This window comes from Serratia sp. CoH_122_TC_1 (assembly GCF_058191755.1).
Window position 1 is genome coordinate 516,304 of record NZ_JBXWLA010000001.1, and the last position, 44,769, is coordinate 561,072.

Sequence of the window (44,769 nt, forward strand, 5' to 3'; positions counted from 1 at the left end):
TGAAACTGGAACAGCAAGCACACGAAGACGCTCACCACTAAGCCGCTGAACTGCCCCTTTCGGGGCAGTTCTTTTTATCTCTACAATCGGCCGTAAAAAGTCATTCTGGCACTCTCCGACAGCGCAATATCCGGCTGGGCATTGTAGGCCAGGACCACCAGCATCCGGGTGGTATCCCCCTCCGTCGGCGTGACGCGATGCATGGCATTGCGCCCACGGAACAGCACCAAATCCCCCTCTTCCATCGTCAGCGGCTTCGCTGCCCGCTCACCGTCCAATACCTCGGAAACACCGGCATAATTCATCTCGCCACGATCGGCATCACGCAAGTTTTCCACATATTCAAAGCGCCCCCCGGCCTGGGGTTTTTGGATCAGCAGCGTGATGGCGAACGACGAATTGTCAAAATGCCAACCCAGCTCTTGCCCTCGGTGGGCATAATGCAGGTTGATAGAAGACAGCCGGTCCGCGTAAGGGTAAAGGCGCTGCTCTTCCAGTACCGCACAGAGAAAGTCACGGAAGGGTTGTGCGTCGTACAGCGTGCGCAACGGTGACTCAGCCGGGATCTCTTCGTCGGTAATGCAGCCTTTGGATGAAACAACCAGCCGGTTGCGTGCATGATTGGCCGGTAACGTTTCGTCCTGTGGTTTGAGGTAGACGTTATGCTTGCTGGCTGCGTAAAACGCAGCATGGCCGTTCTGCGCCCCTTCCAGACGCACCCTTGCCAAGGCTGCTGCCGTCAGGAAGCCCGGCAATACCAGCGCCCCGGACGTATCCAGCGTCGCTTTACAGCGAGCCTGAAAAGCGGCGTCGCCAATCGGGTTGGCGGATAAATCAATGATATGAGCGAGTGGTTGCATCAGAGGCTCCTGTTGGCATTAGGCCGGATAACCCCACTGTAGCGAATGTCACATTGCCGTAATAACAAAAATGCGTTAAGGATATGTTAACCAATTCTTAGCGATAACTGCCATGAACGCACCCACCCGTAGCCGCCTGCCCAAACTGAGCGCTATTCTGGCTTTTGAAACCGCCGCTCGCACCGGCAGCTTAGCCAAAGCGGCAGACAGCCTGGCGTTGACCGCCGCCGCCGTCAGCCAGCAAATCCGCCAGCTTGAGCAGCACCTGGGCATTGTGCTGTTCACCCGAGCCAAAAGCGGCGTAACACTAACCGAACAGGGCGCGGATTACCTGGCGTACGTGCAGCAGGCATTTGAGACACTGCGTATCGCGCAGCAGCATGTCGATCGCCAGCGAGGCAAGGAGACGCTGACGCTATTTGCCCTACCGGCACTGGCATCAAAATGGCTAAACCCGGTGATTGGGGGCTGGCTTACGCAACACCCGCAGGTCGATATCCGGCTGCATGCTACCCACGGCGAAGTGGACTTCGCCAGCTCAACAGCAGACTTTGCCCTGTGTTTTGGCGATCAAGACTACCCGCTATTGGAAAAAGTGCGTTTGTTTCAGGACGCTGTTCAACCGGTGTGCAGCCCGCAGTTGCAGGCGGCTGGCGACTGGACGCACCAGCCGCTGATCCATGTCGATTGGGGTAAGGAAAGCCAGTTCCTGCCGGGGTGGCATGAATGGTTTAACGCAGCCGGCTTGCCTCCGCCACAGCGACGTGGCCTGACCTATAACCTGACCTCATTGGCAATAGATGCCGCTGTGGAAGGCCTGGGTATTTTACTTGGCCAGCAACAACTTATTCAGCGGGAACTGGCCAAGGGGACATTGGTGCCGCTGGCAGAACCGGCGCTACCGCTCAGCAAGCCCTATTACGTGGTTTATCCTCAACGTACGCTGGAAAAACCCAAAGCAGCTGAGTTTCTTGCGTGGCTACAGAGCATCTCGCCTGCAGGCGGCGGGCAGTAACCTGCCACAAGGATCACCACGCTTTAGACATCATCTCGCCCAGCAGAAGATTGGTGGCACGTGGCAAATAGACTTCGTTGCCAGCACCTGGGGTAAGCGTCAATTCGCCGATGTATATTTGCTCACGTGTGAGATAAAAATCGACGCGGCAATAGTCCAAATCCGCGGAAACCGCTTTAGCGACCTGAATCATCTCATCCCAGAAAGCCGGTTTTTCATACAGCGTATTGACTTGCGGAATGTCTGCCTGGGTAAAAAAGCAATGGCGTGCATGCTCATCTAAAAACTCCAGCGAGCTCGGCTCAGGGCCACCACGCAGCAATTCGACAAACACGTAAGGCCGTTTTCCGTTAAATACATGCACCTTGTAGTCAATCAATTCACCGTCACATTCAATATCCAGCAGCTCTTCGACGATAACCTGCTGCGGAATATTTGCGTAGTGCTTTTCTCGATACCTCTTCCAATAGGTTATTGCAGACCATTGCTTAAGAATATTCGCAATATCTTGATAGGATACCGTGCTTTTATCTTTCACTATCTTGACTTGTTGTGACGCATTATTTGTTTTGATAACAAATGATTGTGGCAAAGAAAGATAGTCTTGTTCAGTGAAATTAGGCGTCGCCATAATAATAGGCGTTAGGTATTTATCCGACACCCGCTGGGCAATATACTCCCTGACCGCCATCTTATCCGCTAACATACTGAAATCATTATGCGGATAGCGCATGCGTCGATAGATTTTTTCTGAAAATGTCTTTGGGGATTTGAAGTTAACAAAAGAGCCGTGGACAAGGTAATGGCTGACTTGATAATAAATAAAATCGGGCGCGGCCCGATAGAGTCGTTTTACGAGTTTTCTCATTCTTCTCTTTCTTCCATGAACATAGCATACGTAGAAATGCTTCTGACACTCCGGTTATAGCATCTCAATTATAAAACCCTGCGAGTCATCCCTACAGAGGTTAAGGAAATAATCGGATAATTCCTATTAAAAGATGCGACAGGGAAAGCGCGAATGAAATTAAATTTCATAGATATCAGGATAGTGAGCAATGCGTTTTGGATGATATCCGAAAAGATGGTGTCCATCTTGGGCGTTATATTCATCACCGCCTATATGGCAAGATATATTGGCCCGGAAAGCTTCGGCAAGATCACCTTTGCTACCGCCATTTTCGCCATTACCCAAACGCTGGCGCTACTGGGTTCCGATACCGTTCTGTTCAAGCGAATTAGCCGCAATCCAGGCTCTGGAACTGCGCTGATGTTCTCCACCAATCGGCTGCGCCAAGGCTGTTTCATCGTGCTCTCTGCAGCAATATTGATTTACACCGGCCTGCGAGAAGACTTCATTACCTTCTACTTTTGTGCCGCCACTTTTGTCGCCAGCTTTTTCTCATTGAGAGACGTCTTCACCATTTACCATGATGCCCGGCTGGAGTCGCGCTTCAATACGTTGGCCAACGTGGCCGGGCTGGGCAGTGCGCTGCTGGTGCGTTATTTGATTGTGTATTTTGATCTGCACCTGTATTACCTGGCGATCCCGATTGTGATGGTTTATTTGATCCCCTATCTGATTCGCCACCACATGTACCACCGCCGCCATCCGCGCTTTATCGCACCCGGGCGCGTTCGGCGTAAATATGTGCGCTATTTGCTCGCCAGTGGCCTGCCGCTGGCAATATCCAATGTTTCCATCGCCATTTATACCCGACTGGCGCAGTTGTTCCTGATGTGGTTTGTTTCCGCCGAAGCGCTGGGTATTTACTCCGTCGCCATTACCCTGGCAACCGCCTGGATGTTTGTCACCGATGCGGTTATCACCTCGTTTTTCGCCAAAATATTTGCTTATCACCGCAATGATGCCATGCGTACCGCAGCCAAACTGAATGGGTTGGTGCTGGCGATCTCCGCCGCGATCGTGGCCGGCATTGTCTTGCTCGGCAAACCGGTGATCGTCTTATTGTACGGGGAACAATACTTAGCCGCTTATCCTGCTATGGGGGTATTGGCGGTTGCCACCCTGCTTTCCGCGCTGGGTACCCTGGCCTACAAATACATTGTGATGTTCTCTGGTTACGGCTTCCTGTCGAAGAAGATGTTCCTGGTGTTTGTCATCAATATCCCGCTGTCGTATTGCCTGATCCGTCAGTACGGCATGATGGGCGCCGCCTACAGCACCTTGCTGACTGAGCTGTTGTCGTTGACCGTTCTCAACTACCTCTTCCGCCGCGGCGTGGTATTGCAACTGCACCTGCGTTCGCTGAATCCGTTGACCTATTTCAGACGCTCCCCTCAGGGAGGTTAATCAGGTCCATAACCGCGGGTGCGTTAATTGTGCTTCCCGTTCGCCCGCTGACAGCGGGCACAACGCTCAGTGCTAAAAATGCCCTCCCCCTCCTGTTAATTTACTCCCACAGACCGAAAGCTTCACAAACGAATCTCTTTCGGCCTGCATATTTTTATATTCAAAACAACTCTGCGTTACTGGAATTATTAATTTTCAAAAGCCTACATAACCGAAAATGTGAGGATAACCCTATGATCGCATTAAATGACTATGTCACTCTATGTGCATGTGACTGACCCAGGCAGCACGGTCCCCTATCAATACGTTGAGTATTTCTTTTTTGATAAGTCCAGCGATCTTAGTGGCAAATGCTACATTGACGGCTTCGATCTGATTAACTCAGATATCAAGAAAGGCTGGTCCAATAACCATATCGAAATGAAAAGGATTGGAGCGCCGGGCTACATTAATATGTGGCGCTTATTGTATTTGGAGGATGGTGTTAACCATCTTCCCGAACCGACCTGGAAAGAAAATAGTGCGCTATTGTTGAATAACGTTTATGCCGCCATCGGCAACCGAATTTCACAAACAGAAACCGCAGACCTGGCGATTACCCTGAAAGATGGCGTGATTACCGCCACAACCAAAACGCCGGCGACTGCGGATAAGAAAATTGAACTCTATTTCCCGATAGAAAAGAATGACCTGGTCTTGTGGCGCACCACGCTGGAGAACCTTAAAGGTCTGAGCACGTTGGATGTCACCGTGGGTACTTACCAAGGGAAGTATGAGCTTAACGACAACGCCGGGGTCAATATCCTACTTGAGAAAGCCTGTCAGTGGGGCAGGACCGGGACGGTAACCCCGACATCTTCGGCAACCATGACTTCGGATCGTATTACTGCACTGAACTCTGCCGAGTATTTGCCGTTGCCTGAGGGCTATGTGAACTATGCCCGTATCCTCATTATCCTGAAAAACTTCGCTGGCAGTGCCACTAGCCCAGCTTCGGTAGATATCACCAAACTGTTGTGCCAGAAAATCGATATCGTTTCCCGCAATCCGCGTAAAGCCTGGTAACGTACAAGAGTCGACTCAAACAAGGCGGCTCTTTATCTCTTTATGCAACTCGTCATATTTGGCTCCAAATATGAATAACGCGACTTCATTACCTCTTCTGCCGTGGGGATAGTATTGCAAATGCACTTGCGCTTGCTGAATCCGTTGACCTATATCAGACGCTCCCAGCACGCCGGTTGAAAATGCTTGGCCTTGGGCGCCCCCGGTCCATTGCCGTAGTGCTCTTTGAGGGACGTCACCTGCTCGACAGCACAGCCGCATATTTATCTGCATGACATCGTTAATTTATGGGATAGTTTGCGCCCAGTACATGTGAGGAAGAAAGTCAAAATGGGTCTCCCGGACAAGCATATTATTATTGTGGGCGCAGGCATTATTGGCGCGTCAATCGCTTATCATTTGGCCCAACGCGGGGTGCAGGTTACTGTACTTGACCAAAACCACCCGGCTTCAGGTGCCACCGGAAGCTCTTTTGGCTGGATCCACAGCACGGTGAGCGAGAATTCGCCAGACGTGCTGCTCCGCCGTGCATCTGTGGCCGACTGGCATCGGCTAGAAAAAGAAGTCCCGGAACTTTGGCTGCATTGGGCCGGTGCGCTGAGTTACGATGCTGACTCGTTGGAACGTCAGGCCACCGAAAAAATGCTTGGCCAATCCGATATCGCCCGGCTTGAGCCTGCGCTGAATAACCCGCCTTCGAGAGCATACTTTGCAATGCAGGACGGTGCCGTTGACCCTATCGATGCCACCCGTGCCCTGCTGGATAAAGCCTGCGGCCTCGGAGCCGTGGTAAAAACTCAGACGCCTGTCCTTGGATTCACCCGTGCAGGCACTGCCATTACCGGCGTTGAAACCCCGCAGGGAACATTCAACGCGGACTGTGTCGTGCTGGCCTGCGGCACGGGTATTTCTCCCTTGCTAAACGCCATAGAAGTCCCGCTTCCCGTTTCAGCCTCGCCTGCCATTCTGTTGCGCTACGGCACACAGGATCGGGTCATCAACACGCTCCTATCGGGGGATGACATGGAGGTTCGCCACGCCCGCAACGGCGATATTCTGGCCGCCGAAGATTACCCGGCAACGGGCGGCACTGACAAAATAGCTTGCGACGCCCTGGCGGCAATCAACGACAGACTGAGAGGAACAGGATCTGCACACCTGCTCAGCCAGTCCGTGGGACAGCGGCCCGTACCGCAGGATGGCTGCCCCATTATGGGGTTTATCGAAAGCCTCACCGGTCTTTACGTGACGGTAATGCACCCAGCTGTAACCTGTGCAGCCACGGTGGGAAGGATGGTCAGTGAAGAGTTGATCACGGGAAAAAACAGCGAAATCCCAGCGCGTTATCGGCCCGCTCGCTTCAGCAATGAATAACAGCTCAAACGGCCAAACCGGGCGACATTCAAAGTGGGATTGAATGTCGCTTGAGCAGAACAACGCCCCAAATAGGAGAGTTGATAGGTGGCAAACTAGCTCGATTTCAAATGCAGTACCACGGCGCCAACTAATACCGTCAATACCCCCAACCACTGTAGGGCAGAAAGCCGCTCCCGTAACAGCAATGTGCCCAGCAGCGCGGCAATACCGCCGGACAGGGTGCTAAGCACGGTAACTACCGCCACCGATCCGCCGCTGGCGCCCACGGAAAATGCACTAAAGCCGCCCAGGTTGAGCAAACTGGCTGCCAGCAGCAACCCGGCCTGCCGCCAATCGGGTCGCGACACCAGCGCTCGCCGCTGCGTTGTTAGCGTCAGCAGAGCCAGCAACCCCAGGGTATAACCGAGCCACAGGCTAACGCTGGGACCCAATACCGGCAGCGTGTATTTTCCTTGCAGCCAGAACCCCGTGCCGTAACAGAACGCGGCGAGCAACGCGAAGACGATTGCCGGTAACGATGATGACCGGTGGCCCGGCTGCCGCCCTGGGCTTATCGCCGTCAGCATTACGCCCAATAGGCAGATCGCCAACCCTGCCAGCGTCAACGCAGTAAGCTGTTCTCCACTGATCCACGACAACAACGTAGTGACAGCGCCATAGCAGGTGACCAGTGGAGCCACCATCGCCGCCTGGCCGATGGCAAAGGCCTGTGACAAGGCTAACGAACCACTCACCATCAAACCGGCAGCCAGTAGCGCCAACCCCCAAACTGCGCCTGAAGCCACAAAGACAGGTGACGTTGAGACCAACAGCAACGCAGTAAAAATCACAAAGCCGATCGCTTGAGAAAAAAATACTGCCCTGCGTACCCCCACCGATCTGGCGTTAATCCCAACCAAAAAATCCGTACCGCCCCAGCACAGCGCGGCAGCCAGCCCCATCAGTATATCCACGTCGTATTCCTCTTGAACCTTTGCCTCAAAAGTATGCAAAAAATCACTTGTGGAACATCGATAGATTGGCAATATGGTTGAATGAAACTCAAGCTGAACGCTCAACCACGTCTGCCATCGCTGAAAGCCTTGCATACATTCGAGGTTGCGGCGCGCTGCGCCAGTTTTACCGAGGCCGCAGAAGAGTTGAACGTGACACTGGGTGCGGTCAGCCGCCAGATACGCCATCTGGAGAACGAGCTGGGGGTCGAGCTATTTCACCGGAAAGGTAACGCCGTTGCACTCAATGAGACGGGAAAACGGCTAGCGATCGACGTTACCCGTGCACTGACGCTGCTACAAAAAGCCAGCGATCGCGTTCGGCCAGAGCAACAGCAAACACTGAAACTGACCTGTACGCTGGGGATTGCCAGCCACTGGTTGGCAGTGCGCCTGCCGGCATTGCGCCGTGCCGATCCTGATGTTTCGCTGGTGCTGGACGCCAATGAAAGCCTGCGCGATATGGCCAATGGCGAAGCGGATATCGCCATTCGTTACAGTCCAACGCGCACCCCGCCGCCACACTCCCGTGAGCTGCTCACCGATGCCTTCGCGCCGTTGGCAAGCCCAGCATTTCTCGCTGCACACCCTAAACTCGCCACCCCTGCAGATGTCGCCCAATCGCAGTTGATTCACTCACCGTGGAAAGATGCTCAGGGGCTGGGGATCGCCAATTGGCAAGACTGGTTCATGGCCTTTGGTGAGGGTATTACGGCGCCGCGCGGCATTCTCACGTTCAATAGCGTCGGTCATGCGCTGCAGGAAGCAATAGAAGGCAATGGCATTGTACTCGGAAGCCTGGCCGTCGCGCAGGATGCGCTGGCCACCGGCAAGCTGGTGCGGGTGTTTGACGAGGGTCGGCAATTGCCTGCCGCCTACCAGTATCGCCTTTGCTGGGCAGACAGCGCGTTCGTTAGCGCCACCACCCGCCGCTGGGTAAATCTGTTGCTGCAGGCCGCCGGCAAATCCCCGGCGTTCTGACATAGCACTTATTGCCCCCACAACGTTGCCAAATCCAACTATTTTATGTTCAATTTTTCTGCTGTGAGACACGCCGTGGACAGACAACGTTACCTGCAACATATTGGATTCGCAGGCATCCCCCAACCCGACCTTCCGACGCTGCAACAATTACACCGTGGTCATATGCTCAAGGTTCCCTTTGAAAACCTGAGCATTATTTATCATCAGGGCATTCATCTGGAAGAGAAGGCGCTGTTCAGTAAAATTGTTGAACACAACCGCGGCGGCTTTTGTTATGAGCTAAACCGGCTATTTGCTTTGTTGCTGCAGGACATGGGCTTTAGCGTGCATTTTATTTCCGGCGAGATCCGCGCCCGTGACGGCAGTTTTGGCCCGCCGTTCGATCATATGGCACTGCTGGTCGAGCTGGATCAGCCCTATCTGGTGGACGTGGGATTTGGTGATTCCTTCCTGACCCCGCTAAGGATCACGACGGCCGAGCAACAGCCACAAAGCACCGGCACCTTCCATTTGGAACAGGAAGGCGAGGTTTATTTTTTGGAGCGTCGCAATGGCGATCAGCGCTCGCATGCCAAAACGCTCTACCGTTTCAGCCTGCAAAAACGCCAACTCGACGAATTTACCGACATGTGCCATTACCACAGCACCTCGCCGCAGTCGCATTTTACCCAGAAACTGGTGTGCTCCCACGCCACGGAAAACGGCCGAGTGACCATCAGCGAGAACAAACTGATTATCACCGAAGATCACCACCGTCGGGAGTCGACGCTGCATTCGGAAGAAGAACGCCATGAAGCATTAATGCGCTATTTCTCGATTGATCTGGACGACTGAAACGCTGAGCTAACGCGGGCGCAACCTGCAGCGCCCCTACGCGAGGTATTGGTGTAGGCTTGGTTGGCGGGTGTAGACTATTACGAGCGGCAAATCACCCGGGCGATATCTTTTGAATTGGTCAGTGCGCGCACTTCACCGAACAGCTCAGTCGCTTCATCATATTCTTTACGCAAATACCCCAGCCATTGCTTGATGCGCGCCACGTGGTACAAGCCGGTATCGCCCTGCTTTTCCAAATGAACGTATTTTTGCAGTAGCTGCACCACCTGCGGCCAGGCCATACGCGGTTCATTGTATTTCACTACCCGGCTCAAATTTGGCACATTCAGCGCGCCGCGTCCGAGCATTACCGCATCGCAACCCGTCGTTTGCAGGCAGTCTTGCGCACCTTGGTAATCCCAGATCTCGCCGTTGGCGATCACAGGAATGGTCAGGCGCTGGCGGATCTCGCCAATCGCCGCCCAGTTGATACGCTCCGCCTTGTAACCGTCCTCTTTAGTGCGGCCATGTACCGCCAGCTCCGTGGCGCCGGCCTGCTGCACCGCATCGGCAATTTCAAAGCTGCGGCTGTCGCTGTCCCACCCCAGTCGCACTTTTACCGTCACCGGCAAGTGGGCTGGCACCGCCGCACGCATGGCCTTAGCCCCCTGATAAATCAGCTCAGGATCTTTAAGCAGAGTCGCCCCACCGCCGCTGCCGTTCACCAATTTCGACGGGCAACCACAGTTAAGATCGACGCCGTAAGAGCCCAGTTCGACCGCACGCGCAGCATTTTCCGCTAACCACTGCGGGTATTGCCCCAGCAGTTGAATGCGCACCAGGGTGCCAGACGGTGTGCGGCTGGCGTGATGCAATTCTGGGCACAAGCGGTAAAAAGATTTGGCAGGCAGCAGTTGATCAACCACGCGCAGGAATTCGGTGATGCACAGATCGTAGTCGTTCACCTCGGTGAGCAATTCGCGCACCAAAGAATCGAGAACGCCCTCCATCGGAGCCAATAATACGCGCATGATTACCCCTGCTAAAAAAGACGCGCAATGATACGGGCGAACCCCAGTATCAGACAAGCATCCAGGGAAATAAAAGCGTCTAGCTCAGACGGCGTATCGGTTCATCGGCGAGAAACGCCACAATGTCCTCGAGCGCCTCGCGGAAATAGGTTTGATAGTTGCTGTCAGCCACATAGCCCAAATGCGGCGTCGCCAACACAGTAGGCAATTGGCGGAAAATGTCATCGGCCGGCAAAGGTTCAACCTCAAATACGTCCAGCCCGGCACCGGCAATCTGCCCATGCTGTAACGCATCAATCAACGCGGTTCTATCGACAATCGCTGCGCGTGACGTATTGATCAGATACGCGGTTTTTTTCATTGCCTTCAGCTCTTGTTGACCAACCAGCCCACGGCTGCGATCGCTCAGCACCAGGTGAATGGACACAAAGTCGCTCTGTTCAAACAATGCCTGTTTTGATTCCGCCAGCGTAACGCCAACCTCATTGGCCTTGTCTGCCGTCAGGTTTTGGCTCCAGGCCTGCACTTTCATACCAAAAGCGTGCGCCACCACGGCCATTTGACGACCAATCTTGCCCAGCCCCAGCAGACCCAGCGTTTTGCCCTGCAGCGTCACACCCAGCGATTGCTGCCAAAGCCCGTTGTGCCGCAGACCGTCATTTTCCGGCACCAGATGTTTAGCCAACCCAAGCAATAATGCCCAGCTCAGCTCCATCGGCGCTGCAGAGCCGCTGTCGGTACCGCAGACGACAACCCCGCGCTGTGCTGCTGCGGCCAGATCAATCGAGGCATTGCGCATACCTGAGGTAATTAATAGCTGCAATTTGGGCAGACGAGCCAGCAATGTCGCCGTCATCGGCGTACGCTCACGCATGATCACCAGAATGTCGCAGTCCTGCAGATGCACTGCCAGTTCCGCTTCATCGGTAAAATGTTGGTTGATTGCGAACACCTCAACCCGGTCAGCGATGGCGGACCAGTCCGCCATGTTGAGTGCGACCTGCTGATAATCGTCAAGAATGGCACATTTTAGTTTCATCTTAGGCTCCAGGGATCAAACACAGTCAGTCGGCACGCACGTCAACCAATACCGGGCAATCGGCATTTTCAATCACCAAGGCGCTATGCGACCCTTTCAACAGTCGTCTAAAGGGGGAAAGATGGCGGCGCCCCATAATTATCATCGTCGCGTTCAGCGCATTAGCCTGGGCAACAACGGTTTCTGCCGGTTCACCGGCGACGACACGCCCACGCGCATTGACGCCCGCGCCTTGCAGCTCGTTCAGCGCCTGGCGTACCACAGTTGCAGCGGCCTGTTGTTCATCCAGTGCGCAACCAAAATCCGCCGGATCTTCACCCGCTTCAATGTCATACGGACCGGCAATGGAATAGCTAAGGTCTACGCAGCACAACACCACGACCGCCGCCTGTTGAGCCAATGCCTGTTCAGCAGCCAGTGAAATGACTTTGCGCGCATTGGCGGAGTTATCAACCGCGACCAACAGTGTTTTCATTACCTTCTCCGGTTAATCTCGCGACGCGACCTTGCCAATCTCGTCGATCAGCGCGTCTTTACACTTAAGGATTTCCTCGCGGAAGCGAGCTTCATTCTTGGCCAAACGCGTGCTGGGTACTAACAAACTGATGGAGAAGCGCCCCAGAATGGTGTCGATAGCCACCGCCATGGTGGAGACACCTTCCAGCGTTTCTTCCCGATCGTAGGACAGGCCGGTGCGGCGTATTTCGGTCAGGCGTTCCAGCAATGCCGGGAAATCACGCACCGTCATATCGGTCACCGCCATATAGGCCTCCCCCAGCAACTCCCGGGCCGCATCATCGCTGTTCAGCGCTAACAGCGCGCGTCCGCCGGAGGTGCTGTACAGCGGCAGATTCATACCGATGCGCGGTACCACCCGCAGCTCGCGATCCGCAACAATGTAGTGCACCACCGCCAGCTGTAGGCCACTGGCGCGTCCCAGCGAAACCGTCTCGCCAGTCGCGTCACTCAATGCCTGCAGCCAGGGCGTCGCAATCGCGACCATTTCGGTATGCACGCTGGCAATCAGCCGCAGCAACGACGGCCCCAGACGCACGCCACCGGCACCGCCTCGCACCAACTGCACAGAATCAAGCGCGTTGACAATACGTTGTACGGTAGAACGCGGCAGATCGACCGCCAGCGCAATTTCGCCCAGGCTCATGCCATTTGGCTTTGCGCCCAGCGCATCGAGAATTTTCGCTGCACGGGTAATGACTTGAATTCCGCCGGTTCTTTCGTCATCGCAGCATGTAGAGGGTTCAGACATAGGGGGTTCTTTTCCTTACTTTTGGCCACACTGTAACATTTTTTTCTGGCCGTCGGCACGATGTACCACATTGCAATACAACGCATCACAATGTAGCATGCGTCACAATGTATCGCCATACAATACAGTGCATCGTAAGTTTCGTTTCTGGAGTCATACTATGAACGCTCAGCCTGCGCCCCCCGCCGCTGCGCCGCATCCTTTCACTCTGCGTCTGGCATTAGGGCTGGTGGGCGTGCTGATTGCCGCCTTGACCTCTGGATTGAATGACAGGACAAGCGATCTGGCGCTGGCAGATATCCGTACGGCTATCGGTATAGGTTTCGATCAAGGCAGTTGGATCACCTCGGTTTATCAGGCGGCGGAAGTCTCGGCCATGATGATCGCCCCTTGGTTTGCCGTGACCTTCTCGCTGCGCCGCTTTGCTCTGGTGGTGATCGGCGGTTTTGCCGCCGTCGGCGTAATCCAGCCGTTAATCACAGACCCTGGGCTGTTTATTGCGTTGCGCGTCGTGCAAGGTCTGTTTGGCGGCGCATTGCCCCCCTTGCTGATGACAGTGGCGCTGCGTTTTCTGCCCCCCACCATCAAGCTTTACGGGCTGGCCGCCTATGCGCTCACTGCCACCTTTGGCCCCAATGTCGCCGCGCCGCTGGCGGCGCTATGGACCGACAATCTGGGCTGGCAGTTTGTCTTTTGGCAAGCGATCCCGCTGTGTCTGATCGCCTTCTTATTGATAAGTTGGGGGTTGCCGCAGGATCCTTTGCGCCTGGAACGTTTTCGTCAAATCGATCTGTTCGGCATGATCACCGGCTGTAGTGGCATCGCGCTGTTGATTCTTTCGCTAACCCAGGGAGAACGACTCGACTGGTTCAATTCGCCATTGATCAGCCTGATGTTGCCGGTTTCTATTGCGCTGTTGGTGGTATTTTTGATCAACGAATGGTTCCATCCGTTGCCACTGCTAAAACTGCAACTACTGCAGCGAATAAATCTTTCTTATAGCCTGCTGACGCTGGCTGGCGTGCTGTTGCTGGCGCTGTCAGGCTCGATGCTGCCATCCTTTTACTTTTCGCAGGTGGAAGGCTTTCGCACCGTGCAATTCGCCCCCTTGGCGTTGGCCGTTGGCTTGCCACAATTGGTCATCGCGCCTTTAATCGCCACCCTGTTGAACCTGCGCTGGATAGATGCCCGCTGGGTACTGACCCTCGGTGCTGCGCTAATAGCCTGCTCTTGTCTGCTCGGAATGCAGTTGACAGACGACTGGGCGCGACAAAATTTCTGGCTGATCCAAAGCCTCCAGGCGTTTGGCCAACCGATGATGATTTTACCGGTGTTAATGACGTCTACCAGCGTGATCATGGCCCCGGAAGGCCCCTTTGCCTCGGCAATGTTTAACACCGTGCGCGGTTTTTCCGCCGTGGCGGCAAGCTGCCTGGTAGAGAACGTTATTACCCACCGGGAGAAATTTCACTCTCAGGTGCTGGTTGATCGGTTGGGCAATCACCCGTGGTTGATGACGGCAGAGAACGCCGATCGCGCCAGCGGTGCTATGCCCCTGTTGCCGGATGGTTCGGTCAGCTCAGCGGAAAATCTTGGGCATTTTTCGACGCTGCTAAAACATCAGGCGGTGATCCTCAGCATCAGTGACGCCTATCTGCTGATTATTGGTTTCGCCCTGCTGCTGGTGCTGTTGACCGCCTGGTTGCCGAAGCGGGTCTATCCACCGCAAACGCTTTTACCTTTAGTTCCAAAAACATCAGGATCATAACCATGAGCTTCACCCCTGCAAAACGAACCTTAACTTTGGCGTTGCTGCTGTTAGTCCTGCTGGCTATCGCTTTCTTTATTCGTGCCTCTCTCAATCGTCATCATTTTCGTACCGATGACGCGGTAGTCAGTGCTGATTACACGCTGGTGGCCCCCAAAATTTCCGGTTATATCCGCAGCGTGAATGTCGGTGATAATCAGCAGGTGAAAGCCGGTGAAGTGCTGGCAACCATCGACGACCAGGATTACCGCGTTGCGCTGGAAACGGCACAGGCCAATCTGCAAATTAGCCAGGCCAAACTCACCAGCATTCAAGCACAGCTGGATCAACAACAGGCCAATATTGTTCAGCAAGAAGCCAGCGTCAGCGCGAGCCAGGCTACGCTTAACTATGCCGGACAAAATGCCGATCGCTATCGCCGGTTGTTAAAAACCGGTACTGCCACCGCGGATGAACAGCAAAAATCCGCTTCCGTGATGCAAACCGCCGCAGCGCAGTTGAAACAGAACCAGGCCGCCGTGGTGTCTGCACGCAAGGAGGTTGGCGTGTTGCAGGCCAGCCGGAAACAGGCAGAAGCGAACATTGCCGCCTCACAGGCCAGCGTTGATCAGGCACGTCTGAACCTTTCCTATACGCGGATTGTTGCCCCAATTGGCGGCACTGTCGGCCAGCGCGCGGTACGTCAGGGTGCCTGGGTCTCCGCAGGAACACGCTTGCTGGCGGTGGTACCGCTGCAACAAAGCTATGTGGTCGCCAACTTTCTGGAAACCCAGCTGGCCAACGTCTCTGCCGGCCAGCCGGTGTCGATCAGCGTAGATGCGCTGCCTGGGGTGACGTTACGGGGCCACGTAGACAGCATTGCGCCCGCAACAGGCTCCACGTTTGCCGCCATCAGCGCCGATAACGCCACCGGCAACTACACCAAAGTGGTGCAACGCCTGCCGGTGAAAATTCTGCTGGAGCCCAATCAGCCGGCGTTGGCGCGGCTGCGCGTCGGTATGTCGGTCGTACCGGAACTTGAGGTGCGCTGATATTGGGCATCATCCTGATTTTTTGATAAAAAAAAGCCACCGTAAACGGTGGCTTTTTATTCGCTGACAGCAGCGCAATTTACTCCGCTGGGCGGCTGCGCGGACGGCGCGAAGGCGCACCTGAACGCGGCTTGCCATCACCCTGCGGGCGGGCGCTGCCACCACCGCGATTTTCACGCTGGCCGCCATTGCCGCTGCGCTGGCCACCGCCGTTACCGGAACGCTGACCACCGCCGTTGCCGCGTGGAGCACCACGTCCGCCACCCTGACGGCCATTGATGATAGGCTCCGCCTTGATGCTTGGATCCGGCTCGTAGCCTGGCAGGGCAATACGCGGAATTTCACGCTTCAGCAGACGTTCGATATCACGCAGCAGTTTGTGCTCATCCACACACACCAGCGAGATAGCCTCACCGGTACGTTCTGCACGGCCGGTACGGCCAATGCGGTGTACATAGTCTTCCGGTACGTTCGGCAGCTCGTAGTTCACCACGTGTGGCAGTTGGTCGATGTCCAACCCGCGCGCCGCGATGTCTGTCGCCACCAACACACGAATTTTGCCATCTTTAAAATCGGCCAATGCACGGGTACGGGCGCCCTGGCTTTTGTTGCCGTGGATGGCTGCGGCAGTGATGCCGTCTTTGTTCAGCTGTTCGGCCAGGTGGTTAGCGCCGTGCTTGGTGCGGTTGAACACCAACACTTGCTTCCAGTCACCTTCACCGATCATCTGGGACAGCAGTTCCCGCTTACGCTTCTTATCAACGAAGTGCACGCTCTGTTCGATTTGCTCGGACGCGGTATTACGACGCGCCACTTCAACCGATGCCGGGTTATGCAGCAGCTTGTTAGCCAATGCTTTAATGTCGTCGGAGAAGGTCGCAGAGAACAGCAGGTTCTGACGCTTGGCAGGCAGCTTGGCCAACACGCGACGGATATCATGGATAAAGCCCATATCCAGCATGCGGTCCGCTTCGTCCAGCACCAGAATTTCAACTTTGGACAGGTCAACCGCACGTTGGTGTTCCAGATCCAGCAGACGGCCTGGTGTTGCCACCAAAACATCAACACCGCCACGCAGTTTCATCATCTGCGGGTTGATGCTCACGCCGCCAAATACCACCAGCGAACGCAGACGCAGATATTTGCTGTAGGATTCGACGTTTTCGCCGATCTGCGCCGCCAATTCACGGGTTGGCGTCAGGATCAGTGCACGTACAGGACGGCGACCTTTGACCGCATGATCATGCTTACTCAGCAGCTGTAGCAGCGGCAGGGTAAAGCCAGCGGTTTTACCGGTACCGGTCTGGGCGCTGGCCATCAGGTCACGACCTTCCAATACGACAGGAATCGCCTGGCGTTGAATTGGCGTAGGTTCGCGATAGCCCTGTTCTTCAACAGCGCGCAGAATTTCAGCACTTAAGCCGAGGGTTTCAAATGACATAAAGAGAAAAACTCCAGATCCCCCCTAACCTAACAGTGTTCGGTGCAGTTTCCTGGGAGGATTATCAGACGGGACATTAAGCATGACCACGAGGGATTGGCACAAACTGCAGTGCACCAAGCGGGCGATTGTAGCAGAAGTCGAACAAGAAAACGTAATTTAAGTGACTCAGAGCACAATATGCCGAGAATTCAGCCTAGTCCGAAAAAAAGCCCTTAAATAAATCACGGTTACTGATTGCATTTCGTGCAATCTGGCATAAAGTTAATCATATGATTGATTAACTTTAGCGAGCGTCATCAATGCCAAACAATCAAACGGCCAGCCGGGCTCGCGGTGAACAGGCACGCCAGCAGCTGATCGCCGCCGCCATCGAGATGTTCGGTGAATACGGCATTCAGGGTGCCACCACCCGCGATATTGCGCAGCGCGCCGGGCACAATATCGCGGCCATCACCTACTACTTCAATTCCAAAGAGGGCCTTTACCTGGCCGTCGCACAGTGGATTGCCGACTTTATCCAGCAGGCATTTCGCCCCCTGGCCGACGAGATTGATCGCTTCTGGCAGTTGCCAGAGGCCGAACGCCCGCGGGAATACTATCTCGAGCACCTTAAACGCGGCCTGCTGGCATTCAGCGACCTGATGACGCAACCGCAGACGCTCAACCTCAGCAAGATTATGTCGCGTGAGCAGCTTTCCCCCACTGACGCCTATCCTCTGATTCACCAACAAGTGGTCGCCCCCTTGCATGACAAGCTTTGCCGACTGCTGGCGGCCTACACAGGCATCGACCCGCATTCGACCAAAATCGTGCTGCATACCCACGCACTGATTGGCGAAGTGTTGTCGTTCCGCGTGGCGAGGGAAACCGTACGCCGGCAGGCTGGCTGGCAGCAAATCGGCACCGCCGAGGCGGATCAAATCAGCGAAGTGTTGGCTGAACACATTGAAATTCTGGTTAATGGGCTGCGCCAACGCTATGGCGCGTAAATTCAGGCAGGGAGTGTTATGAATAAGAAACGCAGTGCCCTCATTGTTGCAGTTATTGTACTTATCGCCGCGGCCATTTACGGGGTTTGGTATTACCAACAGCAGCAAGAAAAACCGCTGACGCTGTACGGCAACGTAGATATCCGCACAGTGAATTTGGGGTTCCGTGTTGATGGGCGGCTGGCGTCGCTGACGGTCGATGAAGGCGATACCCTCCAGCCTGGGCAATTGCTAGGCAAACTGGACGATGCCCCATACCTCAATGCATTGCAGCAGGCGCAGGCTAACGTGGGTAGCGCCAAAGCCAAACTGGCACTGCTGCTGGCCGGTTATCGCGCCGAGGAAATTGCGCAGGTACGCTCAGAAGTGGCTCAACGTCTGTCGGCCTTTAACTACGCCGATAGCTTCCTGAAGCGGCAACAAGGGCTGTGGGCAAAAAACGCCACCTCCGCCGACGCGCTGGAAGATGCCCGTACCTCACGCAATCAAGCCCTGGCCAACCTGCAAGCGTCGAAAGACAAGCTATCGCAATACCTGAGCGGTAACCGCCCACAGGAGATTGAAGAAGCCAAAGCTAACCTTGCGCAAAGCGAAGCCGCGCTGGCTCAGGCGCAGCTGAATTTACAAGATACCCGTCTGGTTTCCCCGTCAGCGGGCACGGTGCTGACCCGTGCGGTCGAACCGGGCAGCATGCTTGCCGCCGGTGGCACGGTATTTACCCTGTCGCTGACGCGCCCGGTGTGGGTGCGCGCCTATGTCAACGAAGTCAGTCTGGGCAAAGCAGCCCCCGGCACCGAACTGGAAATTTATACTGACAGCCGGCCAAACAAGCCGTATCACGGCAAAATCGGCTTTGTGTCACCCACCGCTGAATTCACGCCGAAAAGCGTGGAAACGCCGGACCTGCGCACCGATTTGGTGTACCGGCTACGCGTTATCGTCACTGACGCCGATGACGCATTGCGCCAGGGAATGCCAGTCACCGTTCGCTTTGCCAAACCTTAAGGGGGTGGTGATGGAACAGGTGATTGAACTTGAAGCGCTGGAAAAACGTTTCCCGACATTGGAAAAGCCGGCGGTCGCCAGCCTCACCACCCGACTGACCAGCGGTGCCGTCACCGGGCTGGTTGGCCCAGACGGCGCGGGTAAAACCACCCTGCTGCGTATGCTGGCAGGGCTACTGAAACCCAGTAGCGGCACACTGCGTGTCGCCGGGCTGGATCCGATCGCCCAGGATCGCCAGCTGCACGCCATCCTCGGTTACATGCCACAGAAATTTGGCCTGTATGAAGATCTGACGGTGATGGAAAACCTGACGCTTTACGCCGATCTGCGCGGTGTGACCGGTGATCTGCGTAAACAGACGTTTGATCGGCTGCTGACATTTACCGATCTCACCCGCTTCACCACCCGGTTGGCGGGCAAACTTTCCGGCGGCATGAAGCAAAAGCTCGGGCTGGCCTGTACGCTGGTCGGGCAGCCGCAGGTGCTGCTGCTGGATGAGCCTGGCGTCGGGGTCGATCCGATCTCACGGCGCGAACTGTGGCGCATGGTGCACGAACTGGCCAACGACGGCATGTTGATCCTGTGGAGCACCTCTTATTTGGACGAAGCTGAACAGTGCCGCGAAGTTTTGCTGCTCAATGAGGGCGAGCTGCTCTTTAGTGGCGCCCCCCAGGATCTTACCCAGCGCATGGCTGGGCGCACCGTGCTGATCGCGCCGCCCGCCGGTAATCACCGGGCCCTGCTGCAACGGGCGATCTGTCTGCCTGCAGTCACTGACGGTGTGATCCAGGGTAAATACCTGCGATTGATCCTCAAAGAAGGTGAAGATCATCGGCAATTGCTACAGGCGCTGGATCTGCCGGATGCCGAATTGAGCGAGGCGGATCCTCGGTTTGAAGATGCGTTTATCGATTTGCTCGGCGGTGGACCGAACAGTAAATCAGCGCTGGCGGAGATCATGCCTACCGTTGAAGGCGAAAAAACTGAAACCGTGATCGAAGCGCAGGGGCTGACAAAGAAATTTGGCGACTTCGCCGCCACCGATCACGTGGACTTCACAGTGCAACGCGGTGAGATTTTTGGCCTGCTGGGCCCGAACGGTGCCGGTAAATCCACCACGTTTAAAATGATGTGCGGGTTATTGGTGCCAACCGAAGGCAAAGCACTGGTGCTGGGTATGGATCTCAAAACCAGTTCCGGCAAGGCTCGCCAGCATTTGGGGTATATGGCGCAGAAATTCTCGCTGTACGGTAACCTGACCGTGGCGCAAAACCTGAAGTTTTTCTCCGGGGTTTACGGCCTGAGCGGCAAGGCGCAGCGCGAAAAAATCGGCGAGATGTCCAACGCCTTCAATTTTGGCCCCATCCTCGACCAAACACCGGATTCGCTGCCGCTTGGCTTCAAACAGCGGTTAGCGCTGGCCTGCGCACTTATGCACGAGCCGGATATTCTGTTTCTCGATGAACCGACCTCCGGCGTCGATCCGCTGACCCGCCGTGAGTTTTGGCTGCACATTAATGGCATGGTGGACAAAGGCGTGACCGTGATGGTCACCACCCACTTTATGGACGAAGCGGAATACTGCGACCGCATTGGGCTGGTGTACCGCGGCAAGATCATTGCCGCAGGCACTCCGGACGATCTCAAGCACCAGATCGCCAGCGCCGAGAATCCCAATCCGTCGATGGAGCAGGCGTTTATCGAACTGGTGCAAGGTTATGATCAGGAAGAGCAGCCATGAGTAGCAAAATGGCCACCCGCGACGACAGCGGTTTTTCCTGGCGACGCCTGCGCGCACTGTGCCTGAAAGAGACGCGGCAAATCCTGCGCGATCCGAGCAGCGGGCTGATCGCCTTTGTCATTCCACTGATGCTGCTGTTTATCTTCGGTTACGGCATCAATCTGGACTCCAGCAAGCTGCGGCTGGGGATCCTGATGGAACAACAAAGCGAAGATGCACGCGATCTGGCGAATGCCTTTGCCGGCTCACCCTATATCGAACCGACCATTAGCGATAACCGTCAACAGTTAATCCAACTGATGCAGGCGGGCCGTATCCGCGGGCTGGTCGTGATCCCCAATGATTTTGCTCAACGCATGGCACGGCCACAAGATAGCGCACCGATTCAAATTATTACCGACGGTAGCGAGCCAAACACCGCCAACTTTGTTCAAGGTTATACCCAGGGAGTGTGGCAAATCTGGCAGCAGCAACGCGCCACCGATCGCGGGCGTGAGGAAAAGCCGTTAATTGATGTTCAGATGCGCTATTGGTTCAACCCGGCGGCGATCAGCCGGCATTACATTATCCCCGGCGCCATCACCATTATCATGACGGTGATCGGCGCTATCCTTACCTCACTGGTGATCGCCCGTGAATGGGAACGTGGCACCATGGAAGCTCTGCTCTCCACTCAGGTCACGCGTGCCGAACTGCTGTTGTCCAAACTGGTGCCTTATTACTTCCTCGGCATGATCGCCATGGTGTTGTGCATGGGGGTGTCGGTATGGGTACTTGGCGTCCCCTACCGCGGCTCGCTGCTGATTTTATTCGTCATCAGTAGCCTGTTCCTTGCCAGTACGCTCGGCATGGGGCTGCTGATTTCGACCATCACCCGTAACCAGTTCAACGCAGCAATGGTGGCGCTGAATGCTGCCTTTCTGCCGTCGATCATGCTGTCTGGATTTATCTTCCAGATAGACAGCATGCCGGCCATCGTGCGGGCCGTAACCTACATCATTCCGGCGCGTTACTTCGTCAGCACGCTACAAACGCTGTTTCTGGCGGGCAACGTCGGCACAGTGCTGATGGTTAACCTGTTGTTCCTGATCGCTTCGGCGGTGGTATTTATTGGCCTGACCGCCTGGAAAACCCAGCGACGGCTGGATTAAGGAGCTAGATGATGTTTCACCGTCTTTGGACGTTAATCATCAAGGAAATGCAGACGTTACTGCGCGATCCGCAAACGCGGACCATTTTGATTATGCCGGTGATCTTGCAGGTCCTGCTGTTCCCGTTCGCCGCTACGCTGGAGGTGACCAATGCCACCATCGCGGTTTATAGCGAAGACAGCGGCCATGCCTCCGTCGAACTGACCCAGCGTTTTGCCAAAGCAAAAGCCTTCTCCCATGTGCTGCTGTTGCGTAGCCCACAGGAGATCCAAGCCACCATCGACAATCAAAAAGCCCTGCTGCTGATCCGCTTCCCAGCGCAATTCTCGCGTGATATCGCTACTGGCAATACCGCCCCGCTGCAGCTGTTGTTGGATGGGCGCAACTCCAACAGTGCGCAGATCGCTGCCAACTATGTGCAGCAAATTGTACAGGACTATCAAAATGAGCTGATCGGTGAGCGCGCCAAGCCTAACAACAGCGAGTTGGTAATACGCAATTGGTATAACCCGAACCTGGACTATAAATGGTTTGTGGTGCCGTCATTGATTGCCATGATCACCACCATCGGCGTGCTGATTGTCACCTCACTGTCAGTAGCACGTGAGCGCGAACAGGGTACGCTGGAACAGCTGTTGGTGTCGCCGTTAACCACCTGGCAGATATTTATCGGCAAAGCGGTCCCCGCGCTGATCGTCGCGACCTTCCAGGCCAGCATCGTGTTGTTGATTGGTATCTTTATCTATCAGATTCCGTTCGCCGGTTCACTGCTGCTGTTCTACGGCACGATGCTGGTTTACGGGCTGTCGTTGGTGGGGTTCGGCTTGCTGATTTCGTCGCTGTGCGCCACTCAGCAACAGGCGTTTATCGGTGTATTCGTGTTTATGATGCCGGCTATCCTGCTTTCCGGTTATGTCTCACCAGTGGAAAACATGCCGGTATGGCTGCAAAACCTCACCTGGCTCAACCCGATCCGCCACTTTACCGACATCACCAAACAGATTTACCTGAAGGACGCCAGTTTCAGCATCATCTGGCACAGCCTGTGGCCGCTGTTGGTGATTACCGCCACCACCGGCAGCGCCGCCTACGCCATGTTCCGCCGCAAAATTGCATAAAAAAAGACTCTGCGATAGGGATCGCAGAGTCTTACTATTCACTATAAATTCTATGGATTTCAAGCTGCAGTTTGAAAGAAGACGGATTTAGCGGCGGTTGCCGAAAATACGTAGCAACATCAAGAACAGGTTGATGAAATCAAGGTACAGCGTCAGTGCGCCGACAATGGCGTATTTACGGAAGCTGTCTTTGTCATCCGAGTTCAGCTGCTCGCCCATGGCTTTCAGCTTCTGGGTGTCGTACGCCGTCAGGCCAACAAATACCACCACACCGATGTAGGTAATCGCCCACATCAGCGCCGAGCTTTTCAGCCAGATATTGACCAGTGAAGCCAGCACAATCCCGATCAGCGCCATAAACAGCATGCTGCCGAAACCACTCAAATCACGCTTGGTGGTGTAGCCGTACAGGCTCATTGCACCGAACATACCGGCAGTCACCACAAACGTGCTGGCGATTGAACTGTAGGTATAAGCGATGAAAATGCTGGAAAGCGTCAACCCGGTCAGTGCCGAATAGAGCATAAACAGCGCGGTGGCTACCGTACCGTTCAGGCGGTTGACCATACCGGAAATGACAAACACCAGCCCCAACTGCACGATAATCAGGCCGAAGAAGGTGATCTGGCTGGAGAAGATAAAGTTAAGGATCGCAGGCGTGTTAGCCGCGTACCAGGAAACAAACGCCGTCAACAGCATGCCGCAGGTCATCCAGCCATAAACCTGCGCCATGTAAGCCTGAATGCCGCTGTTGGCACGTTCGACGATTGAACCATTAGAGCGTGGATATCGGTCCATGACGGTTACCTTTTATGTGTGAAACAAGATTTAAATCCCCCGATACCCATCGCCTTTCAAGCCCCAGTTTGCCTGGCGGTAACTTGAAATTCATAGGGTATCCCAAGGATCTACCTGCTATAAGCGTACCACAGAAAACCTAACGCGAAAGCAGCAAAGGTATTGATTTGTTTCCGCTGTTTATCGGCTATTTAACCGCTTTATGCCAGCGTTCCGCCGCCTGTCGATCGCTGTCACGCGCATCGACCCAGCGGTCACCCTGCCCAACCGCTTCACGCTTCCAGAAGGGTGCGCGAGTTTTCAGGTAATCCATGATGAACTCGGTGGCTTCAAAAGCCATGCTGCGGTGCGCACTGGTCACGCCAACAAACACGATTTCATCGCCAGGAAACAGCTCGCCCACGCGGTGGATGACCGTTGCACGCTGCAACGGCCAGCGGCTACGGGCTTCGTCCAGGATCTCCGCCAACGCTTTTTCGGTCATACCCGGATAATGTTCCAGCGTTAGCGCACTGACGTTATCGCCCAGATTGTGATTACGCACCTTGCCGGTAAACGTCACGACAGCGCCATCGTCATCGCACTGCGCCAACCATTGGTATTCATCACCCACATTGAATGGCGCTTCACCTACGCGGATACGGGTATTTTCCACCATTAACCTCCGGTTACCGGTGGAAAGAAAGCGACTTCATCACCTGCGCGCAGCGGGTGTTCCGCTGCCACCAGCGACTGATTCACCGCGGTCAGTAGCTTTCCGGACTCCAGTGCCAGCGCCCAGCGATCACCCCGGGAACACAGCGCCTTACGCAGTGCCTCTACCGTAGGGTAGTCCGCCGGCATAGACAAATCGCCGGTGCCAACCAGTTCGCGCACCTGCGCAAAAAACAGAATATTAATCATAGTTCCACCTTAAAATCACCGGACTTACCGCCGCTTTTCGCCAGTAGCCGCACCGGGCCGATCACCATATCTTTCTGTACCGCTTTACACATGTCATAAATGGTCAACGCAGCCACCGAGGCTGCGGTCAGGGCTTCCATTTCAACCCCCGTCTTACCGGTCAACCGGCAGCAGGTTTCAATCCGTACCCGGCTGTGTTCCGGCTGTGCCTCCAGCTGCACTTCAACTTTGCTCAGCATCAGTGGGTGACACAGTGGGATCAGTTCCCAGGTGCGTTTTGCCGCCTGAATACCGGCTATGCGCGCCGTGGCGAATACGTCACCCTTGTGGTGACTGCCGTCGATAATCATCGCCAGAGTTGCGGGTAGCATCTCCACGAAAGCCTCGGCACGCGCCTCGCGCACCGTCTCAGCTTTAGCGGAAACATCGACCATATGGGCTTCGCCCGCGGCGTTAATGTGAGTTAGCTGCGTCATATTTTTATTTCTTCAGATGTGGCAGGAAGTTGCACGGACGGTGGCGTGCGTCCAGTTGCTCTCCAATAATACGTTCCCAGGCCGTACGGCAGGCCCGGGTCGATCCAGGCATGGCAAAAATCACCGTCTGGTTAGCAATCCCAGCCAAGGCACGCGATTGGATGGTGGCGGTGCCAATCTCTTCATAAGACACCATGCGGAACAGCTCGCCGAACCCTTCCACTTCACGATCAAACAGCGGCAACAGGGCTTCCGGCGTGTTATCACGGGCCGTAAAACCGGTGCCGCCGGTAATCAGCACTGCCTGAACTTTTTCGTCGGCGATCCACGCGGAAACTTGTGCACGGATTTGATAAATGTCGTCTTTGCTGATGGCGCGATCCACAACCTGGTGCCCCGCTTCAAGCGCGGCTTCCTGCAGGTATTGGCCGGAGGTATCTTCTGCTTCACCACGACTGTCTGAAACGGTCAAAATAGCGATATGTGCCGGAATGAATTCACTGCTGGCATGACTCATTGTTCAATATGCTCCTGTTTAGGATACCCAATAGATTTCAAGTTGCAGCTCGGCGGCCAGTGCGTCAATCCCCAGGCGCTGACTCAAGTCAGTGACTGGGGTGCACGCTCGCAGCCAACAAGGCTGCGGCTTGAAATATGCCGGGTATCAGCCGCCGATAAACGACAGGTTTTGCGTGATGCCACTGTTGCCCTGGTGCAGGAAGTGGGTTTGCTTTTTGGTCAGCAGCCCGCCCTGAATGCGATCCTTCAATTCCTCAAGCTGGCTGTCATCCGCCAGCAGATCGCGCAAGGTAATGCCCTGTTCACCAAACAGACACAGGTGCAGGTTACCGATGGCGGACACCCGCAGTCGGTTGCAACTGGCACAGAAATCTCTCTCGTACGGCATGATTAAGCCCACCTCGCCCTGATAGTCCGGGTGACTGAACACCTGGGCCGGACCGTCGCTACGGCCGCGTGGCTGGCGCTGCCAACCTTGCTGCTCCAGCTGTAAGCGAATCACATCGCCAGACACGTGGTGTTTGCGGAACAGTTCTCCGCCCTCGCCGGTTTCCATCAGTTCGATAAAACGCAGTTGGATTGGGCGGTCTTTTATCCAGTGCAGGAAGGTACCCAATTGCTGATGGTTAACATCACGCATCAGCACGGCATTAACCTTGACCTTGTTGAAACCGGCAGTGAAAGCGGCATCGATACCCTCCATCACCTGACGGAATTTATCTTGGCCGGTGATGGCATGAAATTGTCGGGGATCCAGGCTGTCGACGCTGACGTTGATTGCCGTCAGGCCGGCATCACGCCAGCCGGCGACGTCGCGCGCCAGACGGTAGCCATTCGTGGTCACGGCAAGCTGGCGTATAGCCGGGTTTTCACGCACGGCGGCAATGATCTCGGTAAAATCGCGACGCAGCGAGGGCTCGCCGCCGGTCAGGCGCACTTTTTCTGTGCCCAGCTCGGCGAATGCGCGGCTAACACGTCTGATCTCATCCAGTGACAAGAAGGTTTTTGGGCTACCATTAGGACGATAGCCATCCGGCAGGCAGTAGGTGCAACGAAAGTTACACACGTCGGTAATCGACAGGCGCAAGTAATAGAACTTACGCTCATAAGCATCAATGAGTTGCGGCACCATAACACCTTCCAAAGTCGGGAGGCGCGAGCGTTTCCACTCTGCACCCTGGTGGCTAACTTCGCCACGGCCAAAGCGCCATATCATCCGCGAGAACAACGTAGGCCCAGAGGCTAGGAGTTTTGGTTTCAGTTCCTACTGATTGAGTAGCCGGAACGAAACCGTGGTTTTCATCAGAATTCTAGCGCTAAACAAACTGGATAGCCAACGCGCAATTTCGCTATATAATTGTGTATACAGCGATTTTAGGCGGCTCCAAATCTGATAAACCATGATAAACGCCCTTTACGCAGACGAATTGACCGGAATCACGTGAATCACACTCTTTTTCGCGTTTTTGCGCCAAATCCGCTACTTTATGCGGGCAGTTAAGCCCCTTTGTAAGGAAATTTATGCGTAATCGTACCCTGGCCGATCTCGATCGGGTGGTGGCATTAGGTGGTGGCCATGGCCTGGGCCGCGTAATGTCTTCCCTGTCGTCTTTAGGATCCCGTTTAACCGGTATTGTCACCACCACCGATAACGGCGGCTCAACCGGCCGTATCCGACGTTCAGAAGGCGGCATCGCCTGGGGCGACACCCGTAACTGCCTCAATCAGTTGATCACGGAACCGAGCGTGGCTTCCGCCATGTTTGAATATCGTTTCAGCGGCAATGGTGAGCTCTCGGGACACAACCTCGGCAACCTGATGCTGAAGGCATTGGATCACCTCAGCGTTCGCCCACTGGAAGCGATCAATCTGGTGCGAAGCTTACTGAAGGTAGATGCAGCCCTGATCCCGATGTCCGAGCAGCCCGTGGATCTGATGGCGCACGACCACGAAGGCAACCATGTCTACGGTGAAGTGAATGTCGATCAACTGACCGACATGCCGCAAGAGTTGATGCTGTCACCGCGCGTCAACGCGACGCGCGAAGCGCTGGATGCCATTGCACAGGCCGATGTGATTCTGATCGGGCCAGGTAGCTTCCTGACCAGCCTGATGCCCCTGCTGCTGCTTGATGACCTCACGCAGGCCTTGCGCCGCAGCAGCGCCAATATGATTTATATCGGTAACCTGGGACGGGAACTGAGCGTCGCGGCTGCAGCCTTGACGCTGAAAAATAAGCTGGAGCTGATGGAAGAGAAGATTGGTCGCCAGATGATCGACGCGCTGATTGTCGGCCCCTCGGTGGATGCCAGTGAAGTGCAAGATCGCGTGGTGATCAAACAACCGCTGGAAGCGACCGATATCCCCTACCGCCACGATCGTCAATTGCTGCGCCAGGCGCTGGATCAGGCGTTGATCGAATTAGGCACCCGCGCCTAAGCACTTACTTGCCGCCACGCAACCACGGGTTATCGCTGGCGGCTTTTTCGATCATGTCGATGTAAAGATCTTCCACCTGCTTGCGCGCCCAAGGGGTACGACGCAAAAACTTGAGGCTGGACTTAATGCTGGGATCACTGCTGAAGCAGTTGATGCGAATGCGTTCAGCCAGCCCCGACCAACCGTAGCTCTCCACCAGTTTATTCAGAAGTTGTTCCAGAGTGACGCCGTGCAGCGGGTCTTTGGACTGGTGTTCGGTCATGATCGGTAGCTCGTTGTAGTGAATTGGCCGCACACCATAATCAGCTTTGGCGGGAGCGACAAGGACTTTATGTTTGGCAGCGCCGCGCTCCGCGGCGCCCCAACCGGTCACGAAATAGCGATAAACTGCTCGCGCAGTTGGTGAATCTCGTCGCGCAAGCCCGCCGCCTGTTCGAACTCAAGGTTCTGTGCGTGGGTGTACATCTGCGCTTCCAGCTCGCGGATTTTTTGATCCAGCGCTTTCGGCGTGAGGTTCTGGTATTGCTCGGTATTTTCCGCCGCCTTGCCCTTCCCTCGGCCTTTACCGCGATTACCCGGTTTGCCCAGCTGCAGAATATCGGAAATTTTCTTGTTCAGGCCCTGTGGCACAATGCCGTTTTCTTCGTTGAACGCCTGCTGTTTGGCGCGGCGGCGTTCAGTCTCGCCGATCGCCCTGGCCATTGAGTCGGTAATTCTGTCGCCGTAAAGAATCGCCTTGCCGTTCAGGTTACGCGCAGCACGGCCAATGGTCTGGATTAACGAACGTTCAGAACGCAGGAAGCCTTCTTTATCGGCGTCCAAAATCGCCACCAGTGACACCTCAGGCATGTCCAACCCCTCACGCAGTAAGTTGATACCCACCAGCACATCAAACTCGCCCAGGCGCAGGTCACGAATGATTTCGACACGTTCTACGGTATCAATGTCCGAATGCAGGTAACGTACGCGCTCACCGTGTTCTTCCAGGTATTCCGTCAGGTCTTCCGCCATGCGTTTGGTCAAGGTGGTGACCAACACGCGTTCGTTGATCGCCACCCGCTTACGGATCTCGGAAAGCAGGTCATCCACCTGCGTCGTCACAGGCCGCACTTCTATCTGAGGATCCAGTAGCCCAGTCGGCCGCACAACCTGATCGATGATGTCATCACCGGATTTCTCCAGCTCATACTTGCCTGGCGTAGCTGACACATAAATCGTCTGCGGAGCCAGTGCTTCAAATTCTTCAAAACGCAGCGGGCGGTTGTCCAGTGCCGAAGGCAGACGGAAACCGTATTCGACCAAGGTTTCCTTACGCGAACGGTCGCCCTTGAACATGGCCCCGATTTGCGGAATGGTGACGTGGGATTCGTCGACCACCAGCAGGCCATCCGCCGGTAAATAATCAAACAGCGTTGGGGGCGGCTCACCTTCTCCACGCCCTGACAGATAGCGCGAGTAGTTTTCAATGCCGGAGCAATAGCCCAGTTCGTTCATCATCTCCAGATCAAACTGGGTGCGTTGCGTCAAACGTTGTTCTTCCAGCAGTTTATTGTTGGCCAGCAACACCTTTCGCCGCTCGGCCAGATCCACTTTGATCTCTTCCATCGCCTGCAGGATCCGCTCACGCGGCGTCACGTAGTGCGACTTTGGATAAATGGTAAAGCGCTGCACTATCTGCTCGATCTGCCCGGTCAAGGGATCAAACAGCGAAAGCCGTTCAACTTCTTCGTCAAACAGCTCAATGCGCAGCGCCAACTCGTCTGATTCAGCCGGGAAAATATCGATCACCTCGCCACGTACGCGGAAAGTTGCACGCTGGAAGGCCTGATCGTTACGGGTATATTGCAGCTCTGCCAAGCGGCGCAGAATCGAACGCTGATCGATAATCATGCCTTTGGTCAAATGCAGCATCATCTTCAGGTACAGATCCGGATCGCCCAAGCCGTAGATCGCGGACACCGACGCCACCACGATAACATCACGACGCTCCAGCAACGCTTTAGTCGCAGAAAGGCGCATTTGTTCGATGTGTTCATTCACCGCGGCGTCTTTCTCAATAAACGTGTCGGAACTCGGGACGTAGGCTTCGGGTTGGTAGTAGTCGTAGTAAGAAACAAAATACTCGACCGCATTCTCGGGAAAGAACTCTTTCATCTCGCCGTAAAGCTGTGCCGCCAGCGTTTTGTTGGGTGCCAGCACCATGGTTGGCCGGTTCAGATCGGCGATCACATTGGCGATAGTGAAGGTCTTACCCGAACCGGTAACGCCCAACAGCGTCTGGTGAGCCAGGCCGTCTTCCAGGCCCTCTTCCAGCTTACTGATGGCTTGCGGCTGATCGCCGGCCGGTTTGAAATCAGAATGCAGTTTGAAAATTTTACTCATTGACTCGGCTACCCTGTGGAGATGTGCGCGCTCAGGCGGCCATAGAGCTGATGCTCGATGAATGGCCTCTAATTATGGAAAGCCCCGGCGATTTTCGCCAGTGCCTATGATACTGGATATAAAACCAGCTTCAAGCGATTCGTCTGTTTAGCGTGCGTCAAACCAGGCGGAATGCACCGGCAGGGTTACAGCGGCGTGACATTTTTATTGTCAATAACAGATTTATCCCCAAAATCCGCCACGAATTAACTTATTGATAGCACTGCGGTGAAAAATCATACATAGAGACTTCATCAATACATTGGCCGCTTGATTTTAGTTAATTTATTGATAAATAACTAATTTATAAAAAAGACGAGATTGCGGACAAAGCGAACAGAACCCGCGTCAGCTCTCGCTTCAAACCGCTTTTCTAAATCTAATGCACAAGGTTATCCACAGGAATAGTGGATAACTCTCACCGCCCCGCCAGCGACGGGAGTTGCAGAAAGAACGCTTTTTGCCATTTCTCATTGCCTGAACGGCTTTTTTAGTTATTTTTTCACAGAAATATCGCTTTGTTTATGCCGATTAATGCTAAAAAGCCCCATTGCCAAAAACAGATTTATCTCATTGTTGCCGTCACCTGTTGCATCTTTCCACAACCGCCGAAACAGCTTGCACCATAACCATTCTGCAGAGCACTGGAAGAGTGCAAAAATCGTCCGCGTTAACTTTCCCCCGCTTTTCTCACTTGTTCAACACCCTTGCCTTAGCCCGGCCAGCCGTTAACAAGGCAATAACAATCCCTCATTTTTAACTGATTTCAAAAGTTGGCCCATAGCTTGCATTACCTTTGCATACCCAATAACTACCGGGATAAATATCCACTAATGAACGGGGAAATGATCGGCTATCCGTTCACTCAAAAGGCAGCACGAAATAGCCATCATTTGCGTGTAAAAAACAAAAGAACGCTGATAAACAGCTATTAGTCGCCATTTTTGGCTCCCTATTGCTGATTTAAGCCTGAACCTAACTACCTCATTAAAGGTAGCTTAACAGCATTTTATTCTGGACATTAAGACACTCGGGAAAGAAACCGCAAACGCGGAAACGGCAACAAGGATTGGAAAAAACAAGGAAGTAGAGAGTTCGATTAACGTTCCTGCGCCGGTCGTCCTGTCGCACTACCCGGTGCGAACAGCGCGGCCCGTTGAGGGGACGTTCCGCCAGCGCCCCAAGGGGGCGTACATCCACGAGTGGAATACAGGTCTTTGAGGAGAAATGCCAAATGTTGAGTTTAAGGGCAGTAAATCAGTTCTACGGCCAAAATCACACCCTTTGGGACATCAATCTTGAGCTGCAACGCGGCCAATGTACGGTGCTGATTGGCCGTAACGGCGTGGGAAAAACCACACTGGTCAACTGTATTATGGGTCACTTGCCTGTCGTCAGTGGCAGCATGACCTGGCAATTGGCCGGCGAACCTCCGCAGAATCTATTACAGCAACCGGTTGAAACCCGAGCCGCTCTGGGAATCAGCTATGTACCCCAGGGCCGGCAGATCTTTTCTCAGCTCAGCGTAGAAGAAAATCTGCAGGTAGCACTCATGGCCGGCCGCGATAAGACCCGCCGTATTCCGCCATTGATTTACGCCCTGTTCCCCAACCTGCGGGAAATGCGCAGTCGCCGCGCCGGCGACTTAGGCGACGGTGAACAACAACAGCTGGCGATTGGCCGTGCCCTGGTATTGGAACCCGAGTTACTGATACTCGATGAACCCACTCACGGCGTTCAGCCGACGATCGCTGGCGACATCGCTAACGTGATTCGTAAACTTAACCGCGAACTGGGTATGACTATCCTGTTAGTCGAGCACAAACTGCCGTTTGTTCGTCGCGTAGCGGATCGTTTTTGCCTCATGGATCAGGGACGCAGTGTGGCAGATGGCACACTGGAACAGTTGGATGAGGAATTGATCAATGCCTATTTGGCAGTGTGACAGGCGGGGCGTGAAATATTTCGCCCCACTTCTTATTGAAGATCGAGAACGGGTGCTTTGCTAAGGACACCCGCTGTTGTACCAACACTGACAGAACCATGCCGTCTGGCGACTGCCAAGCCTTCCCTTCATATTCAACGGGTTTTCACACCATTTAAACTTGAATTGAGGGTTAGACCATGGCTGATAATGACGCACAATTTATTCAATATAGCGATCTGGACAATAAGCACTGGACGTTAAAAGAACGCCTCGATGTGGAAGGCATTTACGTCAAGTCACGTGACGAACTGATCAAAGCGCAAACCTTCATTAAAGACACATTAAAAAGACCAGCAATCGTCAAATTCACTGCGCCCTTTGAGGAATGGGTCGCGCCCAAGACCGATATCGACGTAGGCTTCGTTTATATCGACGGTAATGGCGTAAAAATTACCACTAATATTCCAGGTGGTACTGAAAGCGATCACAACTATTTTATGCGTTGCTACGCAACGTCTCTCGCATTGGATAATGGGATCCCCATTCGTCCAGCACCTATCCTGAAAAACTTTACTGTCAAAGGAATAGGAGCAAAACAACCCGAAGTGGAGGGTCAGCCTCCAGTGTATAATTTTATTGATGGGATCATTTTTCAATCACCGGAAAGTTTGCTGGGAAACTTCGCCGTAAGCAGCGTTTATATTTCCGGTTTTTATTACGGCATGTATTTTGGTACCAACGCCTATATTGGACATCACTATGCCTGTGAGATCGTCCGCTGCTTTGAATGCGTGCATATGCCACACGCTGACTCTGGGGCTAAAAACTTTGGGGAAGGTATCAATTTCTTTGGCGGTACCCTTGGTAATTCGCAAGGGCTTGCTATCGGCAACCAGAATCCTAACGGTGCATTTCGTTTCTTTGGCACATCAATAGATTACGCCAGTGCCATTGTGAATGTGAAAGCCGGCAGCGTCGAATTGCACGGCTGTCATATCGAGTTCAACAATGAAAACAGCCTAATCACAGATATCCCATTCCGCTGTAGTGCTAACCAGAATGCTTCATTACTCATTCAAGGTGGAGAGATCATCACGCTGAAAGGCTCTTTGCCTCAAGACTATTGTTTTTACGCCGAAACGGGTAGCAGCGGAATCATTGTCGAAAACGTTAAATTCTATGGGGTAAGAACCCTGACCGGTCGTTATTTCGGCGGCACCGGCGACTTCGTGATTAGCAATAGCCGTCTCGACGGCGGCGGCGCGGGTGCCGGTATTCAAACCTTGACCACCGAGAACAATAACAAAATAAAGGACGGCAATTTTTCATTTACCACCAAACCCTTTGGCTGGGAAGTCTCCGGCGGTAATATCAACGATCCTTTCACTTCAGATGCCATTACTCTCGCCATCGAATCAGGGGCAGGCATTAACGGCAGCAATGCACTAAAAGTGACCAAACTGGGCAATACCAATTCCAGGGCGGGCGTGCAGTTGGTTGTTCCCGTTTCGCAATATGAACAACTCGGTGCCTGTTTTACGATGAAAATACTGAATGGCGGCACCAGCAATATCTATAGCTCACTCCAGTACGCCTGCATTCAGGAAACGGAAGGCAACGGCGTATCAATCATCGCCAAATCGGATACCGCCGCCTGGGACGGCACGCTCAGGGTCACTGACTATGCCGAGTTCAAAGAGTATCGTTTTAACAGCAACAGACGAAAAGTGCCGGTTTGGGCAACCCATGTCATCTTGTCTTTCAATTTGTATGCGTTAGCGAAAAACGGGGTGCTTTACCTCGATAATGCTTGCATCACCGCCATGTAAAACAGTAAATCAGGTTATCTCCGTCCATGGCGAGTCCATGGACGGAGGATTTAACACTCAAAGGGATAAAACGCTCAAATCCAGGTAATGCCCCAACGCTTGTCGTTCAGGTTCAGGCAGATGCGGGATCTCGCCCAATAACGGTGCAGGCAACCTGCGGCGCAGCGTAGTCAGATATTCTTGATGCCGGCGGCCCGGCGCACTGACGTCATTGGCAATCCAGCCGACCAGCGACAGCCCCGCCTGCTGAATCGCCTGCGCGGTCAGCATTGCATGGTTAATGCAGCCCAGTTTAATACCCACCACCAAAATCACCGGCAGCTGTTCCTGCTGTACCCAGTCCGCAAAGGTATATTGCTCGCAAAGTGGTGTAAACCAGCCCCCTGCCCCTTCCGTTAGCAGCCAGTCTGCTTTCTGTTCCAAATGACGTAATCCAGCAGAAAGCTGCGCCAGTTCGATCGGTCGGCCTTCATCAGCGCTGACAATATGCGGTGACGTCGGTTCGGCAAAAACGTAAGGGTTCACTTCGTGGTAGCTCAGCGCCACCGCACTGTTAGCCTGCAATGCCAACGCATCACTGTTGCGCAATCCCTCGTCAGTCATTTCACTGCCGGAAGCCACCGGCTTGTAACCCGCAGTGCGGTAACCCGCCAGATTGGCGGCCTGCAGCAAGGCACTGCTCGCCACCGTTTTGCCGACTTCGGTATCGGTCCCGGTGACAAACCAACGCTTAATCACGATAAATTACTCCATAAACCAGATGATAACTCAGCGGAAATAGCCCATGTTGACAGGGATAGGCCGCCTGTAAGGCCGCAAGCCGCCGGCGAGACAGCAGCCCGGCCTCGCGGCCTTGATGCAAATGGGTCGCCCCGATCCCTTTGAGCGATCGCATCAGCGCCATGACATCCGGATAGTTCAGGGTTTGCCATTCCACGTCCAGACGGTGACGATAGTCTGCACAGGCCGACGCGATCTGCGCCAACGGCAGGAAATCATTCACATGGCGTTCGCCGTCCACCTGCTGCCAGGCGTCGCCTAACTCACGTAACGAGCCAGCCGCCAGGGTTGAAAAAAGAATCATGCCGCCTGGGCGCGTGACGCGGTATAACTCCGCTAACGCACGCGGCAGATCGTTGCACCATTGGACGACCAGGCTGCTAAAGCACATATCCACTGCCTCCGCGGGAAGCGGTACGTTTTCGATATCCCCCAGCAGGTAATGATCCGCCGCCTGTTGCTGGCGAGCAAACGCCAACATGCCCGGAGCCAGATCGAGCGCAGTGACCTGTTTGCCCAATGCACGCCAACGACGGCTGAAGTGACCGGTGCCACAGCCCGCATCGAGCAATTGCTCACCGCGGTGCTCCTGCCCCATCCCCAGCAAGCGCTCACCAACATCACGTTGCAACACCGCTGCAGCGTCATAACTGCCCGCCGCACGGCTGAAAGCCGAGGCTACGGCGTGCTTATTAACCGGCTCAAACGCTGACGTCATGCAATACCTCCAACAACCGGTCAATATCCTGCGCTTGATGTGCCGCCGTCAGGGTAATGCGCAGACGCGCGCTACCTGGCGGCACCGTTGGCGGACGGATAGCACTCACCCACAGGCCTTGCGCACGCAAGTGCTGTGCCAGATCGAGTGCACGCTGGTTATCCCCAACCAGCAGCGGCTGAATGGCAGTAACCGACGCCGTCAGGGTAAGCGATAACTGAGCTGCCCCCTGGCGGAAACGTTGAATGTTGTCCTGCAATCTGGCGCGTAGTTCGTCGCCCTGCTGGATGCAGTGCAAAGCCGCTTGCAGTGCGCAGGCCTGTGCCGGTGGCATTGCCGTGCTGTAAATCAAATGGCGGGCAAACTGCAGCAGGTATTCGGCCGTGGCTTCATCGCACAGCACGGCTGCCCCACTGAGGCCAAAAGCTTTGCCAAAGGTGACCACCAGCAATTCCGGTCGCACCCCTTGCTGCCAGCAACTGCCACGCCCTTGTTCACCCTGAACGCCAATACCGTGCGCATCGTCGACCATCAGCCAGGCGCCCGCTTGGCGGGTCAAACGTTGCAGCTCTACCAATGGCGCACTGTCACCGTCCATGCTGAAAACGCCTTCAGTGACCGCCAACGTTTGGCCACCGCAGGATTTCGTCAGCAAATCGGCTAATGCTTGCGGCTGATTGTGGCGGAAACGCCGCAACTGGGCGGGAGAATGCGCCGCGGCTTCCAACAGCGAGGCATGGCTAAGGCGGTCCGCTAAAATGCGGTCCTCCGCTTGCATCAACGCCGCAAGCAGTGCCTGATTTGCGGCATAGCCAGAAATAAACAGCAGCGCACGGGGATAGCCGAGCCATTCCGCCAATTGTTGTTCCAGCACCTGATGCGCCGCAGAGAACCCCGTTACGTGGCCAGAGCCGCCAGAGCCGACACCATACTGCTGCGCGCCCTGCTGCCAGGCGGCGATCACTCGCGCGTCCTGGCTCAGGCCAAGGTAGTCGTTGCCGGAAAAATTTAGGTAGCGCTCGCCGTTAAGCTGAATATGGCGGCTATTGCCGCCCTGATTAACCTGCCGGCGCCGATAAGCAGCACTCTGTTGCCGCTCATCCAGCGCCTGTTCAATTCGTTGTTGCCAGCTCATTACAGCGCCGCGTTATAGAACTCAGCAGTATCGGCCTGCATCAGTCGTGCAGCCAGCACTTCTTGTTGCTGGTTGTCGCCATGCTCGGTTTCGGTCTGCTGCGGGTTCAAGCCCAGCTTACGGAACAATTGCAGATCTTTATCCTCTTCCGGATTAGGTGTCGTCAGCAATTTACAGCCATAGAAGATGGAGTTGGCACCAGCCATAAAGCACATCGCCTGGGTTTGCTCGTTCATTTGCTCACGCCCGGCAGAAAGGCGTACGTATGAACCCGGCATCATGATGCGTGCAACCGCGATAGTGCGGATAAAATCAAAAGGATCGACGTCTTCGTTATCCGCCAGTGGCGTACCTTTTACCTTCACCAACATGTTGATCGGCACACTTTCAGGCGGGGTTGGCAAATTGGCCAACTGCACCAACAACCCGGCGCGGTCGCGAACCGTCTCGCCCAACCCAACAATGCCGCCAGAACACACTTTAATGCCCGCTCCGCGTACCTTGCCCAGCGTATCCAGACGTTCCTGGTAGCTGCGGGTGGTGATAATGCTGCCGTAGAATTCCGGCGAGGTGTCCAGGTTGTGGTTGTAATAGTCCAACCCCGCCTCTGCCAACCGTTCCGCCTGAGTGCCGTCCAGCGTGCCCAGCGTCATGCAGGTTTCCATGCCCATCGCCTTCACCCCTTGCACCATCTGTTGCAAGTAAGGCATATCGCGCTCATGCGGGTTTTTCCACGCCGCCCCCATGCAGAAACGCGTCGACCCATTCGCCTTGGCCTTACGTGCAGACTCCAGCACCTGCTCCACCTGCATCAACCGTTCAGACTCCAGGCCCGTTTTGTAACGTGAACTTTGCGGGCAATATTTGCAGTCTTCCGGGCAGGCACCTGTTTTGATTGATAACAGCGTGCTCACCTGCACCTGACGCGGGTCAAAATGCTGGCGGTGGACAGTCTGTGCTTCAAACAACAGCTCAAGCAGGGGTTTATCAAACAGGGTCTGGGCAAGACCCACTGTCCAGTGAATGCGATCGGCCATCACGGCGTCTCCAAAAATAAAAAAAGTGTCGTCAGTTTAGATATTGTGGATATACTGTCAACCATTACGAAAACGATTTGGTTTACAAGTATGTCTATCACTGCTGCCGACCTCGAATTTGACCAGCGCCATATTTGGCACCCGTACACGTCAATGAGCCATCCGCTCCCCTGTTACCCCGTAGAGTCCGCCAGCGGCGTTGAGCTACAACTGGCAGATGGCCGTCGTTTGGTTGACGGCATGTCTTCCTGGTGGGCGGCAATCCACGGCTATAACCACCCACAACTGAATCAGGCAGCCACGCAGCAGCTGGAAAAAATGTCACATGTGATGTTCGGTGGCATTACCCATCCCTCTGCGATTGCTCTGTGTCGCAAGCTGGTGGATATGACGCCGGAAGCGTTGCAGTGTGTGTTTCTGGCCGATTCCGGTTCGGTGGCGGTGGAAGTCTCGCTGAAGATGGCGCTGCAATATTGGCAGGCGCGTGGGGAAAAGCGGCAGCGTATTCTGACCCTGCGGCATGGCTATCACGGCGATACTTTCGGTGCGATGTCGGTGTGCGATCCTGACAATTCAATGCACAGCCTGTACCAAGGCTACCTCGCGCCACACCTGTTTGCTACTGCGCCGCAATGCGGTTTCGACCAAGCCTGGGATGAACATGATATCGCGCCGTTCGCCGCGCTGTTGGAACAGCACGCCGGAGAAGTGGCCGCGGTGATCCTGGAGCCCGTGGTTCAGGGGGCCGGTGGCATGCGTATTTACCATCCGACCTACCTCAAGCGAGTCCGTGAACTCTGCGATCGCCATCAAGTGCTGCTTATTGCCGACGAAATCGCCACCGGCTTCGGGCGCACGGGCAAGCTGTTCGCCTGTGAGCATGCCGACGTGGTGCCGGATATTCTGTGCCTGGGCAAAGCGCTGACGGGCGGCTATATGACGCTGTCCTCCACCCTGACCACCCGCCATGTGGCGGAAACCATCAGTAACGGCGCGGCAGGCTGCTTTATGCACGGCCCCACCTTTATGGGTAACCCGCTGGCCTGTGCGGTGGCCAACGCCAGCCTGTCACTGCTGGCGGAAAATCGCTGGCAACAGCAGGTCGCCGCTATCGAAACCCAGTTGAAACAGCAGCTATTACCGCTGAAGTCACTGCCAAAAGTGGCGGATGTGCGAGTGTTGGGGGCTATCGGCGTGGTGGAAATGCGTGAATCCGTAGATGTGGCACAGCTACAGCGTGGGTTCGTTGAACGTGGCGTGTGGATCCGGCCATTCGGTAAACTGATTTATTTGATGCCGCCATACATCATTGAACCCGATCAGCTCAGCCAGTTGACCTCCGCCATCACGGCAGCGGTGCAGTAATCGATTCCCAATGCTGGTCCAAATAGCGGGCCAGCATCACCAGACATAACACCCACAGCGCAATAATCATGGCTGCCGCCATGCGGCCGGTAGGATTATCGATACGCCGCTGTGCTTTCTCACGAAATTCCGCCATCAGTGGCCGGGGGATCAGGCGTACCGCCAGCATGATGCCCAGCGGCACGATGATCACGTCGTCCAGATAGCCCAACACCGGGATAAAATCCGGGATCAGATCGATAGGCGACACGGCATAACCCGCAACCAACAGGGCAATCAATTTTGCATACCATGGCGTGCGCCGGTCACGGGCCGCCAACCACAGTGCATAAATGTCGCGCTTAATGCCCTTGGCCCAGCGGCGCAGCCAGCTAAACCACGGCGTGCGTTTTTTTAATGAAATCATGGTTACTTTATATCGTTCTGTGAATTGTAGATGTCGAGTTTGTAGCCTCGGCGTTAATTATGGTAACCCATTGGTGACACAGCTGGCGAGATACAATGATGCTTGTGTTGTTGCGGCAAAACGATCTAGCTTAGGGGCTCTGCTTTTACCGACAACTGGGAGTCACCATGGCTTTTCGTTTGTACAGCAACGATCTGCAGGACGGCGCAAAAATGCCGGAGCCTCAGGTCTTTAACGGCATGGGTTATCACGGCGATAACCTGTCTCCGCATCTGGCCTGGGATGGCGTGCCGGAAGGCACCAAGAGTTTTGTGATTTCGGTTTACGATCCCGATGCGCCGACCGGCTCTGGCTGGTGGCACTGGGTGGTCGCCAATATCCCCGCGACGGCGCGCGAACTGCCGCAGGGAGCAGGCTCAGGCAAAGGGGGGTTACCGGCCGGGGCTATCCAGACCCGTACCGATTTTGGTTCCGCCGGTTATGGCGGCGCGGCTCCCCCACAGGGCGAAAGCCACCGCTACCACTTCACTGTACATGCGCTGGATGTAGAAAACATTGAGGTGGATGAGGGCTCCAGCGGTGCACTGGTCGGCTTTAACGTGCACTTCCACAGCCTCGGCAGCGCCACGCTGACGGTGACGTACAGCTGATTTGATTCGGGGCGGATATACCCGCCCCGATGGGAATGTTGGCTCGACATAGATATGATGAAGATGAGACTGCAAAAGCCAATCTACATCACCACCTGTCATACCTTGCGTAATATTCCTTTTCTATACCCCAAATAATTGGAGTTGCATCACAACAAAGCCACGGCTTAGTTGAACAGCGCTTGCGCTGGCCCCAACGGGGCGAGGCTTTGCCGAGTAACGCGGCAAGTTTGTAAATCCCCAGGAGCTTACTCAAGTAAGTGACTGGGGTGAGCAAACGCAGCCAACACAGAGGCAACTTCAAGTATGACGGGTATCTACTATGCTGACCCACATCGGGCCCTTACCTACCGGGTACCGCGCCAGGGTAGTCAGCTTGCCGTTGGCCTGATCGATTTCATACACCCCAATATGATCGGACTTCTGACCGGACGAAATCACAAAGCGCCCACTGTGATCGATATTGAAACCGCGCGGCTGCTCTTCGGTCGGGTGGTAGCCCACGACCGACAGGGTGCTACCGTCTTCGGACACACTGAAAATCGTCAAAATGCTGGCAGTGCGGTCACTGGTGTACAGGAAACGGCCGTTCGGCGTGATATGAATATCTGCCGCCCAGCGGGTGCCATTGAAATCAGCCGGCATCATGTCCAGAGTTTGCACCAGAGTATATTTGCCGCCGTTTTCGCTGATGGCGAACACATCCACGGTGCCATCCAACTCATTGACGCAATAGGCATATTTGTCATTGTGATGGAATGCCATATGACGCGGACCAGCGCCAACGGCAGTCGCTACGGCTTCCTGAGCATGCGGCGTCAAGGTGCCTTGCTGATCCAGATTGAACAGACGGATGCGATCTTCTTTCAGGCAGGGAACCAACAGCAGCTGATTGGTCGGGTCGATATTCGCCGAATGCGGCGCGGTTAAACCATCAATCTGCTGGATAGGGGCCACCACTACGCCGTCATGGCCGATCGGGCTGATGCTGGTGCAGTTGCCGCTATAGGATGCGGAGAACAGATAACGTCCCTGCAAATCGGTAGAAATATGGGTCGGGCTGCCTGGCAGCGGTGCCATACCGGCCTGTTGCAACATGCCATCCGCCTCAATGCGGTAGCTGACAATACCGAAAGCCGGACGCACGCCCACATACAGGTGTGTTCTGTCCGGGTGGATCGCCATCGGTTGAACCTGACCGGGGACGTCAACGGTTTGCAACAGTGCTAACGCACCTGTATCGCTGAGCTGCCACACGTGAATTTGTTGGCTCTCCGGGCTGGCGACATAAACGATTTGCTTCATGTGTTCTCCTTGCATAGGGTAAAAGAGAAACCGGTTTCAGGTTTTTCGGTTTCCCCTAGCTTACCTCACATCCGTGACATAACAACCCTGTGTTATAGATGAAATATGTGCGGTTTTATCCATCGCTTATCCGGTGTACCATCGGATTCATAACTGTATGCAAATACAGTATTTTCATATAAAAACCAATCACATCAACATGTAATACACTAATTAAATTGCTTTATTTTAATGCATTACAATCAGCTTTAATGTATTTTCCCATAATCAGCACCCCTAACAGCACCCCCAAAACACCCCACAAAGTGATTACTCTATGGCCTATTACAGCATCGAAAAAAGAACCAAGGCAGACGGCACTACCAGGTATAGATGCACAGTAGGCGTGCGTGAAAAAGGCCGCTACGTATTTCGTGAAAACAGAACTTTCACTAAGCAAGCGCATGCCAAGACGTGGGGTATTAACCGGGTAGCAGAGTTGGAAAAGAATGGTATTCCCAATGCCAGTGATGCTGACAGGATCACCGTTGCTGAACTCATTCAAAAATACATCGATGATCCGAAAACAGGCGGTAAGGCTGGGAAGGACAAAAAAACCACTCTTACAAAATTGCTTACGGCAGAACTGAGCACTTCAACTCTTTCAAAGCTGCAAGCAAACGACATCATTGATCACTGCCGGCGCCGGGTTGCTGTGGGGACATCACCATCAACAGTATCCCATGATTTGAGTTACCTCGGTACAGTGTTAAAAGCTGCCAAGCCAATATATGGAATTGACTACACCAACAACCCGATCGATGAGGCAAGACCCCTGCTGTCTAACATGGGGTTAATTTCGAAATCGAATAGGCGTTCACGCAGGCCAGATAAGGATGAGATCAAAGTTATCACTGAGGCCCTTCTGAAAAGGCAGGAACACCCTCGCGCAAGGATTCCATTTTTAGATATCTTTAATTTTTCCATACTGTCTTGTATGCGTATTGGCGAAGTTTGCCGCATAGAATGGGATGATGTTGACTATGTTCAAAAGTCAGTATTGGTCAGGGACAGGAAGGATCCCAGAAAGAAGGTCGGAAACCATATGAGCGTCCCTCTTTTGGGAGAGGCTTGGGAAATTGCCATGCGTCAGAAAAAAACATCAAAGTTCATTTTTCCATTTAACGAAAAATCAATTAGCGCAGCATTTGTACAAGTAAAAGAGAAAGTTGGGATTGATGATCTACGTTATCACGATCTTAAAAGAGAGGGAGCCAGTAGGCTTTTTGAGGCTGGTTTTAGCATCGAAGAGGTTGCCCAAGTGACGGGCCATAAAAATCTTAATACGCTTTGGCAGGTCTATACTGAGCTGTATCCGAAATCGTTACATGATAAGTTCGCGGCGCTGCAGATGGCTAAGGACAAGTAATGGGTAGTGTCACCATAAATGCTAGGCAGATATTCTTTCTAACCGAAAACGAACGGTACCCAAAATCTGACCGGAATAGTTCTTATATGTTCGCTATTCGCGAGGATGAAGAACACCAGCACTGGTTGTACACATTGCACAATCAGCGCTGGCAAATAGTTTCAGAAATACCATTCAAAACGGAGGGCTTTGCTATTGAAGCAGCTCTCGCTTTCGACTTTGCCACGCTGTACAAATAGCCAGGGTCCATCCCGGCAGTAATGTTATAGCGAACCCTGGTAGAAATAGTAATACAACCACAGGTCGCTCAAGTTTGCCGCAAGATACGGAATGTTTGTACCTGGACGGCCCTTGCCTTCTGAATCTTCCGACGAGTTGTTGCTGTAGCCATAGAACCTGCCTGGATAACCAGGGCGTGGCCCAAACTCAGCCTTGAACGTCTCTGAAAGTGACACGGCAGCATTTACCGTTGATTGTCGGTTATCCATCAGCAGTATCGCCATTACCCATGCAACTGTTGGTGGTTGACCGCGCCGTGACTCAGACCAACAATAGTCAAGTTCACGCAGCGCACCTGCACCAGATGTCGCCCTTAGTAACAAATTCACGTTATCAACCGGATGATCATTGCGACCAACCAGCTTGTAAGCGAATGCCAGGAAATAACCGATCCATGACTGGTACGGCAACCACAAATCAGTCGCAGGAGATGCATTCTGACTATCGGTAACAATACCTGGGATGACTTGGTATACCGTTGATAGGCGATTCAATACACCAGCAAACGTATTTTTGTAAACGTTCCCCACATCCAGTCCCGCATAAATTGCCAGACCCAGCACACGCATGCCCATTGCGTTTGAGTTACCGATATCAGTTGGGGATTTACCCCGCAACGGAATGCCACCTATCGCGTTGTATCGGTCAACCAAAGCGTCAGCAAAGTTTTTGATGCCTGCTTTCAGTTCGGTAACTGCAGCAGCATCATTTTCTTTCACTGCGGTGAAATACATCCACTGCAAGGGGGGGATGACGCATGTTGCCGCGAATTCAAGCCCATAGCGTTCGGAAAGGTAGTTATCACCGAGGTTTGCCAGTGGGCCAAAGTTCGCGTTCAAGTAATTCTTGAAATCGCCAAACAACTTCTGGAACGTGCTGTTTCTGTAACGAATGAATTTGATTATCTCTGTCGTGTACGGGCGGTGATACGACGTTTTTGTCCCTCCCTTCGCAACGTAGTAGTCATAGTAGTCCGGCATTTTTGCAGCATCGTCCCAGAATTCGAGGATAGACTCTGACAGTTCTGACAGCTCAGGCAATATCTGTTTGCGTTTATGGATCGGGTAGGCTCCCGCACCAAGGAAACCAACAGGTCGGTTGAAAACTTCAATCGCCACATTACGCGGGCTATCTTGCGTTTCATTGCAGTCCAGCCAGAACTCAAACGGCCACGCCCAGTCTTTCTCGACAGGCCAGTTAAGGAAGCTGTAATCGCTCATAGTCGGGTAACGCCAACCGGCATACATCTGAACTCCGCCCGTGCCAATGCCACCTGCAGCCGCCGTGATCGGTCGGGTTGGCCCATACTGGGTTCCACTGCGGTGTGTATCTCCGCACGCACGCACGACAGTTAAAGACATCGGCGC

43 protein-coding genes and 1 riboswitch (1 of these 44 only partly in view) are annotated in these 44,769 nt (G+C 54.3%); of the genes, 20 read left to right on the plus strand and 23 right to left on the minus strand.

The annotated features are described in order from the left end of the window. Positions 1 to 41, plus strand: the 3' end of a protein-coding gene (gene ansP, locus AC2FC2_RS02360) for an L-asparagine permease (protein WP_265554224.1). Its footprint begins 1,423 nt before the window's first position; only the last 41 of its 1,464 coding nucleotides appear in the window; its start codon lies off the left edge, out of view; its stop codon occupies positions 39 to 41. Between the two features lie 39 nt (positions 42 to 80). On the opposite strand, the gene AC2FC2_RS02365 is transcribed toward ansP, so the two are convergent. Continuing rightward, positions 81 to 860, minus strand: coding sequence for a HalD/BesD family halogenase (locus AC2FC2_RS02365; protein WP_265554226.1), 780 nt, complete (start codon positions 858 to 860; stop codon positions 81 to 83). A gap of 112 nt (positions 861 to 972) precedes the next feature. Between AC2FC2_RS02365 and AC2FC2_RS02370 the strand changes: the two genes are divergently transcribed. Then, the gene (locus tag AC2FC2_RS02370; RefSeq protein ID WP_265554229.1) at positions 973 to 1,875 is read left to right on the plus strand and encodes a LysR substrate-binding domain-containing protein; all 903 of its coding nucleotides are present in this window, start codon (positions 973 to 975) and stop codon (positions 1,873 to 1,875) included. 13 nt (positions 1,876 to 1,888) lie between these two features. Here AC2FC2_RS02370 and AC2FC2_RS02375 read toward each other — a convergent pair whose 3' ends face one another. After that, positions 1,889 to 2,743 carry an ATP-grasp fold amidoligase family protein gene (locus AC2FC2_RS02375; protein WP_209632219.1) on the minus strand — a complete coding sequence of 285 codons (855 nt, stop codon included), beginning with the start codon at positions 2,741 to 2,743 and terminating at the stop codon, positions 1,889 to 1,891. Between the two features lie 153 nt (positions 2,744 to 2,896). On the opposite strand from AC2FC2_RS02375, the gene AC2FC2_RS02380 reads away from it, so the two are divergent. The 3 genes from AC2FC2_RS02380 (at position 2,897) to AC2FC2_RS02390 (ending at position 6,628) form a co-directional block, all read left to right on the plus strand. Next, positions 2,897 to 4,189: a flippase gene (locus tag AC2FC2_RS02380; RefSeq protein WP_404760123.1), complete on the plus strand. Its 1,293-nt coding sequence runs from the start codon at positions 2,897 to 2,899 to the stop codon at positions 4,187 to 4,189. A 246-nt stretch (positions 4,190 to 4,435) separates the two neighbouring features. Next, complete coding sequence (locus AC2FC2_RS02385) at positions 4,436 to 5,254, plus strand: hypothetical protein (RefSeq protein ID WP_490658650.1); 819 nt, start codon at positions 4,436 to 4,438, stop codon at positions 5,252 to 5,254. A 330-nt stretch (positions 5,255 to 5,584) separates the two neighbouring features. Further along, positions 5,585 to 6,628, plus strand: coding sequence for an NAD(P)/FAD-dependent oxidoreductase (locus tag AC2FC2_RS02390; protein ID WP_490658651.1), 1,044 nt, complete (start codon positions 5,585 to 5,587; stop codon positions 6,626 to 6,628). A gap of 95 nt (positions 6,629 to 6,723) precedes the next feature. On the opposite strand, the gene AC2FC2_RS02395 is transcribed toward AC2FC2_RS02390, so the two are convergent. Then, positions 6,724 to 7,584: a DMT family transporter gene (locus tag AC2FC2_RS02395; protein ID WP_404760126.1), complete on the minus strand. Its 861-nt coding sequence runs from the start codon at positions 7,582 to 7,584 to the stop codon at positions 6,724 to 6,726. Positions 7,585 to 7,665: 81 nt separating this feature from the next. Between AC2FC2_RS02395 and AC2FC2_RS02400 the strand changes: the two genes are divergently transcribed. Both AC2FC2_RS02400 and AC2FC2_RS02405 read left to right on the plus strand, forming a co-directional pair. After that, a complete protein-coding gene (locus AC2FC2_RS02400; protein ID WP_490658652.1) occupies positions 7,666 to 8,604 on the plus strand; it encodes a LysR substrate-binding domain-containing protein in 939 nt (312 codons plus the stop codon). A 75-nt stretch (positions 8,605 to 8,679) separates the two neighbouring features. Further along, positions 8,680 to 9,441 carry an arylamine N-acetyltransferase family protein gene (locus tag AC2FC2_RS02405; protein ID WP_490658653.1) on the plus strand — a complete coding sequence of 254 codons (762 nt, stop codon included), beginning with the start codon at positions 8,680 to 8,682 and terminating at the stop codon, positions 9,439 to 9,441. Positions 9,442 to 9,521: 80 nt separating this feature from the next. Here AC2FC2_RS02405 and dusC read toward each other — a convergent pair whose 3' ends face one another. From dusC to AC2FC2_RS02425, 4 genes are all read right to left on the minus strand, one after another. Beyond that, positions 9,522 to 10,454, minus strand: coding sequence for a tRNA dihydrouridine(16) synthase DusC (gene dusC / locus AC2FC2_RS02410; protein WP_490658654.1), 933 nt, complete (start codon positions 10,452 to 10,454; stop codon positions 9,522 to 9,524). Positions 10,455 to 10,533: 79 nt separating this feature from the next. Further along, positions 10,534 to 11,493: a D-2-hydroxyacid dehydrogenase family protein gene (locus tag AC2FC2_RS02415; RefSeq protein WP_490658655.1), complete on the minus strand. Its 960-nt coding sequence runs from the start codon at positions 11,491 to 11,493 to the stop codon at positions 10,534 to 10,536. A 25-nt stretch (positions 11,494 to 11,518) separates the two neighbouring features. Further along, positions 11,519 to 11,968 carry a universal stress protein gene (locus tag AC2FC2_RS02420; RefSeq protein ID WP_490658656.1) on the minus strand — a complete coding sequence of 150 codons (450 nt, stop codon included), beginning with the start codon at positions 11,966 to 11,968 and terminating at the stop codon, positions 11,519 to 11,521. A gap of 12 nt (positions 11,969 to 11,980) precedes the next feature. Then, positions 11,981 to 12,760 carry an IclR family transcriptional regulator gene (locus AC2FC2_RS02425; RefSeq protein WP_209632212.1) on the minus strand — a complete coding sequence of 260 codons (780 nt, stop codon included), beginning with the start codon at positions 12,758 to 12,760 and terminating at the stop codon, positions 11,981 to 11,983. A 160-nt stretch (positions 12,761 to 12,920) separates the two neighbouring features. Between AC2FC2_RS02425 and AC2FC2_RS02430 the strand changes: the two genes are divergently transcribed. Together AC2FC2_RS02430 and AC2FC2_RS02435 are read left to right on the plus strand one after the other, a co-directional pair. Further along, entirely contained in the window at positions 12,921 to 14,528 is a 1,608-nt protein-coding gene (locus tag AC2FC2_RS02430) for an MFS transporter (RefSeq protein ID WP_404760130.1), read from the plus strand. Between the two features lie 2 nt (positions 14,529 to 14,530). Continuing rightward, on the plus strand, positions 14,531 to 15,559 hold the full coding sequence (locus AC2FC2_RS02435) for an HlyD family secretion protein (protein ID WP_490658657.1): 1,029 nt from the start codon (positions 14,531 to 14,533) through the stop codon (positions 15,557 to 15,559). Between the two features lie 79 nt (positions 15,560 to 15,638). On the opposite strand, the gene rhlE is transcribed toward AC2FC2_RS02435, so the two are convergent. After that, on the minus strand, positions 15,639 to 17,000 hold the full coding sequence (gene rhlE, locus AC2FC2_RS02440; protein ID WP_209632209.1) for an ATP-dependent RNA helicase RhlE: 1,362 nt from the start codon (positions 16,998 to 17,000) through the stop codon (positions 15,639 to 15,641). Between the two features lie 302 nt (positions 17,001 to 17,302). Between rhlE and AC2FC2_RS02445 the strand changes: the two genes are divergently transcribed. The 5 genes from AC2FC2_RS02445 to AC2FC2_RS02465 are packed head-to-tail and all read left to right on the plus strand — an operon-like array spanning position 17,303 to position 23,007. Then, positions 17,303 to 17,992, plus strand: coding sequence for a transcriptional regulator (locus AC2FC2_RS02445; RefSeq protein WP_209632208.1), 690 nt, complete (start codon positions 17,303 to 17,305; stop codon positions 17,990 to 17,992). Between the two features lie 18 nt (positions 17,993 to 18,010). Further along, the gene (gene hlyD, locus AC2FC2_RS02450) at positions 18,011 to 18,997 is read left to right on the plus strand and encodes a secretion protein HlyD (protein ID WP_265554248.1); all 987 of its coding nucleotides are present in this window, start codon (positions 18,011 to 18,013) and stop codon (positions 18,995 to 18,997) included. A gap of 10 nt (positions 18,998 to 19,007) precedes the next feature. Beyond that, a complete protein-coding gene (locus AC2FC2_RS02455) occupies positions 19,008 to 20,738 on the plus strand; it encodes an ATP-binding cassette domain-containing protein (protein ID WP_490308578.1) in 1,731 nt (576 codons plus the stop codon). After that, complete coding sequence (locus tag AC2FC2_RS02460) at positions 20,735 to 21,889, plus strand: ABC transporter permease (protein ID WP_209632205.1); 1,155 nt, start codon at positions 20,735 to 20,737, stop codon at positions 21,887 to 21,889. Before AC2FC2_RS02455 ends, AC2FC2_RS02460 begins: the two co-directional genes overlap by 4 nt. Positions 21,890 to 21,900: 11 nt before the next feature. Next, positions 21,901 to 23,007, plus strand: a complete 1,107-nt coding sequence (locus AC2FC2_RS02465) for an ABC transporter permease (protein ID WP_490308579.1) — start codon at positions 21,901 to 21,903, stop codon at positions 23,005 to 23,007. An 87-nt stretch (positions 23,008 to 23,094) separates the two neighbouring features. Here AC2FC2_RS02465 and AC2FC2_RS02470 read toward each other — a convergent pair whose 3' ends face one another. From AC2FC2_RS02470 to moaA, 6 genes are all read right to left on the minus strand, one after another. Continuing rightward, the gene (locus tag AC2FC2_RS02470; RefSeq protein WP_209632203.1) at positions 23,095 to 23,805 is read right to left on the minus strand and encodes a Bax inhibitor-1/YccA family protein; all 711 of its coding nucleotides are present in this window, start codon (positions 23,803 to 23,805) and stop codon (positions 23,095 to 23,097) included. Positions 23,806 to 23,992: 187 nt separating this feature from the next. Further along, the gene (gene moaE, locus AC2FC2_RS02475) at positions 23,993 to 24,460 is read right to left on the minus strand and encodes a molybdopterin synthase catalytic subunit MoaE (protein ID WP_265554869.1); all 468 of its coding nucleotides are present in this window, start codon (positions 24,458 to 24,460) and stop codon (positions 23,993 to 23,995) included. Positions 24,461 to 24,462: 2 nt separating this feature from the next. Continuing rightward, entirely contained in the window at positions 24,463 to 24,708 is a 246-nt protein-coding gene (gene moaD, locus AC2FC2_RS02480) for a molybdopterin synthase sulfur carrier subunit (protein ID WP_209632202.1), read from the minus strand. After that, positions 24,705 to 25,184: a cyclic pyranopterin monophosphate synthase MoaC gene (gene moaC / locus AC2FC2_RS02485; RefSeq protein ID WP_122077649.1), complete on the minus strand. Its 480-nt coding sequence runs from the start codon at positions 25,182 to 25,184 to the stop codon at positions 24,705 to 24,707. Before moaC ends, moaD begins: the two co-directional genes overlap by 4 nt. Before the next feature lie 4 nt (positions 25,185 to 25,188). Continuing rightward, positions 25,189 to 25,701: a molybdenum cofactor biosynthesis protein B gene (gene moaB / locus AC2FC2_RS02490; RefSeq protein WP_209632201.1), complete on the minus strand. Its 513-nt coding sequence runs from the start codon at positions 25,699 to 25,701 to the stop codon at positions 25,189 to 25,191. A 147-nt stretch (positions 25,702 to 25,848) separates the two neighbouring features. Beyond that, positions 25,849 to 26,835, minus strand: coding sequence for a GTP 3',8-cyclase MoaA (gene moaA, locus AC2FC2_RS02495; protein WP_490658658.1), 987 nt, complete (start codon positions 26,833 to 26,835; stop codon positions 25,849 to 25,851). Next, a riboswitch (molybdenum cofactor riboswitch) is annotated at positions 26,822 to 26,964 on the minus strand. (Overlaps the previous gene by 14 nt.) Positions 26,965 to 27,224: 260 nt before the next feature. Between moaA and yvcK the strand changes: the two genes are divergently transcribed. Then, positions 27,225 to 28,142 carry a uridine diphosphate-N-acetylglucosamine-binding protein YvcK gene (gene yvcK, locus AC2FC2_RS02500; protein WP_209632199.1) on the plus strand — a complete coding sequence of 306 codons (918 nt, stop codon included), beginning with the start codon at positions 27,225 to 27,227 and terminating at the stop codon, positions 28,140 to 28,142. Positions 28,143 to 28,146: 4 nt separating this feature from the next. Here the strand turns inward: yvcK and AC2FC2_RS02505 are convergent, their stop codons facing one another. Continuing rightward, on the minus strand, positions 28,147 to 28,404 hold the full coding sequence (locus tag AC2FC2_RS02505) for a VF530 family protein (RefSeq protein ID WP_209632198.1): 258 nt from the start codon (positions 28,402 to 28,404) through the stop codon (positions 28,147 to 28,149). Positions 28,405 to 28,511: 107 nt separating this feature from the next. After that, on the minus strand, positions 28,512 to 30,524 hold the full coding sequence (gene uvrB / locus AC2FC2_RS02510; protein ID WP_209632197.1) for an excinuclease ABC subunit UvrB: 2,013 nt from the start codon (positions 30,522 to 30,524) through the stop codon (positions 28,512 to 28,514). A 1,273-nt stretch (positions 30,525 to 31,797) separates the two neighbouring features. Here uvrB and AC2FC2_RS02515 point away from each other — a divergent pair. Then, positions 31,798 to 32,508: an ATP-binding cassette domain-containing protein gene (locus AC2FC2_RS02515; RefSeq protein ID WP_209632196.1), complete on the plus strand. Its 711-nt coding sequence runs from the start codon at positions 31,798 to 31,800 to the stop codon at positions 32,506 to 32,508. A gap of 179 nt (positions 32,509 to 32,687) precedes the next feature. Continuing rightward, entirely contained in the window at positions 32,688 to 34,319 is a 1,632-nt protein-coding gene (locus AC2FC2_RS02520; RefSeq protein ID WP_209632195.1) for a hypothetical protein, read from the plus strand. 57 nt (positions 34,320 to 34,376) lie between these two features. On the opposite strand, the gene bioD is transcribed toward AC2FC2_RS02520, so the two are convergent. Genes bioD through bioB form a run of 4 tightly spaced genes read right to left on the minus strand, consistent with a single transcriptional unit; the run spans position 34,377 to position 37,989 of the window. Further along, entirely contained in the window at positions 34,377 to 35,057 is a 681-nt protein-coding gene (gene bioD, locus AC2FC2_RS02525) for a dethiobiotin synthase (protein ID WP_404760135.1), read from the minus strand. Then, a complete protein-coding gene (bioC, locus tag AC2FC2_RS02530; protein WP_265554262.1) occupies positions 35,050 to 35,817 on the minus strand; it encodes a malonyl-ACP O-methyltransferase BioC in 768 nt (255 codons plus the stop codon). The genes bioD and bioC overlap by 8 nt, the downstream gene beginning before the upstream one ends. Continuing rightward, positions 35,801 to 36,952: an 8-amino-7-oxononanoate synthase gene (bioF, locus tag AC2FC2_RS02535; protein WP_209632192.1), complete on the minus strand. Its 1,152-nt coding sequence runs from the start codon at positions 36,950 to 36,952 to the stop codon at positions 35,801 to 35,803. Before bioF ends, bioC begins: the two co-directional genes overlap by 17 nt. Then, positions 36,952 to 37,989, minus strand: coding sequence for a biotin synthase BioB (gene bioB, locus AC2FC2_RS02540; protein WP_209632191.1), 1,038 nt, complete (start codon positions 37,987 to 37,989; stop codon positions 36,952 to 36,954). The genes bioF and bioB overlap by 1 nt, the downstream gene beginning before the upstream one ends. Positions 37,990 to 38,079: 90 nt before the next feature. Between bioB and bioA the strand changes: the two genes are divergently transcribed. After that, positions 38,080 to 39,354 carry an adenosylmethionine--8-amino-7-oxononanoate transaminase gene (gene bioA, locus AC2FC2_RS02545; RefSeq protein ID WP_265554266.1) on the plus strand — a complete coding sequence of 425 codons (1,275 nt, stop codon included), beginning with the start codon at positions 38,080 to 38,082 and terminating at the stop codon, positions 39,352 to 39,354. Here the strand turns inward: bioA and AC2FC2_RS02550 are convergent. After that, positions 39,335 to 39,760, minus strand: a complete 426-nt coding sequence (locus AC2FC2_RS02550) for a YkvA family protein (RefSeq protein WP_265554270.1) — start codon at positions 39,758 to 39,760, stop codon at positions 39,335 to 39,337. The two genes, bioA and AC2FC2_RS02550, sit on opposite strands and share 20 nt — an antisense overlap. A gap of 167 nt (positions 39,761 to 39,927) precedes the next feature. Here AC2FC2_RS02550 and AC2FC2_RS02555 point away from each other — a divergent pair, with 167 nt between their 5' ends. Continuing rightward, positions 39,928 to 40,410 (plus strand): kinase inhibitor, encoded by a 483-nt coding sequence (locus AC2FC2_RS02555; RefSeq protein ID WP_209632188.1) that lies wholly within the window; start codon positions 39,928 to 39,930, stop codon positions 40,408 to 40,410. 300 nt (positions 40,411 to 40,710) lie between these two features. On the opposite strand, the gene pgl is transcribed toward AC2FC2_RS02555, so the two are convergent. Further along, on the minus strand, positions 40,711 to 41,715 hold the full coding sequence (pgl, locus tag AC2FC2_RS02560; protein WP_490658659.1) for a 6-phosphogluconolactonase: 1,005 nt from the start codon (positions 41,713 to 41,715) through the stop codon (positions 40,711 to 40,713). 316 nt (positions 41,716 to 42,031) lie between these two features. On the opposite strand from pgl, the gene AC2FC2_RS02565 reads away from it, so the two are divergent. Beyond that, complete coding sequence (locus AC2FC2_RS02565; protein WP_490658660.1) at positions 42,032 to 43,123, plus strand: tyrosine-type recombinase/integrase; 1,092 nt, start codon at positions 42,032 to 42,034, stop codon at positions 43,121 to 43,123. Between the two features lie 263 nt (positions 43,124 to 43,386). Here AC2FC2_RS02565 and AC2FC2_RS02570 read toward each other — a convergent pair. Continuing rightward, positions 43,387 to 44,769, minus strand: a 1,383-nt coding sequence (locus AC2FC2_RS02570; RefSeq protein WP_490658661.1) for a hypothetical protein, incomplete at its 5' end; no start/stop codon positions are given.

Excerpts from the sequence above, each read along its gene's own strand:
- AC2FC2_RS02460 (WP_209632205.1), top strand. The coding sequence starts at position 20,735 with ATGAGTAGCAAAATGGCCACCCGCGACGACAGCGGTTTTTCCTGGCGA.
- bioA (WP_265554266.1), top strand. The coding sequence starts at position 38,080 with ATGTCTATCACTGCTGCCGACCTCGAATTTGACCAGCGCCATATTTGG.
- AC2FC2_RS02520 (WP_209632195.1), top strand. The coding sequence starts at position 32,688 with ATGGCTGATAATGACGCACAATTTATTCAATATAGCGATCTGGACAAT.
- yvcK (WP_209632199.1), top strand. The coding sequence starts at position 27,225 with ATGCGTAATCGTACCCTGGCCGATCTCGATCGGGTGGTGGCATTAGGT.
- pgl (WP_490658659.1), bottom strand. The coding sequence starts at position 41,715 with ATGAAGCAAATCGTTTATGTCGCCAGCCCGGAGAGCCAACAAATTCAC.
- AC2FC2_RS02375 (WP_209632219.1), bottom strand. The coding sequence starts at position 2,743 with ATGAGAAAACTCGTAAAACGACTCTATCGGGCCGCGCCCGATTTTATT.
- AC2FC2_RS02515 (WP_209632196.1), top strand. The coding sequence starts at position 31,798 with ATGTTGAGTTTAAGGGCAGTAAATCAGTTCTACGGCCAAAATCACACC.
- AC2FC2_RS02380 (WP_404760123.1), top strand. The coding sequence starts at position 2,897 with ATGAAATTAAATTTCATAGATATCAGGATAGTGAGCAATGCGTTTTGG.
- AC2FC2_RS02400 (WP_490658652.1), top strand. The coding sequence starts at position 7,666 with ATGAAACTCAAGCTGAACGCTCAACCACGTCTGCCATCGCTGAAAGCC.
- rhlE (WP_209632209.1), bottom strand. The coding sequence starts at position 17,000 with ATGTCATTTGAAACCCTCGGCTTAAGTGCTGAAATTCTGCGCGCTGTT.
- AC2FC2_RS02415 (WP_490658655.1), bottom strand. The coding sequence starts at position 11,493 with ATGAAACTAAAATGTGCCATTCTTGACGATTATCAGCAGGTCGCACTC.
- moaD (WP_209632202.1), bottom strand. The coding sequence starts at position 24,708 with ATGATTAATATTCTGTTTTTTGCGCAGGTGCGCGAACTGGTTGGCACC.
- AC2FC2_RS02455 (WP_490308578.1), top strand. The coding sequence starts at position 19,008 with ATGGAACAGGTGATTGAACTTGAAGCGCTGGAAAAACGTTTCCCGACA.
- AC2FC2_RS02555 (WP_209632188.1), top strand. The coding sequence starts at position 39,928 with ATGGCTTTTCGTTTGTACAGCAACGATCTGCAGGACGGCGCAAAAATG.
- AC2FC2_RS02445 (WP_209632208.1), top strand. The coding sequence starts at position 17,303 with ATGCCAAACAATCAAACGGCCAGCCGGGCTCGCGGTGAACAGGCACGC.
- moaB (WP_209632201.1), bottom strand. The coding sequence starts at position 25,701 with ATGAGTCATGCCAGCAGTGAATTCATTCCGGCACATATCGCTATTTTG.
- AC2FC2_RS02365 (WP_265554226.1), bottom strand. The coding sequence starts at position 860 with ATGCAACCACTCGCTCATATCATTGATTTATCCGCCAACCCGATTGGC.
- AC2FC2_RS02505 (WP_209632198.1), bottom strand. The coding sequence starts at position 28,404 with ATGACCGAACACCAGTCCAAAGACCCGCTGCACGGCGTCACTCTGGAA.
- AC2FC2_RS02565 (WP_490658660.1), top strand. The coding sequence starts at position 42,032 with ATGGCCTATTACAGCATCGAAAAAAGAACCAAGGCAGACGGCACTACC.
- AC2FC2_RS02385 (WP_490658650.1), top strand. The coding sequence starts at position 4,436 with ATGACTATGTCACTCTATGTGCATGTGACTGACCCAGGCAGCACGGTC.
- bioB (WP_209632191.1), bottom strand. The coding sequence starts at position 37,989 with ATGGCCGATCGCATTCACTGGACAGTGGGTCTTGCCCAGACCCTGTTT.
- AC2FC2_RS02435 (WP_490658657.1), top strand. The coding sequence starts at position 14,531 with ATGAGCTTCACCCCTGCAAAACGAACCTTAACTTTGGCGTTGCTGCTG.
- AC2FC2_RS02390 (WP_490658651.1), top strand. The coding sequence starts at position 5,585 with ATGGGTCTCCCGGACAAGCATATTATTATTGTGGGCGCAGGCATTATT.
- AC2FC2_RS02470 (WP_209632203.1), bottom strand. The coding sequence starts at position 23,805 with ATGGACCGATATCCACGCTCTAATGGTTCAATCGTCGAACGTGCCAAC.
- AC2FC2_RS02370 (WP_265554229.1), top strand. The coding sequence starts at position 973 with ATGAACGCACCCACCCGTAGCCGCCTGCCCAAACTGAGCGCTATTCTG.
- uvrB (WP_209632197.1), bottom strand. The coding sequence starts at position 30,524 with ATGAGTAAAATTTTCAAACTGCATTCTGATTTCAAACCGGCCGGCGAT.
- AC2FC2_RS02425 (WP_209632212.1), bottom strand. The coding sequence starts at position 12,760 with ATGTCTGAACCCTCTACATGCTGCGATGACGAAAGAACCGGCGGAATT.
- dusC (WP_490658654.1), bottom strand. The coding sequence starts at position 10,454 with ATGCGCGTATTATTGGCTCCGATGGAGGGCGTTCTCGATTCTTTGGTG.
- moaA (WP_490658658.1), bottom strand. The coding sequence starts at position 26,835 with ATGGTGCCGCAACTCATTGATGCTTATGAGCGTAAGTTCTATTACTTG.
- bioF (WP_209632192.1), bottom strand. The coding sequence starts at position 36,952 with ATGAGCTGGCAACAACGAATTGAACAGGCGCTGGATGAGCGGCAACAG.
- hlyD (WP_265554248.1), top strand. The coding sequence starts at position 18,011 with ATGAATAAGAAACGCAGTGCCCTCATTGTTGCAGTTATTGTACTTATC.
- AC2FC2_RS02465 (WP_490308579.1), top strand. The coding sequence starts at position 21,901 with ATGTTTCACCGTCTTTGGACGTTAATCATCAAGGAAATGCAGACGTTA.
- bioC (WP_265554262.1), bottom strand. The coding sequence starts at position 35,817 with ATGACGTCAGCGTTTGAGCCGGTTAATAAGCACGCCGTAGCCTCGGCT.
- moaC (WP_122077649.1), bottom strand. The coding sequence starts at position 25,184 with ATGACGCAGCTAACTCACATTAACGCCGCGGGCGAAGCCCATATGGTC.
- AC2FC2_RS02550 (WP_265554270.1), bottom strand. The coding sequence starts at position 39,760 with ATGATTTCATTAAAAAAACGCACGCCGTGGTTTAGCTGGCTGCGCCGC.
- AC2FC2_RS02430 (WP_404760130.1), top strand. The coding sequence starts at position 12,921 with ATGAACGCTCAGCCTGCGCCCCCCGCCGCTGCGCCGCATCCTTTCACT.
- AC2FC2_RS02420 (WP_490658656.1), bottom strand. The coding sequence starts at position 11,968 with ATGAAAACACTGTTGGTCGCGGTTGATAACTCCGCCAATGCGCGCAAA.